Origin of the sequence: Endozoicomonas ascidiicola (assembly GCF_001646945.1) — a bacterium.
In the GTDB taxonomy this organism is placed as follows: domain Bacteria; phylum Pseudomonadota; class Gammaproteobacteria; order Pseudomonadales; family Endozoicomonadaceae; genus Endozoicomonas; species Endozoicomonas ascidiicola.
The window spans coordinates 578694-635135 of the sequence record NZ_LUTV01000001.1 but is presented as its reverse complement, the minus strand read 5'-3'; the positions used below and the strand labels follow the sequence as shown (position 1 = coordinate 635135).

Genomic DNA, 56442 nt, shown 5'->3' with positions numbered 1-56442 from the left:
AATAAGGTGCGCATTTTGTATTATCCTGAATTCGTATCATAAATGCATAACCTCTGTAACCACAGGGTTGCTACAGAGCCACCTTTGAATTCAATCAGAACTCAGGTGTACTCTGTAAAGCTACTAAACACTACAGAGGATGCCACGGATGGCCTTTAAGCACCTGAGCTCTGAAGAGAGACATTATATCGAAATTGAACTGAAAAATGGGACTTCTCAAAACAAAATTGCACAAAAACTTGGGCGCGATCAGAGTTCCCTGTCACGGGAATTAGGGCGCAACAAGGGGTTACGCGGTTACAGACACCAGCAGGCCCACCGTATGGCTCAACAGCGTCATCAGGAAAAAACCAAGGCTGTTAAGCTAACGGATGATATTAAACGACGCATAGCTAATGATATCCGTGCAGACTTGAGTCCAGAGCAAGTGGCTGGAAGACTTAAAAAAGAAGGGGTAATTGAGCTACACCACGAAACGATTTATCAGTATATAGCGGATGATAAACGTAAAGGAGGCACCCTCTATAAGCACTTACGACACCAGAAAAAGACCTACAGGAAAAGGTATGGTTCAGCCCATAACCGAACCGGTATACCCAATCGGGTTGGAATTGAGGAGCGTCCGGCAGTGGTCAACAACAGAGAGCGTGTTGGCGACTGGGAGGCTGACACCATAATTGGCAAAAACCATAAAGGGGCAATCGCTACATTGGATGAGCGAAAGACCAAGCTTCGTCTTGCTGTTCCCTTGCCTGGAAAGAAAGCAAAAGCGGTTAAACAGGCGATGATCGGTGTGCTTAAGCCTTTGAAAAAGTTTGTAAAAACCATAACGTACGACAATGGAAAAGAATTTGTTCAGCATGAAGAGGTTGCCAAAGCGTTGAAGTGTGACAGTTACTTTGCTGCTCCGTATCACTCTTGGGAAAGAGGTCAGAATGAGAATGCTAATGGGCTACTCAGGCAGTATTTCCCCAAGTCGATGGAGCTTAATAACGTTACAGAAAAAGAAGTCATCATAGCGGTTGATAAGCTGAATAATAGACCTAGAAAATGCCTTGACTACAAAACACCTTATGAGGCTTTCAAAGAGTTAACTGGGATTGATGTAAGAAAAGTTATGGGTTATGTATTTATTACTTGAATTCAAGTATTATCAATACAAAAAGAATGCGTTTTATAAACTAAGGGAGTGTCAACGGGAACTATGAAGAGAAATGTTTGAATGGGGTGGGCGAAGGGGCTCGAACCCTCGACCGCCGGAATCACAATCCGGAGCTCTGCCAACTGAGCTACGCCCACCATCAAAGAATATCTGACCAGAAGATTTCCCCCCTCACCAGACGCCGCTGATTATAAGGAAAGCTGATCAGCATGCAAGCATCCATCACGCTTTTTTTATTGGTATTTTCCACTGCCCACTAAATAACTCTGCTAACCTGAGTAACCACACTTTGCATGATATCACCCTCCTCTACATTACTACTTCATGGTTTACTATGAGGAACTGTATGACTGTCCCCCTCAAGCGCTACATACAACAGCTGACTTTTATTGCTCTACTATGTTCAGCTCTACTTACTCACCAACCCGCTGTCGCGTATTCAACCAGTAATTTTTCATCACAAAACTCAACGCCCTGTTATGACAACCAGTGCCCTTTCGATGACGATTACTATTTCGAATTCGAAAACATGCATCACATCATGGGGTTGTTTACCGGCCAGAATTATGACCACACCCCTGAAGTCCCTACTTTGAACGGTTGTCGAAATGACGCCTGGAATTTTTTCCAATGGGCTGCCATGACAAAGGGTATTCCTGCGCACTCGTTGAATGTTAAAACCGATTTAAGAGAACCAATGGGCAAAGAAAAGCTATTATCGGAAATCCGTAGCCTTGCAGAGAAAACACATGCTTCACCGGGGCCTCACCGGGTAATTATCAGTTTCAGTGGTCATGGTACCCATACAACAGACCGGAATAGTGATGAGTCCGACAACATCGATGAACTTCTTGTTGCCGGAAAAGAGGTGGTTGCGGATGACGAATTACACGACGCTTTTAAAAAGTTCCATAAAAGTACCCGGCTGTTAGTCTTTGTTGACACCTGCCACTCCGGCACCATGTTTGATTTACCTTACCGCTACGTCTACAACGTCCTGAATCCGAATATCATCGAAGAAAGTGAAACCCGAGGCGGGAAAGATATTCCGGCATATATGGTCGTAGTCTCTGCCAGTCGAGACAGTGAAACATCAGCGGATGCCTATTTGCCCACACCCGACGATGAGCGACACTGGAGCAGTCAGGGGGATTTTAGTAACCGAATGCTCAAAGTCATGACTGATATTTTCTACGACAAACTCTATGTCAAAAATATCCCAGCACTCTTGAGAGATCAGAAACTGGTCAATAACGTCAAATATAACCTTGACCAGCATGCAGTACTGACCAGCAACTTCAAGCTCGACAAGAACCTGAAGTTGTTTGGCTGGTAGTGAAGTGATCTAAAAATGCGAAGAGATGAAGCTCAGGCAGCCTGAGCTTCTTTACGTGAAAAGAACTGGTTAAAGGCAACCGCCATCAGAATAACGCCAAGTGCAAACCATGTGTATGCAGTCAAAGCTTCCCCATTAATGGTTGCGCCCAGCAGAACACCTATCATAGGTACAAGATAGTTATTCATCGATGCAAATACTGGACCTGCGTCGCGTATCAATACCATATAGAGGAAGTACACCAGCCCTGCGCACAACATACCGAGGTAAGTTATCGCCATCAGGCTGGATGTTGTCGGCGTTACCTCATTGACCGGCGACACAATCAACGCAAACAAAACAATCTGAGCAGAAGCACAGCCCAGTACATTTCTGGCAATCACTAATGGGTGCTCACTGTGCACACCTTTCAACAACAAGAGTGCGACTGCAAAACAAGCAGCAGCAAAAACGATGGCACCCGCTGCCAGCAGATTTGCACTGCCACTGCCTGACATTAACTCAGGATAGAACAGTGTTAACAACCCGGCAAAACCCAGTAAGACACTTCCCATACCAGCAAAAGTAATCTTCGCACCACGAATCACCAAAGGTGCAAGAATGACCGTAAAGAATGGAATGGTGCCCATCAGAATGGCGGCAATGGCGGTATCCAAATACTGTTGCCCCCAGGCTACCAGCACAAAAGGAATAGTTGCTTCCAGAAGCCCAATCAGACTGAACTTAAACCACTGCCCGCCATTGCTTTTGATTCTCAATACCTGACAGATGACCGCTAAAGTCATAAACCCGACCAGAGACCGCCCTGCCCCCACCCAAACTGGAGAGAGATCGGCAACAGCCATTTGCTGGAAGATGAACTGTGAACCCCAGATTACGCCTATTCCAAAAAGGAAAAGATAATTTCTTAACATGTTTACTGCTCAATTTTTGATTGCGCTAATAGTAAACAGCTCTATCCTATGCAGAAAATGAAACTTCAGCATTCAGCTATGGTTCATATCGATACTAAGTACCCGATCATATGAAATCGAATAGTTCTGGCTTAGTGGTTAGTTACTATGCAAGGCACATCGGAGTGAGCATAGCCGTAGCTATGTAATCGCAGATGTAACGCAGTAGAGTGGCTGACCACTAAGCCAGAAAATATGGTTTCATATGGTTGGGTACTTATACCAATGGCGTTTTTAAATTGTGGAACGAGCAAGTTATTTTGGGCGACTGGGCAAGGCGAATCGACGAGTCATAGCCGTAGCTATGGCGAGGAACTTCAACGCAGATCCAGGCGGACAAAATAACTGCACAGCCCATAATTTAAAAACAGAATTGGTATTACTATTCTGTAACACAGGAAAGTTATGCGTGACCTGAATCGAATTGATTTAAACCTGTTGAGAATTTTCGATCTCCTGATGACAGAAGGGAGCGTCAGCCGAACGGCTGAAAAGCTAAACCTTTCACAGTCAACGATCAGCCATGCGCTTTCAAGACTTAGAAGACAGTTCAATGATGATTTGTTTGTCCCCGTGTATGGCGGCATGGCACCTACAGATCAGGCTCGTTTGATATCACCGGCCATAAGGCAGGCCATGTTACTGCTGGAGCAAAGTCTGACCAATGTTTCCGTGTTTGAGCCAGAAGAAAGTGAAGCCACCTTCAGAATTGCAGGAGGCGACTACGTTGAACTGATTATTGTGCCGGCATTGATGGGAAAAATCTCACGACAAGCCCCCAATATTAAACTGGAAATTAAGGATCTCAAGGCCACCGATTACTCCCAAGAGTTGGAAACCCGAGCTGTTGATCTTGTTGTCGGTTTTGAAAAGAGTGGTCGACTGTCAAAAAACCTTAAATCCACCCGTTTTCTCAGTGAACGGTTGGTTCTTGTTTCTCCAGAGCCAATTCATGATGCATCAGCGGTTATCACAGCCGACGCGATCAGAGCATTGAGGTTTATCTACCCTTCGATATGGGGGCACTCTCAAGCACTGATGGATGAATGGTGTGAGCGCCATGGTATTCAACGAACTATCGCAATACACACCACGGGGTTTCTTGCAGTACCTGAGCTTATGCAAAAACTTGGGCTGGTTACTGTGCTGCCGGCAGCTGTGGCAAAATATTATGCTGATCAATTTAATTTCAGCTGGTACCAGATAGAAGACAGTGAACTTTCCTACCAACACCTTCTTGCCTGGCACCCTTTGAGAGATAAAGATCAGAGTCTTCTATGGCTAAAAAAACAGTTACTGCACGTTGCTAAAGCAATTGAAGTTCATCGTATTCAATGAACAAACTTCTTTTCCAACAGTCCCTATAAGGGACTGTTACACCTTTTGGCAAAGGAAAATCCATATCTAAACCAAAACTCATTTGAAACATACGGTTCTAAATGAGCAGATAAATTGATCCRAAGCATGAAACGAAAAACGATTCAAGACGTATAATTACCAGGGCTTACGCATCAAATAAGCACTATAAACCAAAACTCACTTGAAACCATCGGTTTTATTTTGGTTTACGAATATAAATCTCCCGTTAACGGCACCAATCGCAAACACCCTCTTGGTCGTCATGGGGAAGTCACTGTCGAGCAGGCAAAAACCATGGCTAAAGCTTCCGCAGGTGAAGTGGCAATGGGAAACGATCCTCAGGAAAAGAAACACGAACGTCGCAGGGAAATCCAAAAACAAAGGCAAAATACCCTGCTGGCTTTTCTGGAAGGCGAATACAGAACCGTCACCCCCAAAGCATCCGCTGACGCTGCAGAAAAGAGCATCAAAAAATATTTTGCCAAATGGCTGAACAAACCTCTGGTCAATATCACCGCCTTCGATATGACCAAATGGCTCAACAACTACCCCGGCGCCCCCTCCGGTGGCAACCGCATCATGAACGACCTCCGGGGGCTTCTCACCAAAGCCGTTGCAGCTGGCTATCTGGAGAAAACACCCATGTCAGAGGTTAAGCGCCTCAGGGAAGACAAAAACAAAAAAATTAAATACCTCACCCGAGAGTACGAACAACGGCTGATGGCCGGTCTTGATGAATACGATGAATACCGCCGCAAGCTGGATAAACAGACCGAAGGCAAATATGCCGACCTCCTTCGCCCGCTGATCATGGTTGCTGTTAACACCGGTATGCGCAAAGGCGAACTCCTTAACCTGAAAGTAAACGACATCGATTTTGCATCCGGAGTCATCACCGTAGTGGGCATGGGAGAACATTCAGATGACTATCAAACCAGAAAAACCCGCACCAAGTCACTCCAAACCCGCTACATCCCAATGAATGACACCTCAGCCGCAGTACTGAACGATTGGCTCCACCAGACAGGGCATACAGAACTGGTCTTTCCCAACACAGCCGGAAGGCGCGCCTGCGAAAAATTCATCGATCGCCGCTGGTACTGGGCTCGAGAAGCCGCTGGGCTTACCGGTAAAATCGACTTCCACGGTCTGCGCCACACCTTCGGCACCCGGCTTGCCGAACTTCGGGTCGACCTGGTCACTATTCAGGAATTAATGGGCCACGAATCTCTGGATGTCACCGCCAAGTATCTCCACACCAGCCCAGAGCGGAAACATTTGGCCATATCAGCATTAACCGGTTATTAATCTCGCGTAACCGGGCTTGTCATTGCCCACTGACCTAACCAATAAGCCAACAGGCCTCAAACAAAATGCCTTCATAACAGCAGCAATACGGCCTACTACCAATAAATAATCAAATATCTTGATCTACCCATTATCATAAATACTGTACCAGTACCCCACACAGGAAGACTTAAGCCTGCAAACACCCTAAACAACCAGTATTTATACCAAATAAATATACGACATTTCTTGTATTAACCTGCAATCCATTTCTATAAATACCAAGCGCCTCCTATCTTTATATAGTAATCGCTAGATGATAAGATAAGCGCCGCGAAACTCCTTGTGAGTACAGCGGAGATAATCGATACAGAACCGTTTCTTAACGGCTCTGTAAACACTACCCAAACCTGATACCCATTCTCTATGGCCCAGAGAATTTTGGTGTCCACTGCATCCGCCCCGGCGCAAGCAGCGATCAGGTTTTACATTTTAAAATGGTGTTGCATTAATCACCGAAAATGAGGGACGGTAGTGTGTCAAAAAATAAGGTAATCGCTTCCAGCTGCTGCATATAACCGTTCTCACTTAACGCTCGGCAGTGCTCGTCTACTTTTACCAACACAAACGTCACCAGAACAACCTTTCCCGATCAATCTAGTGAACTCCCTATGGCAACTGTCAAACCACATTCAATGGCATCCGCTTCCATTAATGGACTGGATGCTCGCAAAAAAGTTCAACTAGCCCAGTTTTTAAACGATACACGGCTCTTCAAAACCCTGAAGATGGCGTTAAGTGGCATGACCATGACTGACTTTAAGATCTTTGCGCTTATCGTCACACAACCCATAGTCCACTGGAATGATATTGAAACGATCAGCGGTGGCCACAACACAGAGGCGGTCAATGCTCTGAATAAACTGTGCAGCAGCAATTCTGTCTGCGCAGCTCATCGATACGGGCTGGTAATGAAGGTGAAAGACCGGCAGGGAGAAACCATCTTTGCACTCACCGATAAAGGTCAGCAATTCTCGCAATTCTTTCTTCGCTAACTCCGACCATTAGACGTCCATGAATCAATACCAAAACCAACCTTATCAGGACGATGACCTCATCAGTCTTTCGGAAATCTTCACCATTTTATTTCGGGGGAAGTGGTGGATTATAGGTAGCACTCTGTTGTTTGCTTTAGGGGCTTTCCTCTACTTGTTGATCGTTCCATCAATCTATAACACAACAGCTATGTTGCAGCTGCCTTCTCCTGCCTACATTACAGAGATCGCCCAACCAGGAAGTGGGCGGAACGCTACCAGTGCTATGGAAGTGATAAAAAGTTCGGCAGTGATAGAAGCGATCATTGCAAAAGAAAAATTGGATATATCCGTGCTGCCATATGAGAGAGCAGGAACCAACACAAAAATAAAAGTAGCTACGTTTACAGTACCAGATGGAATGATCGGCAAGCCTTACCTATTGATCACCACGGAAAATAGTACATACCAATTGAAGCAAGATGGAAAAACGATCCTGACGGGTAAAGCCGGTGAGGTAAGCAAGGCGATACAAGAGGGTGGGAATGTCGAAATTCTAGTAACTGAACTGAATAGCCAGGCGAATGCTGAATTTCTATTGGAAAAACAAAGTACACAGCAAGTCATGGCTAATCTGCTTAGCTCACTGTCCGTCTCGGAGCAGGGCAAAAATACAAATATTATCACCCTGACTTTAGCTGGTTCTGAACCAGAGAACGACAGGAAAATCCTTGATGCTCTCATTGATCAATACCTAAGCCATCAATTTGAGAAAGAATCAAAAAGTCTGACAGGAGAAAAGCAACAAGTAGAGCTATCCCTGCACCAACTAAAAGAAAGGTTGGATCTTGCACAGGCACGTTATGAGTTTTTATCAAAGTCCGGAATGGTATCAACTCAGAATGCTGATAAAATAGCTGCACAACAAATGGTCGTAATCCAAGATGAACAACTCAAAGTTCTGAATCTGCTGAGTGCTAAATATGAAGATTTGGCAAATTACCTTGACGCACTTAATGCGGCATTAGCATGGAATGCTGAAAATGGCAGTGTTAGTGTATTAAGTTATTCCCAGTCTTCAATAGCGCCTGTTAAACCCAAGAAATCACTGATTCTTGTACTGGCCACATTACTGGGTGGCATGATGGGTGTAGGCATCGTCTTTGTCCGGGCAATGTTCAACCAAGAGTTGAAGGCAGAGCAACTGGAAAAATTAACACCCTACACTGTCTACGCCACGGTTCCATTCAGTGATCAGCAAAATCGTTTCGACAGTAAAGCGCCCCAGAAGACCACAGGGGATCAGTCATTACTGGCTAACGTCTCCCCTTCTGATCAATCCGTTGAGAACCTGCGAACACTTCGCACAAACCTGCTGTACGATCTCGCCAAGGCAGACAATAATCGGGTTATGGTCACCAGCCCATTAAGTGGTGCGGGCAATAGTTTTATTACTGCGAATCTGGCAGAACTGTTGGCTCAGATAGGGAAAAAAGTACTACTGGTTGATGGGAATATACGAAAAGATAACCTGGTCAATTATTTCAACGTTAAGTCGGGCTCAGGCCTTGCAGATAGGTTGGCAAAACCGGGCAGTAATCACATTGTGGAAATCAACGATCAGTTACACCTGCTACCTGCCGGAAGCAAGCAGGACAACCCAACCGTACTGCTGGCTAGCCAGGCTTTTGCTGAGCTGCTTGAACGCTTCTCCAAAGAATACGACGTGGTACTGATTGATACACCAGCAGTATTGCCTGTGACCGATGCCGCTCTTGTGGGCGAGCACTGTGCCACTAATTTAATGGTTGTCAATGTGCTCAACAATCGTATAGAAGACGTGCTGGATGCAGGGCGTCGGCTTGAACAAGTGGGTATATCAGTGCATGGTTGTGTAATGAATGGATCAAAAAATTCAGTACGCAGGTAAATAGACATGCTGAAAAACCGGCTGAAAACGCCCGCGCATGATGAAAGGAACCCGCCGAAGTATTGAGGAAGAAGAATTTTCCAATCCCAAAATGAGCCTGAAAAAAGTATAAACCCATGATTTCAGGCCTTTCGCTTAAAGATGCCTTGAAACAGTGATTCTCTGGCAGACTGCAGTTGCTGGGCAGCCTCGTTATCACTCATTGATTCAGCCTTTGACTCCAATGCATGCGGCGGAGTTCCTTCCTTCAAATATTGTGTCCAGTCAGGCAAGGATTTCAGTTTTTCATAAGGCGTCATCATGTTTTCGTAGAGGTAGCGTTTTCTCTCTTTGCCTTTTTCATCAGTTATCGTCTCCGGGAAAAAGCAAGGCCGGTGAAAATTGATGTAGGGTGTCAGGTAATTTTTGTTAAACGCATTCACTTCTGCAGCATGGTGTTGAGGTATATGAGCATAGCCCAACATCTTTCTGATGATTGCTCCGTTTTTTGATTCAACCAGTGCATTGTCGTTTGTTTTTCGTGACCTGGATTTTGTGAATTTTATATAGAGGCTGTCCAATAAACCTGCCACCGGATAGTTGATGTACTCAGAGCCGTTATCGGAGTGAAAACCCTGTATTTTAAAGGGGAAAGTCGCCAGCAGCTCTTCAAGTACAGGTATCAGAAAGTGCTCACTGATCCGTTCAACTGTGCAGACCACCTGAAACTGAGTAACTTCATCCACCGCATTGATATGATAAAGCCCTTTGACCTTATCCTTATCGCCCTGATGCACTGTATCAATTCTGATGTAACCGGGTTGACCATTGGGTCGTGGCTTGCGTCGAGTACCAATAGCACGCTTTACAGGTCGGGTGACGTTTTTATGCAAGCGAACTGTTTGATAAGTCTTTGACTGACGCAGGTTGTAGAGGTGCGAAACAGAGATGCCAGCCAGTCGCTTATAGCGACCATCTCCACGTTGATATGCACGCTCACAGATTTTCTTTATTGCGGGCCCATTCAGGCCATTATGCAGCCGGTCAGTCTCAGCAAGAAGACGAATGTCAGCCTTGGAATACTTTGTCTCGAATCCCTTAGCGGTTCGTTGTTTGCGCTTGAGAAGCCCCAGAGCCAGATATTCTTTGATTAGCCGGGTTATTTGCGCTCTAGAATAGCCTGAAGCCACGGTCAGGTAGCGTTTGATCAACCCTTTTTCAGGCTTGTTCAGGGTGCGGTAGCGAAAGTGATTGAGAGTGTCTGCAATCCATTGATAACACTCGTCTTTTGACTTCCAGCCAGGCTGTATCTTCGGTGTAGCCTGAAGAAGCTCTTCCACCTGCTGGAGCGATTTGATGAGTCGTGTGTCCATTATGATTTTCATCCAGTAATTTTGGACGAAAGATCAGAAGTCACAGGCTCATTTCATTTTGGAAATAAGGACTTCGTTCAGGCTCATTTCATATTGGAAGAGACTGAAGAAATACCCCCTGCATCACATGTGCTACTCTACCGTGCGGATAACCGCTGCTTTTCTGATAACATAAACAGCGAATACAAAAAATTGTTAACAGGCAAGCAGGCATGACAATAGACACCAGTTTTTTCAAACGCTGTATCGAGACACTGGCTAAAGCCTCTTCCATGGTGACTCAGGTTGAGGAAAGCAGCATTGAATATGAAATGTACCGTTCAGCCTGTGTCAAAGAGTTTGAAATTATACTGGAGCAGGCCGGTAAATTATTACGAAAATGCCTGAAAGACTTTGCGCACAGCCCTAAAGCAGTTGACCGCATGGTATTTAAAGAAGCATTCCGCCAGGCCGCGCAACACGATCTATTAACTCTGGAGCAGGCAGAACGTTGGCTCAAATATCGAGACAATCGCAACAACACAGCCCACGACTACGGTAAAAAATTTGCTGAATACACCTTGCAGCTATTACCAGACTTCATAAAAGATGCAACCGCTTTGGAACAGTCAATCAGTCAACACACAAAAAGGGTGGCAGATGATTGACCTGAGAGATAAAGACCGGGAAGCCATCTGTGAGATTGCAAAAAAGGTGTTTGCAGAAGGTACCGAAATTTGGGCCTATGGCAGCCGGGTGAAAGGAACCAATCACGACACCAGTGATTTGGATTTGGTGGTGCACTTCCCGCCGGAACAGGATAAAGGCGATGACTACGAGCAATTGTCTTTATTTATAGAAACGCTGCGAGATTCCAATATTCCAATCATTGTTCAGGCTCTGGCCTGGCACAGTATACCGGAACAGTTCCGCACCAATATTTTGTCGAATTATCAAGTGCTCTGGAAGCACAATCCCTGATCTATTGGACGTTTTGACTGCTAGCATGCAGTCGCACAATCCTACTCACAGTGGAATAATGCAAACCAAAAAAACCAGCAATCGACGACAAGGTATAACCACCAGAATTAAACGCAGCAACTATCGCTTCGTTTCGATGATTGGTCGCATCCATAAAAGAGCGTAAAGAAGGTGGCGACTTTCGCTGCTGCTTATGAGGAACTTCTGAAAGCACCCCATTACCTTTAGGCTGATAAGCCAGCTGGGTGTTGATGAACTCATCACTGCCCAGGTAAATCTGCTGTTTAAGATGCTCCCAGATATTGATGCCGACACCTTCGGCAACAAATTGGGCAAACTTCAGAATGGCATCATCACGATCAGTGCCAAAGTAACGAAGCGTAGCGTCCGTCGCCAGCCAGGGCGGAGAATCGAATAAACAGGTGGTATAGCAGAAACTGCCCCATGGCCAATCATTCGGGGCTTCCACCATTCTGGCTCTGACCGGGTTCAACACCACATATCGGCTCAGCTCCATAAGATAAGCGTCTTTATCCACCAGAATGGCTTTATAGCGCCCCTGAAAAAGATGACCGACTCTGCCGTACTTCCGGTTGAAGCGAGTGGTATAAACACCATTAAGTTGTCGCATACCTTGAGAGAGATTGGCATCGGGCGTTTCCAATACCAGATGATAATGATTGGTCATCAGGCAAAATGAGTGAATAACCCAGTTAAAGCGATCGCACACTTCTGAAAGTGTTGCGAGAAATAATTGAAAGTCTGCGTCTTCACGGTAAATGGGCTTTCGTTCATTGCCGCGAGAAGTGACATGGTACAACGCACCGGCGTACTGAATACGTAGAGGTCTACTCATTTCCTTAACTTAATATTTATTAGTGATCTAAGGAAAGTAGACCATTAAGCTAGCTATGAAAGCCTCCTGAGAACAGCAACGCTCAATTATTTTTTATGATCCAGATATTTAACCCACAATACAATTGCACAGACGGTTGTGAAGAGAATAGCCAGAGTCCAGGCGAATGCGTTCATTTCAATCATGGTCAGACTCCAGAAGTAATGCCAGATAAACCAAGGCCAGAGAAGTGGCCAGTCCAAAGAAGACAATAGCAGCAATCATGCTCTCCTGAAAGATCGGGTAGAGCACAGCTCCACCCAAAGGAAGCTTCACAAGATCGCAACTAAGAGCAGCCATTCTTTCACGTTGTTTTTTGTTCATTGGTGCATACGCCTCGTTGGTACCACTTTTATATTTATTCAGAAATTGAAAAGTAGACCATTAGGTCGGAAATGCACGATGAAAGACCTGACCCCGGTTTTTAAAGACCTGACCCCGGTTTTTTCAGTTATCGTTATGATTAAGGCTTGGCCTGATGAATAATAAATACCGCTTTGACAAAATTGATGCGCTTAAGCAACAACTTGATGCCTTAAGGCCGCTGCCGAAAGAGAGCGTCCGGTCACTCCATGAGGCTTTGGTACTGGAATGGACATACCACTCAAATGCCATTGAAGGAAACACGTTAACCCTGAAAGAAACCAAGGTAGTGCTTGAGGGCATAACCATTGGTGGCAAAACCCTTCGGGAACATTTTGAGGCCATTAACCACCGTGAGGCTATTGACTGGGTGGAATCCCTGATAGGAAGGAATGAGCCATTAAGTGAAAGGCTGGTAAAAAGCATTCACCAGTTAGTGCTGAAAAATATAGATGATGACAATGCAGGGCGGTACCGGCAGGAGAATGTCATCATTGCGGGTGCAGAGCACACGCCTCCGGACCATTACCACTTGCCACAGCGGATGAATGAACTGGTGGAATGGTATCAGCAAAGCTCTGACCCTTTGAGCTATCACCCACTGGAAAGGTCTGCCCGGCTGCATGTGGATTTTGTGGGTATTCATCCTTTTGTGGATGGCAATGGGCGAACCGCCCGGCTATTAATGAATTTTGATTTAATGGGCAGTGGCTACTTACCGGTCATCATCCGAAAAGAGAGCCGGCTGGCCTATTATGAAGCGCTGGATAAAGCCCATAGCCAAAAGAGCTACGAAAGCTTTATTGAAATGATGGCCCGCCTCCAGGAAGAGACTTTGAATCGCTATCTCAGTATTGTTGGTTAACCATTGTCACCGAAGGTGCGCACAATGAGGCCAACGGTTGTATGGTGACCGGATGCCTTCCTGATTATCAGAAGCGCATTAATACTGACATTCAATGAACGGTACGTGACTCTTCTTATTGCTGTCACTTGTCGTTCAGTATCTCAACTTTGGTACGTATTTTTCTGGACTCTATTTTCGTTGTCAAGAATCAAGACTTGCCCCCCAATCTTGGCAAAATGAGTGAATAACCCAGTTAAAGCGATCGCACACTTCTGAAAGTGTTGCGAGAAATAATTGAAAGTCTGCGTCTTCACGGTAAATGGGCTTTCGTTCATTACCGCGAGAAGTGACATGGTACAACGCACCTGCGTGCTGAATACGTAAAGGTCTACTCATATCCGTTTACTTCATTTTTATTGGTGGAAAGGGATATGTAGACCAAAAAACTAAAGATGCACGATGAAAGACCTGACCCCGGTTTTCGCGGTTTTCCCCGGTTTTATGACCTCGGTTTTACAATCATGGTCAGACTCCGGAGGCAATACCAGATAAACCAAGGCCAGAAAAGTGGCCAGACTAAAGAAGACAACATAAATAGATATGTTAGAGTAGATATAGCAACGATTACTGGCTGAGGCACCCCATGAAACCATCGGCAGCACTGGAAAAATACCGGGGAAATATCAAAACCATCATAAAAGAGCACAAAGCGGCTAATGCTAGAGTATTTGGCTCTGTACTGAATGGAACCGACACCGAAACCAGTGATCTGGATATACTGATTGACCCTGATCAGGGCATGAGCCTGTTCGATATTGGTGCTATTCGTCACAAGCTCAAGCTGCTAACTGGTGTCGAAGTCGATGTTCTGACGCCAGGCTCACTCTCAGACACAATCAGAGAAGAAGTACTTGCCCAGGCAAAGCCTATATGAAACGGAAAAATGCACTGAGGCTGGTGGAGTATCTTTCTCACATCGTTGAGGCAGTTGAGCGAATACAAGAGTACATCTCTAAATTAAAGAGTGAGCAAGATTTTTACGAAAACACACTTATTCAGGATGCCGTTATCCGGAACCTTGAAATTATTGGTGAAGCAAGTCACAACGTGGATAAGCACTTTCCTCAATTTGTTAAAGATCACAACGATGTACCTTTTATTTATGCCTATGAAATGAGAAATTCTCTGGCTCACGGCTACTTTAAAGTTGACCTACCCATTGTCTGGCAAACCATTCAGAATGATTTGCCCGCATTAGCGAACAGTGTTCAGGGTTTAATTGATAAATTGAATAGACAAGACTGAGCATCTGTTTTGCAACAGGCTCATTTTTTCAAATACACGACAATGAATATGCACGATGAAAGACCTGACCCCGGTTTCTGTGACCCCGGTTTCTGTGTGCACGATGAAAGACTTGACCCCGGTTTTTTTATCCGGAACCTTGAAATTATTGGTGAAGCAAGTCACAACGTGGATAAGCACTTTCCTCAATTTGTTAAAGATCACAACGATGTACCTTTTATTTATGCCTATGAAATGAGAAATTCTCTGGCTCACGGCTACTTTAAAGTTGACCTACCCATTGTCTGGCAAACCATTCAGAATGATTTGCCCGCATTAGCGAGCAGTGTTCAGGGTTTAATTGATAAATTGAATAGACAAGACTGAGCATCTGTTTTGCAACAGGCTCATTTTTTCAAATACACGACAATGAATATGCACGATGAAAGACCTGACCCCGGTTTCTGTGACCCCGGTTTCTGTGTGCACGATGAAAGACTTGACCCCGGTTTTTTGATACATTTAACGTTGACGATATTAGTGTTCGTTATTATATATCTTCTGCAGAATTAACCGCCGAAGAATTTGCACATGCTGCAAGAGAGCACTGGGCCATTGAAAATAAGCTCCACTGGAAAATGGACGTTGCAATGCGTGAAGATGATTGTCGAATCAGAAGAGGCAATGCCGCTGAAATGCTCTCTGGCTTTCGACATATGGCCGTTAATATGTTGAACAATACTAAAACATTCAAAGCAGGCTTAAAGCGGAAGATGAAAAAGGCTGCTATGAACACTGAATATCTTTCTGAAGTCCTCGTAGGGTGCGGGGCTTCATGATTTTTCCCTAAGTCATAGCCCACTACCTAAAAATTTAGCTAAGATGTAAAGCCCTTTTTTAAAGGATATTTCTATGTCAAAAAAAACTGCCCTGATCACAGGCATAACAGGGCAAGATGGCTCTTACCTTGCCGAGTTCTTGCTTGATAAAGGTTATGAAGTACATGGAATAAAACGACGGTCATCTTCATTTAACACAGAGCGTGTGGATCATATTTATCAAGACCCTCATAGAGAAAATCAAGATTTCAAATTACATTATGGTGACCTGAGTGACAGTTCCAACCTGACGCGTATCATCAGTGAAGTTCAGCCGGATGAAGTCTATAATCTGGCAGCACAATCCCATGTTGCAGTATCTTTTGAGTCACCGGAATACACGGCCGATATTGATGCCCTGGGCACACTTCGTTTGCTGGAGGCTATCCGCTTTCTTGGGATGGAAAAGAAAACCCGTTTTTACCAGGCATCAACCTCCGAACTTTATGGCCTGGTACAAGAAACTCCCCAAAAAGAGTCGACGCCTTTCTATCCTCGCTCTCCGTACGCAGTTGCCAAACTTTATGCATACTGGATAACGCTGAACTACCGTGAGTCTTACGGCATTTACGCCTGTAACGGTATTCTGTTCAACCATGAGTCTCCCCGCCGAGGTGAAACTTTCGTCACCCGCAAGATTACCCGGGGTCTGTGCAATATTGCTCAAGGACTGGAAGATTGTCTCTACTTGGGAAATATGGATGCATTACGTGACTGGGGCCACGCCCGTGATTATGTTGAAATGCAATGGTTGATGCTGCAGCAGGAACAACCGGAGGATTTTGTCATCGCTACCGGTATTCAATACTCAGTTCGACAGTTTGTTGAATTCACTGCAAAAGCGTTAGGGATAACGGTGGAGTGGGAAGGTCAGGGTACTGAAGAGTGTGGTTACGTCAAGCATATAACCGGTGAGCATTCCCCAGCCTTAAAAATTGGCCAGAAAATCGTAGCGGTTGACCCCCGCTACTTCCGCCCTTCTGAAGTGGAAACCCTGCTGGGTGACCCATCTCACGCCAAGTCAAAACTGGGTTGGGAGCCGACTACCACGCTTGAAAGTATGGTGACCGAAATGGTAGAGAATGATCTTGCCAAAGCGAAGCAGCATGCACTCCTCAAATCTCATGGGTACGATGTAAAAGTCTCCCGCGAATAACTGAATGGTTACCGAAAAGATTCTATGAAGAGAGTTTTTGTAGCAGGCCACCGAGGCATGGTAGGTTCCGCTATTGTGCGCAAGTTGAACGCCATAGGTGGTTTTGATATTGTCAGCCGTGAGCGTGAATCACTGGATCTTACAAGTCAGACTGATGTTCAGGGATTTTTCCGAAGCGAAAAAATTGACCAGGTGTACCTCGCTGCAGCAAAGGTCGGTGGGATTCACGCTAATAATGTTTACCCCGCGCAATTCATTTACGAAAACCTGATGATGGAGAGCAATATCATCCATCAGGCCTATGCAACAGGTGTCAGGCAATTATTATTTCTTGGTTCCAGTTGTATCTACCCAAAACTGGCAGCTCAGCCAATGAATGAAGCGTCACTGCTCAATGGTCATCTTGAACCGACCAATGAACCATACGCGATCGCCAAGATAGCCGGAATCAAGTTATGTGAATCTTATAATCGGCAATACGGTGTTGATTACCGGTCAGTGATGCCCACAAACCTTTATGGCGAGCATGATAATTTTCATCCGGAAAACAGCCATGTTATTCCCGCCATGATGCGTCGTTTCCATGAGGCCAAATTACGCGGAGACAGTTCAGTAGTTGTCTGGGGTACTGGCACTCCCAAACGTGAGTTCCTTTATGTAAACGATATGGCTGAAGCCTGTGTTCATGTTATGCAGCTGGATCAGGCCATTTACGCTGAAAATACCATGCCGATGATGACCCATATTAATGTGGGCACAGGCAAAGACTGCTCCATCCGGGATCTGGCTGAAACCATGAGGCAAGTGGTGGGTTTTACGGGTGATATCGTTTTCGATACCGGCAAACCGGACGGCACTCCTCGCAAACTGCTTGATGTCAGCTGCATCAACAATATGGGCTGGGAAGCGTCTGTCAGCCTGTCGGAAGGTCTTACATCGACATACCGATGGTTTCTTGAAAATGCAGCGCACCTACGTGCGGTGTGATTGTGAAATACTGAGTTAACTACGTGAATATAGTTCCTGTCATTCTTTCTGGCGGCTCGGGCAGTCGGCTTTGGCCCCAGTCTCGTTCGCTCCATCCCAAGCAGTTTCTGCCACTGGTCAATAAGCGATCCATGTTGCAGAACACTGTGGCGAGGCTGGAAGGTTTTATCGAATTTGCCAAGCCGATGCTGATAGCTAACGAGGAACATCGTTTTTTAGCCGCTGAGCAGTTTCGTCAAATGGGAATTGAAGCCAGTGCCATTATTCTGGAACCGGTTGGTCGAAATACGGCACCAGCAGTTGCATTGGCAGCAATAAAAGCACTGTCTGACTATAAAGAGGATTCGATACTGCTAGTGCTGGCAGCTGATCATGTGATCAATGATGAGCAGGCTTTTCGTCATGCCGTGGAAAGTGCTGTGTCTGCTGCCAGGGATGGAAAACTGGTCACTTTCGGTATCGTGCCTTCTCACCCGGAAACGGGCTATGGCTATATCAAAAGTCGTTGTCAGTCAGAAGATAGTGTTCAGGCACTGGCTGTCGAAGAATTTGTAGAAAAACCGGATCAGGCGACAGCAGAACAATATCTGATCTCCGGGGATTATTACTGGAACTCTGGAATGTTTATGTTTAAGGCATCCCGTTACCTGGAAGAGCTTAAGCAGTTTCGACCGGATATTCTGGCAGCTTGTGAAAAAGCAATTGCCGTTGAACACCCGGATCTGGATTTTGTTCGCCTTGATGAAGCTGCTTTCAAAGCCTGCCCTTGTGATTCGATTGACTATGCCGTTATGGAAAAGACACAGGATGCAGTGGTCATACCGCTGGCTGCTGGCTGGTCAGACGTAGGTTCCTGGTCATCCCTTTGGGATGTTGCTGAAAAAGATGATCTTGGTAATGCCATATCAGGCGATGTCATTCTTTATGATACCCAAAACACCTACGTGCGCAGTGAGAAAAAGCTGGTGGCGACGGTAGGTGTACATGACCTGATAATCACGGAAAGTGATGATGCCATACTGGTTGCCAGCAAAGACCAGGATCAGAACGTTAAGAAGATCGTTGAGCAATTAAAAGCTGCGGGACGGCCAGAAGCCAAACTGCACAGAAAGGTGTACCGCCCTTGGGGAGCTTACGACTCTATTGATTCTGGAGAGCGTTACCAGGTCAAACGCATTACCGTCAAGCCGGGTGCCCAGCTATCCCTGCAGAAGCATCATCACAGGGCAGAACACTGGATTGTGGTCAAGGGTACGGCATTGGTGACCAACGGGGATCAGGAAATTTTGCTCACCGAAAACCAGTCAACCTACATCCCGGTGGGAGTAATACACCGCCTGGCAAACCCCGGAAAACTCGAACTTGAACTGATAGAAGTTCAAAGCGGGGCGTATCTGGGAGAAGACGATATTGTTCGATATGAAGATAGTTATGGTCGTATCAGGGAAGAGCCTTGAAAACCCTTGCTACGACGGTAACCAAAACTCTGGTTTGAGCAACTGGAACCTTTAATTAAGGGCGGGTACTCATTGTGAATACTGTAACCCACACAGAAAAATCACCAATCAACCGTTAAAACTGACTTTGTAAACATAACATTAAAAACCCGGTTAAAAACCTGTTTAACCCGGTTTTCAGGTAAGAAATATTCAAATGAAAGCGGTAATACTAGCGGGTGGCCTCGGCACCAGACTCAGTGAAGAAACGGAAACCAAACCTAAACCCATGGTGGAAATAGGTGGCAAACCGATCCTTTGGCATATTTTGAAAATGTATTCTGCCCATGGAATAAACGATTTCATCATCTGCTGTGGCTATAAGGGTTATGTTATCAAGGAGTATTTTGCTAACTACTTCCTCCATATGTCGGATGTCACTTTCGATATGCGCGACAACCAGATGCATGTTCACCAGCGAAAGGCAGAACCCTGGCGGGTAACTCTGGTGGATACCGGTGAAAAATCAATGACCGGTGGCCGGTTAAAACAGGTTAAAGATTACCTCCAGGACGAAGACGCCTTCTGTTTTACCTATGGTGATGGTGTGGGTGATATCGATATCACCGCATCCATTGAACACCATAAGGCTCAACAGACGCTGGCAACACTCACTGCTACCTACCCACCAGGTCGCTTTGGAGCTTTGACGCTGGATAATCACAGAGTTCAGTCATTCCAGGAAAAACCCAAAGGGGATGGTGGCATGATTAATGGCGGTTTTTTCGTGATTTCCCCAAAGGTGATCGACTATATCAAGGATGACCAGACAATCTGGGAGCAAGAACCCTTGATGAAGCTGGCTGAAGATGGCGAACTCTCTTCTTACGAGCATCATGGTTTCTGGCAGCCCATGGATACCCTGCGGGATAAAGTTCTTTTAGAAAAACTCTGGAAGTCAGGAAAAGCACCGTGGAAAACATGGCAATAAGCAAAACATTCTGGCAGGGAAAAAAGGTCTTCCTTACCGGGCACACTGGCTTCAAGGGCAGCTGGCTGGCACTCTGGCTACAGGATCTGGGCGCTCAAGTCAGCGGCTACGCCCTGCCTGCCCCAACTGAACCTTCACTGTTCTCTCTGGCGAATGTGGCACAAAACATGAGCCATACCATCGGAGATATCAGAGATGGCCAAAACCTAAAGCGTGCCATTGAAGAGGTAAAGCCGGAAATCGTCTTACATCTGGCAGCCCAGCCATTGGTTCGATACTCCTATCGGGAGCCGGTAGAAACCTATGAAACCAATGTCATGGGAACCCTGCACCTGCTGGAAGCTATTCGAACTGCCGGTTCAGTTCGCTCCTGCGTATTGATCACTACCGACAAATGCTACGAAAATCGGGAATGGGATTGGGGCTACCGGGAAATCGACCCAATGGGAGGCTTTGACCCTTACAGCAGCAGCAAAGGCTGCATGGAATTATTGTCAGCCTCTTACCGAAACTCCTATTTCCCGCCTCAAAAATACAGCGAGCACAAAACGGCCATCGCTACGGCAAGAGCCGGAAACGTAATAGGTGGCGGAGATTGGGCTGAAGACCGCTTAATCCCTGATATGCTCAATGCCTTTATCAACAGGCAATCAGCCATTATCCGTAACCCCAATGCAATCCGGCCATGGCAGCATGTTCTGGAGCCACTTAGCGGCTATCTGGAACTGGCGCAAAACCTGTATGAGCAGGGACCAGAATTTGCTGAGGCCTGGAACTTCGGCCCCGAGCTGCACGATGCCAAACCCGTCAGCTGGATAGCCAAAGAACTTTCAAGCCTTTGGGGCGAAAAGGCTCAATGGCAAACCGACAGTAATGAGCACCCTCACGAAGCCCATTACCTGAAACTGGACTGTTCAAAAGCCTATGCCCGATTGAACTGGCGACCACGATGGTCGCTCCACCAGGCACTGGCAAACATTACCGAATGGCATAAAGCCCATGAAAGTGGTGCGGATATGCATGCGCTGACCCTTCAGCAAATTCATCAATATCAATCAGCAAGCGTATAACCGCTAATTAATCGAGTATCACGATGTCTGAACTAAAACGCGAAGATTACCTTTACGTACCCTACGGCTGCACCGTTCACGGTGAAGAAGAAATTCAGGCCGTTGAGAAAGTACTGCGCACATCAACACAAATGGGACCCCATGTTCGTGAGTTTGAGGCAAAGGTCGCTGCGACCTTCGATAAGCCTCACGGCATTATGGTGAACTCTGGTTCTTCTGCGCTCTACCTAGCCGTAGAAGTGCTTGATCTCCCCAAAGGCAGTGAAGTCATCACGCCGGCACTGACTTTCTCCACAACCGTTGGCTGTCTGGTTAAAAACGGACTGGTACCAGCCTTTGTAGATGTAGAAGAAGGCACCTACTGCATTGATCCGGCAAAAATCGAAGCCATGATCACTGAAAAAACCAGTGCAGTTTGTATCCCTAACCTCATCGGTAATATCTGCGACTGGGATCGTATTATTGAAATTTGCCGCAAGCACGATTTAAAAATCATTGAAGACAGTGCCGACACCCTCGGCGGTACCCTGACAAATCGTTCCAGTGGACACTACTCTGATATCAGTATTACCAGCTTCTATGGCTCCCATGTCATTAATGGTGCGGGTAATGGTGGCATGCTGTGCGTGAAAGATGATGCCATGGCCAGCAGGGCCCGACTGCTTCGTTCCTGGGGCCGCAGCTCATCCCTGTTTGTAGAAAGTGAAGCCATAGAAAACCGTTTTAATGTCGAAGTCGATGGCATCCCTTATGATGCAAAATTTGTATTCGAAGCCATCGGCTACCAGCTTGAGCCTTCTGAAATCAGTGCGGCTTTTGCTCTGGTTCAATTCGCGAAACTCGAACAGAATATCAAAACACGGGAAGTCTACTTCAATAAGCAGCTCGACTTCTTCAGCCAGTATAAAGACTGGTTTATTCTGCCCAAACAAACCGAAGCATCCCGCACCGGCTGGCTTGCTTTCCCAATGACCATTCGTGATGATGCCCCTTTCACCCGCCGTGAAATGCAAATCTTCCTGGAAAAACGTAATATCCAGACCCGTGTCGTATTTACCGGAAATATCACCCGACAACCTGGGTTCAAAGATATTGAAATGAAAAAGGCCACAGAAGGTTATCCTGCCGCTGATCATGTGATGCGTGGTGGTGTGCTGTTGGCCTGCCACCATGGTTTGAACGATGAGATGCTGGCACACGTTCACGATAGCTTCCGAGCTTTTGCTGTCCAATATCAATAAAACGATTTGTACCACAAAGCGCACAAAGGTCACCAATAAGCCTTTGTGAACTTTGTGCCCTCTGTGGTTAAAAACAAATGAAGATATTACTTACCGGAGCCAGCGGTTTTCTTGGCAGCCATTTAGCCAAAGCTTTTGTAAACTCAGGGCATGAAGTTCATGCACTTATTCGCAAAACCTCAAAACTGAACCGTCTGGAAGGCTACGAAGATAAGTTGGTATTTCACTACACTGAAGATGGCCTTGAAAAAGCATTTGAAGAAAATAACCCTTATAAAGCGGTAGTGCATACGGCAACTTGCTATGGCAGAAATGGCGAAACAGAAGCAGAAATTTTTGCTGCTAATTTAAAATACCCTCTTGACTTGTTAGAAAAAGCCACATTCTTTAACACCGACACATTCTTTAACACCGACACATTCTTTAACACCGACACAATACTGTATAAATATCTGAACAGCTATGCGCTGTCAAAAAAGCAGTTTGTTGAATGGGGTAAACAGTTTTCCAAACAGGACAAGATAAAGTTCTGCAATATAAAGCTGGAACATATGTATGGCCCCGGTGATGATGAGTCAAAGTTTACTACCTATATCATTAATAGTTGTTTGAATAATGTTCCCGTCATAAAACTTACAGCGGGTGAGCAAAAAAGAGATTTTATCTATATAGGTGACGTGGTTTCAGCTTACCAGCTATTGCTTGAAAGTAATGAATTAGAAAGTTTTGAAGATTTTGAGTTGGGTTCTGGTGAAGCAATTTCAATACGAGAGTTTGTTGAAACTGTGCATGCCATTACAGGGTCTAGAAGTGTTCTTGATTTTTCTGCTTATCCTTACCGACAAAATGAGATCATGGAGTCCAGAGCTGAAATAAAAAAACTAATAGAACGTGGATGGCAGCCAAAATTTAAACTTTCTACCGCATTACAACAAACGGTTCAATACGGTAAAGAATGATGAAGTTATTAATTACGGGTGGTTGTGGTTTTCTGGGTAGTAATCTTGCCGAACATGCATTAAGCCAAGGTATAGAGTTATTTGTTTTTGATAACCTCTACCGAAATGGTTCACTCCTTAATCTTGAGTGGCTTAAAAGCAAGGGTAAGTTTGAATTCGTACATGGTGATATACGGAATTATAACGATGTCACTCGGCTAGTGAAAAGAATTCAGCCTGATATTGTCTTCCATTTAGCTGGCCAGGTTGCAATGACAACATCGATTGCTGACCCAAGGATGGATTTTGAAGTCAATGTCATGGGAACTCATAATCTCCTTGAAGCTATAAGACTTGAATCCCCAGAAACAGGGGTGATTTATTCATCTACCAATAAAGTTTATGGTGATCTTGAGCAATTTACTTATGAAGAAACAGAAACCCGTTATAAATGTATAGAAGCGCCGAATGGCTTTGATGAACAAACACAGTTGGACTTCCATTCTCCCTACGGCTGCTCTAAGGGTGCGGCTGACCAGTACATGTTGGACTATGCTCGAATTTTTGGATTAAAGACTGTCGTATTTAGACATTCATCTATGTATGGCGGAAGGCAGTTTGCCACTTATGACCAAGGTTGGGTAGGCTGGTTTTGTCAGAAAACAATAGAAGCGTCACAAGGAAAGCAATTAGAGCCTTTTACCATTTCTGGAAATGGTAAGCAGGTTCGCGATGTTCTTCATGCAGAGGACATGGTAAGTCTCTATTATTCAGCAGCCCAAAGAAATGTAGATTTGGCAGGGCAAGCTTTCAATATAGGAGGTGGTATATCAAACAGTCTGTCTTTATTAGAGCTTCTAGACATGCTAGAAGGGCTTGGCAATACGAAGCTTGATTACAAAAAAATACCAGTTAGGGAAAGTGATCAAAAAATATTTGTTGCAGACTTAACGAAAATAGCCAGCTTAATAAAGTGGGAACCTAAAGTAAGCTCTGCTTCTGGTGTTAAGAAAATGCTTTCTTGGATGCTTGATCAGGAATTGTAACCACATAGTTAATATTGCTATGTAGAAATATTCATATTCAGTAAGCTGTCCGAATTATTGAGATTTTTAAATAATAAACTTCAATGAAAATATCATGGCATATTGTTGTTGCATCAGGAAATTGTATCAGTAAACTGATAACAGTTGCAGCGCAGTTTATAAGTATACGAATCCTTATCGATTTATTAGGTGCCGAACAGTATGCTGTAATGGCTCTGTTATTAGCATTGCCGGGTTGGTTTTTATTATGTGATTTTGGTGTTGGGGCTAGTCTTCAGAATTATATTTCAGAATGCAAAGTTGATAACATTAATTTTGATGACAAAATAGTAGCCGCATGTATTTCACTTGTTTCAATACTTATAATACTTGTCGGCTTGATTTTTCTCCTGTCTGGTTTTTTAGGTGAATTCTATTTAAAGCCAGCGGTGGATCTGCCTTCCAGTCAGAAAACGGTATTGTTTTTCCTTTCAAGCATTTTTGGTGTATTAGGTGGCATTGGTTCAGTTTCCTACAAGATATTATATGCTTTACATAAAGGTTATTGGGCAAATACTTTGCCTGCAATAATGTCACTGCTTTCACTAATAACCTTAACTTTAATTCCTCCGCTAATTGAAAGCAATGAGCTGTTAATTTGTATAATAATATGGTTGTTACCAAATGGCATTGCACCTTTTGCACTTTTTATATTTTTTGGCTTTAAACGGTTTAGTCGTTTTCCTTTAGCAATCGTTTATTTTGAATTATGGGATCGTGCCAAAGACTTTTTTCTTCTTGCTGTATTTTCAACAATAACTCTACAGGTAGATTATGTTATCCTGTCTCAATTATTAAGTGGAACCGACATAGTAATATATAATATTGTCAGTAAAATATTTATACTGGTTATTTTCTGTTACACCGCCGTTCTTTCAGCGTTATGGCCAGTTTTGACAGAGCTCCTACGATTAAATAAATGGGATAAAGTTCGCAACTATATTTGGCGTTATATTATTTGTGGATTTGCCTTTGTATGTATTGCAACAGCATTTATAATACTTGTACGTGGGTATGTAGTAAATTTGTTAGCACCAGGAAGTGATATTATCCTACCTATAGGAACATTAATTTTCTTTGGTATATATCAATTGGTGCGCGTATGGACTGATACATATTCAGTTGTTTTAAAAAGTATTAATAAAATAAAACCCTTTCTGGTATTAGTGCCAGTACAAGCGCTTTTTAGTATTCTATTCCAAATTTATGGAGCTAATAATTACGGCATTAATGGTTTAGTCGCAGGTTTAATAATGTCATTTATTGTTACCGTTTTTTGGGGATTGCCTTTCGCCGTGAACAAACAAATTAAAAGTAATATTTGAGGGTGGCTGTTTTGTTTAAATTGTCTATATGTGTGCCAACCTATAATAGAAAAGATTTTCTTGTAGAATTGTTAGATAGTTTAGTCCCACAGCTTGTTGATTCTGTAGAAATTGTTATTTCTGATAATGCTTCAACAGATGAAACAGAGATTTTGGTAAACGAATACTGTAAAACTTATAACAACATTTCCTATTATAGAAATGAAAAAAACATAGGTCCGGATTTAAATTATTTGAAGTCTGTAGAGCATGCAAAAGGCGATTACTGTTGGTTGTTTGGTAGTGATGATGCGTTCAAAGAAGGCAGCATTGCTAGATTGCTATGCGAAATAGAAAAAAAAGAATGTGATGTTTATTTGGTTGACCGAGATGAATGTGATTTTCATTTGAATTTTCAGAGAAAACATAATTGGTTAACGGTTGATACGGATAGTGAGTATGGCTTTAACAATAATCAAGATTGGATAACTTATTTTAACAAGTGTAATAGTTTGGGTGCTGTATTTAGTTTTTTATCATCCATAGTGATAAGAAAACAAAAGTGGGATCTAGTTTTATTTGATGAAAGGTTTATTGAGTCTGCTTATTCACATGTTTTTATGATTCTATCATTATTAAAAGAAAACGGAAGCTTGAAGTATATAAGCGATAGTTTAGTGCTGTGTCGAAAAGGCAATGACTTTTTTAGTCAGGAGGGTTTCTATAAAAGATTCTTTATTGATATTGATGGTTATTACTCTTTGTCTGAAAATTTATTTGAAAACATGGCTGTCAGGAGAAGTTTTAGAGATGTTTTAGTTAAAACAACACCATGGTATAGATTATCAAAACTTTACGATTCAATAGGCGATCAAGATATCAATAAAACCACTAAAAAATTATTAGATTTTGGATTTAATTCAATTATTTTAACAGTCGCTAGAGTATGCGCAAAAATAGGTTTAACGAAATTGCTGCTTAAAGTAAAGGGATAAGATGGAATTTGTCGATATAAGATACCCATTTGATAACTTTATAAGTTTTGTGTCTGGTGGTTATTTTTTAGCATTAGAAAGTTTACATTTAACATTAGGTGTAATTGGTTTCTTCTTTATTTCAATATATCTGCTTTATACGCTTCGTTTGAAATTTGCGCTGTTAATTATTTATTTTGGTGGGTCAATATATTCGAATCCAACCTTTGAGTCTTTTGGTGTTAGCTTTGCAGAATTTGTTGGCATAATAAATAGTATTATTTTCATTATTACTCTAATGAGTAGAAGGACAATTCTTAGTAAGACTTCGAAGTTGTTATTTTCGATTTTGTTTATAATAACCGCACATGTATTGTTGGTTTGGTTTTTTTATCCAGAGTTAATAGATAACGTTGAGAAAGCGGTTTTCAGAGGAGTGTTAATTCTTAAGATATTCGTCCTTGCTTGTAATGTTGGCATGTTGGCGATTGTCGTTAGAAATAAGAAGAGACTAGGTTTGTTTTTACAATGGGTCATTGTTTATCTTTCTTTTAGTGCTGCTTTATACATTATGCAATTAATTGAGTATAATTTATTTTCAATTGAACCATTCGGAACATTTTCGAACGCAGGTTTTTCTAGTGGTGTATCATTTGGTTCTGTGGCTACGGAGCGTGGACATTATGCTAAATTTCTAGTGCCTGCAATACCACTGGTAATGTATAGAATATTTTGTTTCACTCCAATTCTTTTTGAAAAGATAAGATTTGGTGTTTATTTTCTAGTATGCGTTATAAATTTCTCTGCTTCTGGTATTGCTTTTCTATTATCATATATTCTCGCTTTCAGTCTGGTGTTTTGGAGGGAAATTGTAAAAAAATATTTATTTTGGTTTTTAGCAACAGTGCTTATAGTATTCCCATTGACTGTATATTTATTATTTGAACAATATATGTCTATTGTTAATAAAATAATTGAGTATGTTTTTTCAGATGAAGCTAGTGGTGGAAGAAAATTATCAACAATAGCTAACTATCTAAATGTGTATCCTTTAGGGATAACTTATGGTGGTAGCAGTTTAAGAACAATTGAATCAATAGGGCCCGTTGAACTTGGTCTTATTGGTTTAGTTACACAGTTCTCAATATTCTTACTAATATTTGCGGTTTTAATAACGAAATACCTATTGAATGTTGGTTTTTTTTGTCGTAAAAAAAATGCAGGCGATAAAATACTATTCTGCGGAATTATAATTTCATTATTTATTTTTGTATCAGACATACTATGGTTTTTACCTATTATCTGGTGTCAATATCAAATGTATGAAAATAGAGAGCTGTATAGAAAATAGATGATACTCTTAGATAATATTGTTTTTGAAATACAAAAAGCAGGTGGCATAAGTGCTGTTTGGTCTGCTGTTTTAAATGAATTAAATGAAAGGCACGCAGAATGCACTGTCCTAGAAAACCCAACTTGCAAGGATAATATCTTTTATCAGGAAATTTCACAGGCAAAGATTGTAGAGGATATTGGAAATTTAACATTACGGCGCTATCAAGATGTTAAATGCAAAGAAAATATCACTTTGTTTCATTCCAGCTATTTTAGGGTGCATGCGTCAAAAAAAATTAAAAACATCGTTACTGTGCATGATTTTGTCTATGAAAAATATGATAAAGGTATAAGGAAATACATTCACCTGTTTCAAAAAAAACATGCACTAAAAAGAGCCGATGTAATCATCTGTGTTTCTGAAAACACCAAGGCTGACCTGCTTACCTATCACCCATGGATAGATAATTCTATTGTAAGGGTTATCCATAATGGAGTTGATAAAGAGTTTAAACCTTTATTAAATACAGATGAAAACCCCAGGATATCTGAGCCTCCTTATTTACTGTATGTCGGGGGTAGAAATATCCACAAAAATTTTAAAGCTGCACTTCAGCTGTTAACTTGTGATGAATCTGTGAAACTTTCACTACACTTGAAAGTGGTTGGTGGTGGGGTATTTTCAGAATCTGAACGGTTATTGATTAAAGAGTTAAAGCTTTCAAATAGAGTGAAACATTATAGTAATATTAATAATCATGAACTAAATCACTTCTACAACAATGCTTATGCGCTGATTTACCCATCATTTTATGAAGGGTTTGGTATACCACCGCTTGAAGCTATGGCTGCCGGTTGTCCGGTAATTTGCTCCAATGTTTCTTCTATTCCCGAAGTGGTTGGTAATGCGGGTTTAATGTTTGATCCTCATACACCTGAAGAGGCTGAAGAGTATCTGGTTAAGCTACAGGATTCATCGTTTAGAGACAGTGTTATAAATCAGGGGTTATTGAGAGCTTCTCAATTTTCATGGGAAAAGACTGGTCGAGAGACCGTTAATTTATATAAAGAACTTTTGTAATGATTGTTGTTTTCTCTGGTACTGATGGAGCAGGTAAATCTACACAGATTGAACTCCTCCAGTCGTATCTATCCAGTAAAAATTGTAAAACAAAATATTTATGGGCCAGAGGGGGGTATACTCCACTGTTTTCATCAGTTAAAAATATTGCCAGATGGTTGCTACGCAAAAAATTGCCAGGGGCTGGAGAAAGTAAAGAAAGAGATCAGATTCTTAATAAAAGTTCAGTTTCAAGCCTGTGGTTGTTTATAGCCATTTTAGATTTGTTATTTTTTTACGGAATATATGCCAGATACTGTTCTATTTTAGGATATGTTGTTATTTGTGACCGGTATCTAGAGGATACCTGTCTGGATTTCAAACGTAATTTTAGCGGTAAATTTAACGAAACTGGTATTCTCTGGCGAGCGTTACTTTTATTTGCACCAAAACCCAATCATTCTTTTCTGCTTTATGTGCCGGTTGAAGTCAGTATTGAACGTTCCAAATTAAAAAAGGAACCATTCCCCGACTCCCCGGAAACTCTGAAATGGCGTTTGGATTATTATCTCAATGAACGTTACTTTCCTTCCAGCAGGTTCTGTAAAATTGACTGCCAGCAGCCGGTTGACACGATTCAGACAATTATTAGAAATCATATTGAGGCAGTTTAACCATGCGGATACAGCTGCTTCGCCAGCGTGAAGATTTTGAACAGGGATTTATCCAGTCCCTATCCCTATTCTTATCTGAATATTTTAACTGGACTGGTGAGATGCGCTGGGATAGTGATATTTCCGGTTCTGCATTTCTGGCCAATGATTACCTGAATGTCATTTATCCAGAACATTTATCACGGAAGCGCCTGTTTAGCCTTACCCGAGAGTTTGCCTATAATCCTCGCTGGTATCGCCGCACTTTACAACAAGTCTATATATATGGAGCGGTCAGGCGACCGTTTGAATCCATCGCTACCTCAGCCCGCCTTATCATAGAAAATTGCCCTCCCGAATTACATAACTGGGTATTTATTCCCGGTAATCACAGTCACAGGGCTGTTGATGTAGTTAATGAACGTTGCTTTGTTTTTTATAAACCCGGTTTTAATCACTCTTTCATCAGGATCGATGCTGAAATCAGGCAAAAGCACCCTTGGCTTCCTTCGCCAGAGGTTTTTGAAATATCTGAATCTAACACCTGGTATATAGAACAACGCATCAGGGGGTTACCACTAAACAGGCTTGGTACACCAGCTAAGGTTGACGAGGCATTAGCCTTTGCCCGGAACGCCATAGTTCGCCTCTATAATGAGACCTCAAGTAATTGCCTGCTTTCCGACTATGTCGCTTCTGTTGATCAGGAATTTCAAAAGATTTTCAGTTCTATAGAAGCTTTATTGCCCAGCGACTTAAGGATTCAGTTTGTCGACTTCCTGAGAAAACTGAGAGGAATCCTTAATGAGCATACCGATCATAAGATTGAACTGGTTTTGAGTCATGGTGATTTTCAACCGGCTAACCTGTTAGTTGATCATGGCAAATGCTGGATTATAGACTGGGAATATGCAGCAACACGAAGCCGTAGTTATGATGCATTATGCTATGGACTTATGAGCAGGTTCAGTACCGGGTTTGCCCAACGTTATGACCATTTATTACAAAACCCTGAGTTGCTGAAAAAGACGATTGAATGGACGGGTCTAGAGACCGAAATTTCTTATCCGTTGTTTTTGCCACTGTTTTTACTGGAAGAGTGTTTGGTCAAACTAAAAGAGGTTGCTGCTGAGTCTATTACTGACAAAGAAGTAATACTAAAACCATGGTTTGCAGAAATTCTTTTGATCAGGCAGTTCGTTTAATTCCTTATGAAGATAACAAAATTTTTATTACTAAACCAAATGGCGGGCCCTCTGTTCAGGGAGCTGGCTGAAGACCTGGCTGATGCCATGCCAGAAGGTTGCATTTTAAAAACGGGGCATCCTGATACTCTGCGTATTGGCAGTAAGACTGACAAACTCCAGATACAATCGGCACCCGCTTATAACAGAAAAAGCAAAGCGACCCGTATTATCAGTTGGTTATATTATGCCGTCATCAGCTTATGGGCGATGTTAAGGGCTGATAAAAACACGGCACTATTAATTGTTTCTAATCCGCCTTTGCTGGGGCCTATAGCCTGGCTGGTGAACGGTATAAAGAAAACACCTTATGTTGTCCTGGTTTACGATATGCATCCCGATACTATGGTCAGTTTTGGGGTTCTCAGTGAAAACTCGCCAGTTACCAGGCTATGGAGAAAAATTAACCGGGCAGTGTGGAATCGTGCCGCTGCAGTTTACACCATAGGCCCTGTAATGGCTGAAAAGCTGGCTGCACAGTTTGATCCTCTTCTTACCCCGCTTGGCAGGGTTGGAGTTATCCCTCCCTGGGCGGATACCCAACGAATCAAGCCTATCCCTAAATTGGATAACTCTTTGGCGAAAGAACTTGGTCAGAATGGTTATACCACTGTTTTGTATTCCGGCAATATGGGCATCAGTCACGATATTGATAGCATGCTTGAAGCGGCAAAATTGCTTGCCACTCGTCAGGATATAAAATTCCTGTTTATTGGTGAGGGGGCAAAGTGGCAAGATGCCTGCGATTTTCGTGATAGATATCAGCTTACCAATCTGGATGTGCTGCCCTTTCAGCCTGAAGAGAAATTGCCCTACACCATGGCGCTGGGTGATATCGCTTTGGTGGCTTTGGATAAAGGTGCAGAAGGTTTAATGGTGCCCAGTAAAATGTATTATTACCTGGCGGCCGGGTCTGCAGTGATTGGTATATGTCATGGACGGAATGATGTTTCTGTAACATTGGAAAATGGCGATTGCGGCATTACGGTAACACCTGGTCAGCCGGATGAGCTGGCCAGAACCATTTGCGGTTTGGTGGATGATCCTGGGAGGCTGGACGTGCTTCGAAAAAAAGCGCGAGCAGTGGCTATTGATTTTTATTCCAGAGTTGCATGTACTGATTTATTTATCAGATCCCTTCCTATAGATAAATGATAAAGCTTAGATATTAATTGGTTATTTAATGATTGAATTTAAAGTTACTGATGCTCAAAAGTTTTTTTGTTTATGCCTGCGTCATTACGACTTCTTAAACGAAGAAGAGATCCGATTGTTGTATACGGCCAATGGGGATCAGGAACTATTTAATGAGGCTAAATTAAATGGTGTTGTGCCCATTGTTGCTCATGCTTTAAACAAAGTTATCCCCGGGGATTTACCAGATCATTGGCTGGCTGAGTACAATGTTATTGACCAGCGAATACAATCATATATGGTTGAGCTTGATAAAGTAGCTTCATTACTCACCAAAAATGGGATACCGCTGTTAGCCTTGAAAAATAGTGGTATCACTCGTGGTATGTATCCCTATTATGGGGCCTGCCCAATGGGTGATATTGATGTTCTTGTGAGTAAAACATCATTCCGAACAGCACACAAAATTCTTACTGATGAAGGTTACCAATTAAAGTTTCGTTGCCCTTTTGAAGAAGACAGCCTTGAAGCGGCTGAACATGGCGGTGGTGCGGAGTATTCGGTAAACCTGCCTAATGGAGAGCACCTCTGGTTTGAACTTCAGTGGAGACCCGTCGCAGGCCGCTGGATTCAGCCAGATCAGGAACCTGATGCGGATGAACTTATCAGCCGATCAGTACCCATTGAGGGCTCCGATGTTAAACTTCTGGCCCCCGAAGATAATTTATTGCAGGTTGCCCTTCATACCGCCAAGCATACCTTTGTTCGTGCTCCCGGTTTTCGGCTTCATACTGATGTAGATCGTATAGTTTCTTCTCAAGCAATAGACTGGCCTAAGTTTGTTCAGTTAACGATAGAGCTTAGAACCAAAACAGCCGTTTTTATGTCTTTGGCTATGGCTCAGAGTTTACTCGGTACTCCAATACCATTCAGTGTTCTTGAAGAGCTTTCACCCGCTAAATGGAAAGTTAAGCTTATGGTTGCCTGGTTGCAAAGAGTAGGTGTTTTTGAACCGGATGCATCTAAATGGAATAAGCTTGGTTATATTGTTTTCGTTAGTTTACTTTATGACGATTTCTCTGATTTTGTATCTGGAGTATTGCCCAGGACAGAGACAATGAAAGAACAGTATCATTTTAAAAGCAATTGGCTTTTACCTTATTATCACTGCAAAAGATTGGCAAATCTTGTATTAAGACGTGTAAATACTTAATCATGTTAAAGCGTATATTCGATATTTTTGGAGCTTGTTTAGCTCTTGTTTTGTTTTTTCCGGTGATCAGTTTTGTTGCCTGGAAGGTCGCAAAAACTATGGGGAGGCCCGTTTTTTTCCGTCAGGTACGACCTGGCCAGGATGGTAAGCCCTTTGAGATGATCAAGTTTCGCACTATGCGCGATGCCAATGGCCCGGATGGTAAACCATTGCCTGATGCAGATCGGATTACTCCTTTTGGCAGCTTTATGCGCCGTGCCAGCCTGGATGAATTGCCCGAGTTCTGGAATGTGCTGAAAGGCGATATGAGTCTGGTTGGGCCACGGCCTTTGTTAATTCAGTACCTTCCCCTTTATTCCAAAGAACAGTATCGCCGCCATGAGATGAAACCGGGCATTACCGGTTGGGCACAGATTAATGGGCGTAATGCTATTTCCTGGGATGAGAAGTTTAAGCTGGATGTGTGGTATGTGAATAACCAGTCGGTCTGGCTGGATATGAAAATCCTTTCTTTAACGGTTAAGAAAGTTATCCTCCGGGAAGGGATCAGTTCGGATGATCATGCCACCATGCCTTTTTTTGAAGGAACCCAAACAGGCACTGCTACCCTGAGTTCGCAGCCTGTTGCTCGTGATAAGAGTAATGACATTAATCCGCTGACTGAGAAAAATGTTGCCGATAGCTCGTTGGATGGTCATCGTAAAAGCGGAAAGGTTAAAGGTTTAAACGTTAAATCTTGTAAGAAAAAAATTAATCATTAATTCTACGGGCCTGTAAATATTCCATGACCGAATTTAATATCCTGTTTGCTGCAGCAGGTCGGCGTGTCTCATTAATACGCCATTTCAGAAAAACACTTGATGAATTGAATATCAGCGGTACAGTTTATGCGGCTGATGCAGGAAAATCAGCTCCGGCATCTTTTATTGCTGATCAACGGTTACAAGTGCCAAGAGTCTCATCGCCTGATTATATTCCACAGTTAATATCTATTTGTGAAACGTTTAAGATTCGCTTGCTAGTGTCTCTTATCGATACCGACCTGACACTGCTTTCACAGCATAAAGATACGTTCAGGACCATAGGAACGGAAGTGTTAGTCTGTGAATCGGCTACCAATAATATCTGTTTCGATAAAAATAATACTTGGAAGTTTTTTACTGAAAACAGCATCGATACCCCCAGAGTACTTTCTGAATCTGATATTAATAAGTTAAAAGACTCCGACTTTCCTTTACTGATTAAGCCCTGGGATGGAAGTTGCAGCATCGGTGTCAACAAAGTTAACAGCTTAGAAGAACTGACTTTTTTTAAGCACCATGTCAAAAATGCTATTGTGCAGGAATATATTCAGGGGGATGAATATACCTGCGATGCTTATGTGGATTTCAGCGGTAAAGTTCGCTGCGTTGTTCCTCGAAAACGGTTAGAAACAAGAGCGGGTGAGGTGAGTAAAGGGTTAACCGTCAATGATCCCGAAATTATATCGGCAGTGACTAATGTTGTAGAGAAACTGCCTCATGCGGTGGGCTGTATGACCGTTCAGTGCTTTAAACAGCCTGACGGCCGGATATGTTTTATCGAAATCAATCCACGATTTGGTGGCGGTCATCCACTCAGCCTTCATGCTGGTGCTGATTTTCCAAAGTGGATTATCCAGGAGCTTACCGGTCAGCCTTGTGAGGCGACGCAGGATTGCTGGCAGGATGACTTGGCTATGTTGCGCTATGACGATGAAATTATTGTCAGAGGAGAGGATATCCGTTGATTAAAGCGGTTGTTTTTGATTTGGATGATACCCTTTATCCAGAACATACTTATGTTGATAGTGGTTTTAAAGCGGTTGATCAGTATTTAGCTGTAAACTATAAAATTGATGGTTTCTATGAAATAGCCACCCGTCTATTTACTGATGGTCATCGGGGTAAAATCTTTAATGAAGCTCTGGACTGTCTGGCTTTTTCTTATCAGGATAAACTGATAAAAGAGCTTATTGAGGTATATAGAAATCACAAACCAGCTATTCAGCTTGATACAGAAACTACAAAGGTGCTGGAGTATTTCTCACAACATTATCAAACAGCACTGATCACTGACGGTTACACGGCTGCCCAGAGGAATAAAATTGAAGCATTGAGGATTAGCCGCTACTTCGATTTTATCTGTGTGACCGATGAGTTTGGTAGAGATTATTGGAAACCTCATGAAAAGCCTTTTGTCGCTACAGAGAATGTTCTAAAGGTAAAATCTCCTGAGTGTGTTTATATTGCAGATAATCCGGTGAAAGACTTTGTTACGCCTAATCGCCTTGGTTGGAAAACCATTCAGTTAGTCTCTGATAATGGAGAGTACCGTACTTTAGCTGTTGAACCTCAATATGAGGCACAATTTCAAGTAACAGGTTTGAGTGAAACTCTAGGCCTGCTTGAGGCATCTTAACAGCCGTTTTCCATGATCCGCTGTCCGTAACCTCTAAAAGCGCTTTCTTGTCTTTTTCGGAAACGGACTGCAATGGAAACTGAATTGCAATGAATGCAGAAAATTACAAAATTCGAAGAGATAATGCCGCGAAGATTTTGGTTTGATTCAGACATGTTGCGGTAAATGCTTTAAATAACTGTAAAGCCTTTATAGCTGGACTGATGCGGAAGCATAAAGAGAACAGAGTATCTGCCGAAAGTGCACGCAGGATGCGTGGCTTCGTAAGTTACAAATCGCGCATTTTATCCAACGCTGCATCCTGCAGAAAAGCAGAACGAGAGCGGTAGGCAGGATGAGTCTTAACCATTTCGTCTATTCGATATAGCAGGTACTGTGGCAGAGTGATATTAACTCTTTCTGCTTTTCCGAGATAAGGGGTAATGTCGATATCCACAAATGCCCAAATGCCATTGGCATAGTCTGGGTTTGATTGGTGCTCCGAAATCTTGCCCGCTTCAGGAATAGTGGATTGGCTTTCACATAGTATTTCCAAATGACCGGCAATGGCATCTTCAACGTGTGCAAGTGTTTCGTCAATGCCTTCTCCTGCTGAAAAGCAACCGGGGATATCGGGAACGGTCGCACCATAGTGAACATTATCATCAGTATGCAGAACAATCGGATATCGCATTTTCTTTCCCCTTCAGTGCTTTAATAGGTCTTTTATTTGAGCCTGTTTAAGAATGCTCTTCAGTGTGCCTTTCGGTATTTCATGCTTTGGTGCGGCACTGTCACCAGCCCTGGAATGTTTTGGTGTTTGAAATGGTGATGACTCCCTCGTATTCGCACCAAATACCACCCGTGGCTTTCCAGAGCTTTTATGATATCTGAGCTTTTCATGTACTGGCTTCGCCCTGTTTAAACATACACACCATACACACTATTGCAATATCAAATGGTTGCATTCGTATGGGAAACGGTCAATGTAGTTCAGTTTTAGTCGCTTGCCGTTGTCCGCCTTTCGAACATGCATTTTCTTGTATTTTTCGGACAACGGACTTCGGAAAGCGGACAACATTCCAATCACATTCAATAAGCACTTAAATCAACCATGCTAAACACTCCGTTCTTCCCCTGGCCTTCTTTCACTCAGGAAGAAGCCGATGCCGTCAGCCGTGTATTACTGTCTAATAAAGTCAATTACTGGACGGGCACCGAAAGCCGCGAGTTTGAGAAAGAGTTTGCTGAATACTGCGGTACCGAACATGCCATTGCGCTGGCAAACGGAACATTGGCGTTGGATTTGGCGCTTCATGCTCTCGGAATAGGGACGGGTGATGAGGTGGTTGTTACTCCTCGTACCTTTCTTGCTTCTGCCAGTAGTATTGTTAACTCCGGAGCAAAGCCGGTGTTTGCTGAAGTGGATCGGGATTCCCAGAATATCACTGCCGACACGATTGCTGCAGTGTTAACGGAACATACCAAAGCTATTATCTGTGTTCACCTCGCCGGTTTACCCTGTGATATGGACCCGATCATGGCATTGTCTGAAAAGAATAATCTTTTTGTCATTGAAGACTGTGCCCAGGCTCATGGTGCAAAATACAAAGGTCGTCCGGTAGGCAGTATTGGCCATATTGGTGCATGGTCGTTTTGTCAGGATAAGATTATGACCACCGGCGGTGAAGGCGGTATGGTCACCACTAATGATGAAGTGCTGTGGAAAGCGATGTGGTCTTTTAAAGATCATGGTAAATGTTATGACTCAGTTTATAACACTGAACACCCTCGTGGATTTCGCTGGCTACACAATGAATTTGGTACTAACTGGCGCATAACCGAAATGCAATCAGCCATTGGCAGAATTCAGTTACGGCGAATGCCGGAATGGACTCGAAAGCGTCAGGCCAATGCAGCTGCAATAACAGAAGTTTGTCGTACGATTACAGCGTTACGTATTCCTGAGGTTCCCGAATCAATAGAACATGCCTGCTATAAACATTATGTGTTTGTACGCCCTGAAATGCTGAAAGAAGGTTGGAGCCGAGATCGAATTGTGGATGAAATTAATGGTTCGGGTGTACCTTGTTACCAGGGTTCCTGTTCAGAAATTTATCTGGAAAAAGCTTTTGATCATTCCGGTTTTCGCCCTGAAGAACGTTTACCTATAGCCAGAGAGTTAGGCGATACCAGTTTGATGTTTCTGGTTCACCCGACGTTAACTCAGGATGAGATTTCTAAGACTTGTGAGGTTGTTCAGGAGGTTATGGGAGAGGCCGTTGACCGTTGACCGTTAAAGCTTTTGGAACACGGAACAACTTGCGTCTGGTATGGCACGAGTTCATTCAACACTACTTTTCGTTTATATAAAGACAGAATATGAATGATGCAACAATCAGTGCGTTCCATGCTCAAAAAATAACGTTACCGGCAACCCAAACCGTTCAGCCAGATTCTGTATCTGCCGCAGGTTCAATGGTCGCTTGCCGTTTAGAACTTCCGACACTACTCCCTGGCTGCCGATTTCTGGCAGATCGGACTGCGTCAGATTATGCTGGCGCATTAATACTTTGAGCAGGGCAATGGTGCCATCTTGTTTATCCCACTGTGAAAGAACAGGGTCTGTTTGGTATTCATAGCGTTCTATTTTCTGGGTGATCATGTCCAGTAGGAGATTCCGAGGGTCATTCGGGTTGTCTCCAATACTTTTGCACAGCGCTTCTGTGGCCTTAAGAGCCTGTTCATAATCACTTTCGCTATTGATACCTTCCAGAAAAGGTGCAGCTTCCAATAAATGATGAAATCGCCGGGTTAATTCAACCATGCTTTTTGTATCGTGCATGCTCACAGGCTTCCTCCTTTACGGCAGCGCTTGGTGATTTCATCGTAGGCTTTATGATCAACAATGTGTTTTACAAAGAGCTTCTGGCTTATGAAGTAGATAATGCTGATGTCCGTTATCCGTTATCCGTTATCCGTTATCCGTTATCCGTTGGCCGTAAAAGCTTTCGGATCACGGCCAACGGAAAACGGAAAACGGATCAATTCCGAATGGAATTGATCAACCCCTGCAACATGGCAGAGATGTTTTTTACGGTTTCGATCCAAAGCTTCCCAATGTCTTTGTTGATGTAACCTATCTCGATACCAATATAGATTTGAGTTCTCAGCTCTGCGGCTGAGCCACGGGCGATACTTAGGAAATGACGTTTTTCTTTGTGAGATTCCCTTTCCAACCCTTCGGCAATATTGCTCGGGATGGATAGGGAGGCACGGGTGATCTGGTCTTTAAAGCCATAATCTTTCAGCCCAGCCAGTTCTTTGTAGATGCTGACACTCAGCCGGGATGATCGTTTCCATACATCGAGATTTTCAAACGTCATTTTCTCATTCTTATTTAAAACCACGAATTTTAGACTAGAAATGATTCGTTTGCCGTTGTCCGTTATCCGTTGGCCGTAAAAGCTTTCGGAAAACGGAAAACGGAAAACGGAAAACGGAAAACGGAAAACGCCTATCAATGAGAAACCAACTCCTCTCCCTCCCGAGATATAAAAAACGCATCATCACCCTGGCGCTGGATACACTTTCTATATGGGTGGCTCTGGTATTAGCATTTTCTGTGCGACTGGGGTGGGATGAATTTATTCAACGCTATCAGGCCACTTTCTTTATGCTGGTTTGGGTGGCACCTGCCGTTTCTTTACCGATTTATATTCGCTTTGGGCTTTACCGGGCCGTGCTGCGTTATATGAGTCATCAGGTATTACTGACCATTCTTAAGGCAACGCTGATTGCAGTGCTGGCGATGATGGCAGGCTTTTATTTGTTAAATATTGGCAATATTCCCAGAGGGGTAACGGTGCTTTACTGTTGCTTTTCTGGTTTGTTGTTAGGCCTGACTCGATATGGTGCCCGACAATGGCTCAAGGGTTATAACCTGAAAGATATTGGGCAGATTCTTCTTTCCCTGCAGCCAGAGGTGGTGCAGAAAAAGCAGCACGATAAGAATGGTATTCCGGTATTAATTTATGGTGCTGGAGAAGCCGGTGTGCAGCTTGCGGAGGCACTGAACAAATCCCGGGAATATCGCCCCGTGGGTTTTCTGGATGACAGCGAAGCCCTCAGTGGTCGGGTGATTGTGGGTAAGCGGGTTTACCTCTCTGAGCCAAGTTTGAACCAGGTAATCAGCGAAACTGGCGCTGAAGAAGTGTTGTTGGCGATTCCTTCGTTAAGTCGTTCAGAAAGAGCGAGCATTTTACGAAAGCTCGAAACCACCGGTTTGCCGGTAAAGACCATGCCGGGGATGAGCGATCTGGCGAGCGGTCGGTTGAAAATTCAGGAGATTCAGGCTGTTGATATTGCGGATGTTCTGGGGCGGGAAGAAGTGCAACCCATTCCTGAATTGATCGATCTGCACATCGCCAATAAAGTGGTGATGGTGACGGGCGCTGGTGGTTCAATAGGCTCCGAGATGGTGCGTCAGGCGCTACTACGTTTGCCCAAAATGCTGATTTTGTTTGAACACAGCGAGTTTAATCTCTACGCCATTGATCAGGAGGTGCAGCGGACTATTCGTTTAAAAGGTCTTTCGGTGCAAGTAGTCACGCTGCTTGGCTCTATTAACGACCCTGGTCGAATGGTTGACGTTATGCGCACCTATAGTGTCGATACACTTTACCATGCCGCCGCCTATAAACACGTGCCGATTGTTCAGCACAATGTCTCTCAGGGTTTGCGTAATAATGTACTGGGTACGCTGTATACCGCTCAGGCGGCCATTGTCGCAGAAGTTAAGAATTTTGTTCTGATTTCTACCGATAAAGCGGTTCGCCCCACTAACGTAATGGGTGCTTCCAAACGTTTGGCAGAAATGGTTTTACAGGCGCTGAGTCAGGAGTCGTCTATCTCTCTGTATCATCCATCTTTATTTGGTTATCAGGCAGGAGATAAGGTCAGTAATCATACGATTTTTACCATGGTGCGCTTTGGCAATGTCTTAGGTTCCAGTGGTTCGGTGATCCCAGTTTTCCGGGAGCAGATTCGCACCGGTGGCCCGATTACGGTTACCCATCCGGAAATCAATCGTTACTTTATGAGCATACCGGAAGCGGCTCAGCTGGTGATTCAGGCTGGCGCCATGGGTACAGGCGGCGATGTGTTTGTATTGGAGATGGGCGAACCGGTGAAGATTGTCGACCTGGCCCGACGAATGATTGTGCTTTCGGGTTTATCGGTCAAAGATGATCAGACTCCGGATGGAGATATTGAGATTACCTTTAGTGGCCTCCGTCCTGGTGAAAAGCTCTATGAAGAGTTATTGATTGGTGAATCGGTTACCGGTACGGATCATCCTAAAATTTCCCGTGCCTATGAAGAGCTTTTGGCCTGGGAGGCACTTAAAACTGTGCTGGATGAAATTACCGGCACGCTGCAGGGGCATAACTATAAAGTAACAAGAGAGTTGTTGCTTCGGTATGTGAATGGGTATCAGCCCAGCTCGGTGGTTGTGGATTGGTTGTATAAACAACCTGAGCATGAAGTAGAGGTTGGCCGTTAGCCGTTAGCCGTTGACCGTTATCCGTTATCCGTTATCCGTTGGCCGTTATCTGTTGACCGTGACAGCGCGAGTGAGCCAAGCTTTTTACGGACCACGGACCACGGACCACGGACCACGGACCACGGACCACGGACCACGGACCACGGAGCACGGAGCACGGAGCACGGAGCACGGAGCACGGTCTACGGTCTACGGTCCAGCTTTTCGGCCAGCCAGGTTTTAACCACCGCCTGCCGGGCAATACCCAGTCTGGATGCCTCGCGATCAAGAGCGGCAATCATCCATTCCGGGAAGTCGATATTGATTCGGCGGGTTTCCAGGCCAGGGCGTTGGGCGCTGGACCAGTCAATATGTTCATCAATGCTGTCGTGGCCTTCATCAAAGGCCTGGTCAAACTCTTTAGCTTTCATAGGCGGCTATCTCTTTGGGTCTTGAACGACGTACCGAAATAATTCGAAAACCAGGGTCAGGTCTTTCTTCGTGCATAAAGTCAATATGTATTGGAAAAGCCAGGTCAGGTCTTTCATTTTGCAACAACGAAAGCCCAGCATTTCCATCTGATACTTGCACTACCCGTATCGGGCGCTCTGTAAATGTTATAGGAAAACAGTATTGCCGTTACTCTCGATGAATTGATCAGATGAGAATTTTGCCAGTATGTAGTTTATAAACTACAATCTCTCTCTATGATCAGTATTAAACAAACCGACATCTACTGCAAGTGGGAGCGGAAGCTTAAGGATTCCAGAGCAAAAGCGGCCATAGCGGCTCGGATCTTCCGCTTAGCAAACGGACTTGCCGGTGATGTTTCTCCGGTAGGTCAGGGCGTGAGTGAATTAAGAGTTCACTATGGTCTGGGTTGCCGTGTTTACTTCCGGCAACAAGGTAATGAAATTATCATCTTGTTGTGTGGTGGTGATAAAAGCACACAAAGCCGGGATATTGAGGTAGCTAAACGCCTAGGAGCCTGTCGGACTTACCACTGACCTACTGCGAAAGATAGGGAGAAAAAACAATGACAGAGTCTATTCATGATTATGATCCGGCTGCAGCCCTTGACAGCCCGGAAGCCATTGAACTGTTTATGGCAGATGCTTTCGAAACGGGAGATGCCTCTTATATTGCTAAAGCATTAGGTGTGGTTGCCAGAGCCGAAGGTATGGGAGGCATCGCCAAACAAACTGGCCTTTCCCGTGAGCAGCTGTACCGTTCATTCAGTGAAGATGGAAATCCAACGCTGAAAACTATTCTAACGGTGATGCAGGCGCTGGGGCTTGGTATTACTGCGAAGCTTAATTCTTAGTTGAAAACCGGTAGTTGAAAACCTGGGTCAGATCTTGATTCTTGACGCTCAGCCTTCAGCCGGTAAGTGATACTACCAGCTATTGTTCAGGCGGGTGAAAAGGTGATGTTCAGTTTGTGACCGGTCGCTTCTTTCATAAAGACAAGCTAGTGCAGCCAAGCGTTATAAGACATACATCCCCGTTCATCCTGAGCGGAGTCGAAGGATCAAAGCACCACACTTCGACTCCGCTCAGTGCGAAGGGTGTGGGTATTAACAGAATGTTGCAATGGCATCTACAGGAAAAGCCTGATTCAGGTGACATTGTTCGTGGTAGTGGCGGAGTACGAAAAGTTCGTTGGGCCACAGAAGGGAAAGGTAAAAGTGGCGGTGTTAGGGTCATTTATTACTGGAAAAAGAGTGATCACGAAATGTGGATGCTAACCATTTACAGTAAGTCTGAGTAAGCCTCTATGACTGGTCACATTCTCAGAAAAATTGCGGAGGCTATCGAAAATGAGTGAACGAAATATCGGTTAAGATATTCTTGATGGCATCGAAGAAATTAGAACGTTTAAGTCTGGCAAAGGGAAGCTTAAAACCTCTGTTCTATCGGACCCATTACCAGCGAAAGAAATCAGGCAAAAATTACAACTATCCCAGTCAGCATTTGCGGGTTTTATGGGTGTTAGCATCCGAACAATACAAGATTGGGAGCAAGGGCGTAGAGCACCACAAGGCTCAGCCAAAGCCCTACTGAGAATTGCAGAACAATGTCCAGAAGTGTTTCAGGAGTTACGCTAACCCATGCTCAGGGTATAGCGACAGTTTGCATGGTGCACGCCTCATCTTAAAAGCTGAACTATTTGCTTACAACGTTGACAAGATACTCTTCCGGTGTATAAACCGGCAGTTCTGAATCCGTGAAATCTTTTACATTACGGGTAATTATGGCGCTCGCGCCTGCAGTCAGCCCGGCCACATCAAGTTCGCTAACTTCATAGTTTTTGAAACCGGTATTCAGTGCCATCTGAAGCACCTTGTGGCCAACGGGGGCGACCTGATAAATTTGCAACAGTGTTTGGATGGCCTGGCGACCAGCTTTATTGCCAATGGTCTTGCAGGCCAGATAGTGAATCGTCGTCAGCGTGGTAGCACACAGTAGCCAGTCATTTGCTTACGTTCAATCAGTGCCATGATGCGGGATAAGTTATCAGCAAAAGGTGCCCTTTCCAGTAACACATCGAGAATGACATTGGTGTCTACCAGTATGCTCACAGGTATTTGTCCTCCAGGTACTTTTTGTAGTCATTATCATCCATGTTGGCGTTCGCACTTCGAAGTGCACCTTTCAGCTTTTGGGTCAGGGGCGGCAAAGGTTCTTCGCTGGCCTCTGCCGTGGTTAATGAGTCAAAGTAATCTGCTACGAGCTGTGATAATGATTTACCATGGTGTGCAGCATAGGATTTTGCCCTTTCAACCTGGTCTGGTTCCATTCTCAACGTCAGTTTTTGCATAGTATTTTCTCTGGCGTACATTTTTTACTTAGTGTGCGTCACGCTTGAGTGGTTGGCAAAATTAGCCCTGCTTTCCCTGATCCAGCTTTTCGGTCAGCCTGGTTTTAACCACTGCCTGCCGGGCAATACCCAGTCTGAATGCCTCGGGATCAAGAGCGGCAATCATCCATTCCGGTAGGGAAAAATCATGAAAGCCTGCATTTTTTCTGTAGCTAACAGTAATAGTGACTACTAACTTTAAGGCTCTTTGATACCAAGGGGAAAAATGCCTGATATTTTTGAAGCCTTTAGTTGTGTGGTGTTGAAGCAAATTGCACACTTTACAACCATTAAGTCATAGGCCACATATACCGCTGTATCTCAGTGATACCTGAGACTTTCATGATTTTTACCTATCCATTCCGGGGCGCTGGATCAATCAATATGATCATTAATCGCGTCGTTGCCTTCATCAAAGGCTTGGTCAAACTCTTTAGCTTTCATAAGCAGCTATTTCTTTAGGGCTTGGAAAGGGCAAAGCTTTTAATGGAGTATATTCCCGATGCCTGAAACCATAAGGATGAACATGGTAGAAACAAAGCAGAACAAGTGGGTATTACAGCTTTGCCATGGCTACGATATGCCATTTCATGACGTTGCTCGTCAATATGCTGCCTTATTTAAAGGTACGAATTATAAGGTTGCTACAGTCTTTCTTACAGGTAGAAAAGATGATGAGGTTGCAAAGTTCATCGAGTCAGACGAAGTGGTTTTTCTCGAAAACACCTCGAAAGATATTCGTGGCCTTAAGTTAAAGCAAATAAGACAGGTTCGAGAGTTATGCAGTGCTCGTCGCTATGAATTTTGTATAGCCCATCGATTTAAATCCGTTTATATCGCCACACATATACCGAATCTGTTTGTTGTCGGGGTTCAGCATGCCTTTGGAGGTTATGGTCGCTGGTCTCGTCGTTTTTATACACAACGCCAGTGCAGTCACCTTGCCCTGCTGGGCGTGTCTGAAGCTATTAGGGATGATATTCGTTTATCGCTTCCAAAGTTCCCGAGCCATAATATTGCCTCTTTGTATAACCGGATCGATTTTCAAAAGCAGCAATCTCGTTTGCTGGGTAGAGAAGAAGCCAGGGAGTTACTTAGTCTCCCAAAGGATGCATTTGTATATGGTAATGTTGGTAGGCTTCACCCGGATAAAGATCAAAGCACTCTGCTCAAAGCGTTTGCTCGTATTGCTAAAGACTCTTCTAAGTCACTAATGGTGATCGTTGGTAAAGGGCGGCTTGAGGCATCACTTAAATCAGAGGCTGAAACGTTAGGCATCGCAGAACAAACAGTGTTCACTGGCCCCATTCCAGATGCCGCAAAATATTTCAAAGCATTTGATGGATTTGTGCTTACGTCTGACCATGAACCATTCGGAATGGTGTTGCTGGAAGCGATGGTAGCAGGGTTACCAATTGCTGCTTGCAATACCGGTGGTGCCCCGGAAGTCATTGGCAACACCGGGAGAAAGTTTGGTTTGGGTGATGATGCTGAACTTACAAAAATAATGAAAGAGATGCCGTCACTTTCGCAACAACAGAAAGATGAGAACGTCCATGCGATGGAAGAAAGGCTGTTGCAATATTTCTCTGATGAAGCAGTAAAAGAGAGTTTTTGGCAGTTGCCTTTTATTCGTCATTTTTCTCAATAATATTTATGTGGTTCCGGAGGCTTTCAGATTGAAGCTGTTATTGTTGGTTCAGGATGAGCAACGTATTTTACTGGATCGGTTTTACTCGGAAATTGCCAGCCAATTTGACGAGGCCACCGTTTTACGTTTGTCATCAGATGAGCAGGCTGATCTAAAAAAGTACTTCAAACAGAATATAAAGTGCGAAGACTACGACCGCATTGTTCTGTTTTTACGCTTTAAAAAAGAAATGAAGCAAGTTGCTTTTTTAAGAACAATCTCTAATTTAATTTTTTTAGAACATGATGCGTATCAAAATTATTCAGATTGTAAATACAAAGGTGTATTTTCAAAGCACTATAAGAAGATACCTTGGGTTCGAGTATTAACGTCAGGGTATACAGTTTCGAAAAAACTTCAGTCTGAAGGTATCGATGCTGTGTTTATACCAAAGTGTTATGATGATGCCCTAGTCAAGAATCTTAACCTAGAGCGGGATGTTGAACTTGGTTTTATCGGTAGTATTAAGCATAAAACCTACGCAAAAAGAAAACAGCTGCTTGATACTCTAGATCGAGAGGATAACCTGTTTATTACCAGAACAAACTCAGGAAAGGAATATGTAGAAACGTTGAATAGAATTAAATTCTTTATCAGTGCTGACGTTGGTATGGGTGAGTATATGATAAAGAATTTTGAGGCAATGGCGGCTGGTTGTGTGTTGTTTGCCTGGAATCAGGGGGAGCAAGAAAACAGGGCTCTTGGCTTTAAAGATATGGAGAATGTAGTGCTTTATTCATCCATAGAAGAGTTGAGAGATAAACTGAATAGACTCAGGGAGGATAAAGAAAGAGTAAAACTAATTGGCAGTAATGGTCAACAACTCGCTGAGCAAGAATATTCTTACAAAAAGATCGCAAACAGTTTGGCATTCGCTCTCAAACCAGATTTGAGAGTTCCTAGTAAAAAAAGAATATTGTTCTTTCATCGATATTCATACAGCTGAAAGCCCTTTCATTTTAAACGCTAATCACACAAACTTTTATAGTTTGTAGAGTCTTGTAGTTATTGGACGTACCTGTGTTATCTATTTCCCCCGTTAAATTCCCAGAAGACGCACACTTTTTAACTAAGTGGATGACGCTTGGTTTGCTGCTCACAATTGTGAGTAGTTTTATCCCGCTTTCCAGTAAGTTTGGGAATAATATATTTTATCTCCTTGTATTACTGCCATTCTTAATAAGTTTGACGACAGGAGAAAGAGCTAATTATCGTTTGGGCACTTTAACACCCTGGTTTATTGGCCTTATTGCTTTGATGAGTGTATTTGCATTTCATACAGAACCTCTTAAAGCTATTAAGTATGCTATTTATCTTATCTGCTTTTGGTCAGTCATTAGTTCTCTTGTGGCAAGACAAATTATTAACACTGATAAGCTAGCCCTATGGTTGATGGTGATAAGTGTTTCTTTTAGCTTGCTGCTATTGTTTATTCACTTCGTAATAAACGCTGAGCCATTATCCATTAGGCCGAATTTCTGGGAAAGTTTTCGTTTTGGTAACCCCATTCATGTCTGCATGTTGCTGGTGTGTTTTTCCGTGATAGGGATTATGGCGCTTCCAAATCGCTTAAGGCCAGTGCTCGGTGGCATCATTATTTTGTTGATTTTGGTAATTCAAAGCCTATTTCAAACAAGAAGTGGTATTGCCGGATTATTGGGAGCTGGTTTGTTTTTGATTCTGGTTATCGCAACAAATAAGGGTAGTATTGGAAAATCAGGTTTCATTGCCGCTGCAGTTGTAGTGATAGGTGGTGTGCTAATTAACCATATGAATTTATTTGATGTCATGATGGCAAGAGGTGAAAGCTATAGGTTAGAGCTTTATAAAATCGTCTGGTCTGAATATCAGAGTTGTAATTGGTTGGCGGGTTGTGGGTATGGCTACGAGTTTGTATCTACCTTGAGAGGCGGCGCCCCTATTGCGCATCCTCATAGTATATATTCTTCATTGCTTGTCTACCTCGGGCCAATGAGCCTCATTGCTTTATTAGCCTTGCAGCTTAGAGCATTTATTGCCAATTGGAAAATTATGTCTCCGTGGTTTTATGGTGTGGCTGCATCGTCAGCATTTTTCTTGTTGGATGGAAAAAACATTCTGGATAATTTAAATATTTCATGGATTTGTTTGATTCTCCCTCTTGCCATTATCGATGGCCAAACAAGACTTAAAAAGACTGGGAAGTAGTTATATGTATGACGTTTTTTCTGATACCAGTAATGTGACACTGGTTGTAACAAGTTGTGGCCGTTTCGATCTTCTCAAGAAAACACTTGAGTCATTTTTACAATATAATACATACCCTATAAAGTCCGTTATTATCACAGAAGATTCTGGAGATCGAACTGTATTTGAATACATTCCAGAGGTAATGAAAAGCAAAGCGGAGGTTATTGTAAATTCGCCCAAATTGGGGCAAATAAAATCGATAGACCTTGCATACTCTAAGGTGGAGACTGAATATGTATTTCACTGTGAGGATGATTGGGAATTTTATCGCCCTGGCTTTATAGAAGACTCTATTCGCATAATGGAGGGTGACTCAAATATCCTTCAGGTTTGGTTAAGGAGTTTTCAGCATGACATTATGGTGCATAGCCCTTATCACTTTCTTGGTGAAAGGAAATTGCTAGATGGCTTGGCTTATTATCAGGTTGGCTCTAACAAAAAAGATTGGCAGGGGTTTTCTTTCAATCCTGGTATAAAAAGAATATCTGACTATCAAAAGATTGGCTCTTACTCTTCTTTTTCTAGCGAAAAGGGTATATCAAAACATTGTGCAGAACTTGGATTCTATGCAGTAATACTTGAAAATGACGCAATAATGCATATAGGTTTCGATTCTCACGTTGAGGGAATAAGAGAGAAAAGCAAAAAACGTAGAAGAAGATTTAAAGACTCTTTCAAGCAGGCTCTAATCTTTCTGGGAGGGTTTTTGTTGGGTTGGCTGTTATGAAATGGATCATTAAACGATATAAAAAAAGCAAGCTAACTAAAAAGCTAAAAGCTCTAAATGTTAAGGTTGGTAAGGAGGTGTTAAGCAAAAAGCACCTTATGGAAATGGAATCGAATTCTTCGATTAGAGACGTCAAGCTCGTTGGCGATAAAGATCATTACGTTAAGTGCGGTTGTTACTCTTATTATAGAAGTGGGAGCATAATCGGCAGCGTTAGTATTGGGCGATTTTGCTCTATATCAACAGAAGTTGTTATTGGCCTTGAAAAAAATGGACACCCGTTAAACTGGCTTAGCACGTCACCTTTCCAATATTCTGAAAATGATATCACAAAGCTACGTAGTCATGAAAAAATGCGTTACGATCCTCAGATGAGTTCGACTGAAATTGGTCATGATGTTTGGATCGGTAGTGGTGTAATAATATATAATGGTTGTACTGTTAATAATGGAGCTGTCATTGCCGCTCGCTCAGTTGTAACTAAGCCTGTCCCTCCGTATGCAATAGTTGCAGGTGTTCCAGCAAAAATTATTGGATATAGGCTTAAGCCCGATTTGATTTCACTTATTCAGAAAAGCGAATGGTGGAATCTACCTATTGATATAATTGCTAATCTTACATTTGATCGACAAGCTGAATTTACGAATGAGTTAAAGATACTTATGTTAAGTGAGCAAAGTTTAGTTAATACTAGGGTAGTAAAATTCCAAACTTGTGTTGAGATTTAATGCTTACATTTGATTTTTGTTGTCCTCAGTATTTTGTTTTGAGTTTAATGACTTATGTATAAACGTTTGGCCTTTGTTAACGACATGAAAGACTCAATAGTAATTAAGTCAAGGAATGGGCGGGAGATTTATTATCGAGACTCTTTTATTTTTAAGAAATATTATTTTTGTAGAAAAAATATAAGTAGTATGCTAAAACAGTCTTTCCCTTTTTTTTGGTGAAGTTAAAGGAAATAATATAGCTGCGTTTTTAGACGTTTCAGTGCCAGCATTAAAAAGCTATTATTTTTTTAATTTTTTTGATCTTTCTTTCACTTTGGTTTTTGATAAAATTGATAATGGTACAACCGTAAAAGGCTTACTTGATTCTCAGGAATTTGCTCCCAATATTAATTCGAAATATTCTTGATGCAATAAAGAAACTGGTTGAGAAAAGAGTGTTTCATAGTGATATACACTCTGATAACCTGTTTATTCTTGATGACGGTATGATTTCTTTTATTGACCTTGAGTCTTTTGATTATTTTCAGTGTGAGCAGTCTTCATCATTTATTATAATGTGTGCACACTTTTGGTCTGCTGAGATTGAAAAAGCTATAGATTTTTTAGAATATAGAAGATTGGTTGCTGATATTGCGATAACTTTCTTCTTGGCAAATAATGAAGATATGGAAATTTTTGATTTCTTTGCAAAGTCAAAAGCAAGTTCTTTAGTCAGAAAAGCACGTGGTGATTTTATAAGTGGTAATCTTTCACAATCCTCGTTTCTAAATCGACTTAGAAAGCAGGAGGAAATTAAAAGCATTGATTCCAAGGCTTGCGCACATTGATAATAAACCTAACGTGTTGGTATGTTCTGTTCAATTCTATTAAAAACGCCTCCAATTTAAAACTTACAAAGTTACGGGCCGGCAACAGCCGGTCTTTTTTAGTCTATTGGAAAGTTGATTTCTTGTAATGTCTGTATGCCACTGCCAGCATGAGAGGTAGCCAGGTTATTAGGCAGTATTAATTTCGATTAAGGCTAAGATAACTTTGCACATGTACACTCGTTTAGATCACCAACAAAGCAATAAGATAACAGCAAATGGATAAGTTGACATCAACAATTCATTCATTCGCTCCCACCCTCAACTTGGCAGGCATTGCTTTTCAGCGCCGTTGTCTTCGCCGTATTCATGGCACTGATTCCCCACCGGTTTGACCCTACCCGCTTTATTAACGACAAAGTCAAACATGCTCTGACGTTTATGGTGCTGTTTCTTCTGCTGGATTTGGCATGGCCTACCACTAATACCCCCCTATGGAAAACGATTTCACTATTTTCTCTGTGGGCGTATTGATAGAGGTATTCCAGAGCATGACTTCATAAGTAGTTAACCAAATGAAATCATATATTCCTGACCGACCTGCTCAAACACTCGTATGACTTCTGCTTCAAACGCCTTAAAGTCCATGACCTCAAAGAGATTCAACCATTCATACTTCACCTTTTGCCATAGCATTTCTATCAAGTTCAGTTCTGGGGAGTAGGTTGGCAGATAGCAGACAAGTATCTTCTTTTCGATCGCCCAGTCGGCCAGCTCCTCTCGGAATAACCGACTCGTGTGGATACTGGCGTTATCAACCATTACCACCGTGTAACGGTCACCAGAACTGTACTTGGGAGCGGCCATTTGCTCCGCAAAGTCATTGAATACGTTAATCACTGTCTGGCTATTAACCATTCCAATAACGGGATAATAGAACAGGTCGTTGCTCCGGTTCATAAACCCAAGTACGTTGATACGTTTACTCTTGACGGAGGGAATTCGAAGTTGCTCTCCCCTCGGCTGCCAGGCGTAGGGCACTGAAGGTTCTTGTGAAAATCCAGATTCATCGAAGTAAAAAAGATTAATAAGGCCGTTGTCTTCTGCCTCTTTTGCTTCACTAAGAGCCTTGTGGCAACTATCAAAGTGCTCTTGATCTCGCTTGTGACTGCATGAACGTCGAACTCGTTTGTAAACCATGCCAAGGCTGTTAGCCATGCGTCTCAGCGTGGGCAGCGAAGTTTTTTTTTGGGTTTCTTCTTCAAGTACTGCTTTGGCGTGTCTTATACGACGTGGTTCATTTTTTACCAGCTCCTTGAAGCGAGCGACTTCTTCAGGGTTGAAGGTTAGAGGGACACCACCGCCATGGCTTTTATACAAGCCACGAATGCCAAAATCTTCCCACTGGTCTATCCAGTTAGAGATGGTCTGATATTGAGTGCTGAATACATCAGCTATTTGCTCAAGAGTATACCCACGGTGGCTTAGCAATACAGCATGAGCTCGTTCTCTCAAATACGGAGTAGGACCAAGGCGCGAAGCCTGTTGCAGTGTAGTGATGATAGCTGGATCAGTTATGTTGGAAACCGATTTCATGATGATCGTACAGGTGGAAACTATGAGGAAACAGTAGTTCAAAATTCCTGAGCCGGCTCGTAATGGATTAACTGATTGATCGGTTAGTCAGTTTATATGATTTCAAATGATCAACTACTTACCGACGTTGCTGTATTCGGGATATTCTGGCAAACAGCCTGGGAATTTTGGTTTATATTGGTTCACGAGTGGTAGTTCTAAGCATCTGACTGGGCTTCATGACTGTGCGCCCGCCATGGAATAGCACTATTGGCCTTTACACCAAAACATCAAACTCAGACCTGAGTGTACGGATATGATTATTTCTTTGAGCATCAAGCTCGTCTATGGCATTTATTATTCAGAAGACTGGCAGTGTGAGCTGGCGCTGGAGGAATCCACAACCCTTGAAGCGTTGCATCGAACCATTCAGCGTGCCGTAGATTTTGATGATGACCATATGTTCGAGTTTTATATTGCCAGAACCGAACGCAGTGGCGAGCGTCAGCGGTTTGAGTGCGATGACAGCTCAGATATGAGCTGTCAGCTGAAAGATCTCTTTCCACTGGAGAAGGGGCGCAAGCTGTTTTACTGGTTTGATTATGGCGATGACTGGAAGTTTCAGATCAGCCGAAGCCGTAAGAAACCTTTTGTGCCGGAGCCGGGTGTGAAGTATCCAAGAGTGGTGTCTGAAGTAGGGGTTAGGCCGGTACAGTATCCATCGGTGGAGTGCTGAAATAGTTTTAGTGATACATTGGCAGCTTTGATGTTGAACCGCCTTTCATGCATTTACTTCGCCGTTTACTTCCTGATATTCAGTTCCCAATAATCCATAATCCGTACCCGCCCAATGGTCTGCATATCAGGACTACGAGTACTGGACTGATCCAGCCCTTTATAACTGATCTGAAAACTGCACAGCTGCTTCTTTCCATTCTCTTCCCGCTGAGCCAGAAATATACCCGGCCCTGGTCGTAATTCCCTCTCTACCACTAACAGGGTAAAGCCGGTGAAGTACTCGATGGTTTCCGGTACATAGTAATACTCGTAGAGTTTCTTATCTCTTGGTTTGTGCTGTTGACTAAGAAAAATATCCGCCACTTGGGCAGTCACTTCATACCACTCTCCCTCCGGCGGTATCACGGTAACGTGGGTCAGCATGGTCGGGGTGGCCAGTGGTTCTTTCGAAGTTTCCGGTTCCGGATCGTGAGGATCACCGATTCCGGAGCTCAACCAATGGCTGGACACACCAGTGGCAAACGCCAGACGCTCGACGTATTTATGGGGATTATCAATTTTGCCGCTGGCAAGTCGGTACATGTAACTGCGTCAATGCCGGTCTCCCGGGATAAAGCGCTGGGCGTTTTAATGCCCTTCAGTTTCATGGCGAGGGCCAGACGGTCTGCAAAGGTTTTATTCATGATTCAGTAGCTCTGGCAGTAATCGATTTTCGCCAGATGGAATGGGTTTCAAAGATAAGTTCGTCTTTACGGGCCTTTATACGAAGGAACAGCCCCGTAGAGATGTATGTGCAGTGTGTTGATGAGGTCCATTCAGAGGGAGGCTCTTCTGTCAGCCAACAGGTTTTTCCAAATCCTGCAACAAGTACCCTATTTCTTCGGTCTTTTCAGTAAAGAGTGTATGGGCATCTGAAAGGCCCTGATTATAGAAGTAAGGGCTAATTTCCTTCCCGAAGAAATCGATTAAAAATTCTGCTTCTAATCCACCAATCTCTTGTTCTAATTCATCGTTAAAATAGTCTTTTATTTTGCTGACGATTCTGGCTTTCTGAGCGATTGGAAATTTTATTTCTCTCATACTGAGGCCTTTAGTGATTAGCTGAGTTTCCTTCTCCAATAATGGCATTTGACCTTGTCATATTCCTCCTGATATTCCCTCCGTCGATCTCTCCAGCGTTCCATCCTTTGAGCAGATCCGCCTTTTCTTCTTAAGTCCGTGTAATAATCGATTTGATCTTTTAAATACTGACACTCAGATAAGCTGGCTTGAGATCTCACCGCATGGGCGGAGATGGATAGCGTTATTAACAGGGTTGTTATAATTATTGTTTTCATTTTCGTGAGTACGGTTTGTGTATTAGGTAGGCGGATATATCTGAATAGGTGCTACTGATCATTACCAGCTATTGCACAGCTGTCTTTCACAAGGAACACCATCCCTATCACCATCCATGTTGGTACCGGGGCAGTTATTCTGATAGAAGGTGGCTTCTTCACAGGATGTCATCTGGGAACAATGGATTTTGCCATTACAACTGAATTTGGCAGCGCTATTGGATGATTTCGATTCAAACAGAGACATAACCGATTGAGGTTCTGGCACTGCAACGTTACTGTTGGCCAGTTTCTGATAACCGAATATCACGGCCATAATAACCGCGGCTGGTAATAGCTTGCGTATAAAGCCTGGTTTTTTACGATGACGATAAGGGCGCGACTTTCTTGGAGATGGTGCCACTTTGGCAACACCTTCGATGGAGCAGTTAACCGCCCTGAGTTTTCCGTTGGGCTGATTTTCTACCTGAAAATGGATGATGTCACCCACTCGTGGTTTTCTGGCCAGACCTTTTAGGGCTGAGATATGAACGAAAATGTCTTTTGGTAATTCATCGGATTGGATAAAACCGAAACCTCGGTCTTCGTTCCATGTTTTTATGCGGCCGGTGCTTATCATTACTTCCTGAGACGATGACGGATTCAATTAAAAAGAATATGTTTTTTAGCTGGTTTTGGATACAAGTTAACTGACCTCCGGCAGAGCCGGAGGCTTATTTGATGACGCCCTCAAAGGGCTTTTATTGCGCCCATGGGCGCGAGTCCCAACCCAGTTTCAACTGGTCATGTGACTCATCATTTTTCTCTTGATCTCGGATGTAAGCTTTGACCATTTCTTCATCAAGGCCTACTGTGCTCACAAAATACCCTCTTGCCCAGAAGTGCTCACCGTTAAAGTTTCTCTGTCTCCCTTTAAAGTGCCGAGCTATCGATATTGCACATTTTCCTTTCAAATAACCCACAACGTTCGATACGGAGTATTTCGGTGGAATACTGATGCAGATATGCACATGATCTCGCATCAGATGACCTTCAACAATTTCACAGCCTTTKCGCTTCGCAAGATCGTGGAAGATTGATCCAAGAAATYTTCTCAAGCTTCCATAGATCACTTTCTGCCGCTTCTTCGGAATAAAAACAATATGATATTTACAATCCCAGCGAGTATGACTCAGACTCTTATAGTCTGGCATAGGTTTAACCTCTTGGTTCTTGGTGGAACCTTCGAGATTAGTTACCGAAGCCTCGGTAAAACCTATGTGAGTCTCCCCGGCATAGCCGGGGGTTTACCTAATGATTAATTATACGACAGTCAATCAGCAGTTGCCTTTTCTGCAGCTCTTGTAAGAGCTAAAAAGATACCGCCAACCAGAAGCGCACCACCCACAAAGTGAACAAACTTTGGATTCTCTGCGACAACACCAACAAGAGCTGCTCCAGTTATAAGCCCCGCTGTTGTATTTACCACTTGAGTAGAGGTGACGTCTAACCCGGAAGCCCACTTGACAAAGTGTTCACAGTTATTACTGTCGACTGAATATATCCACTTTTCAATCTGGCTCCGGGCAGCTTTGAGGATTTCAGAATTGGCTTTTATTTTTTCAATTTTTGTAATGTATGTATTTTTCCCTTGCGTGACAGAATCCCATGTTTCTTCTTTCACTGTACCGGTTCGTTTTGTGGCGGAAATCAACATAGGCTTGCCTCTACTGCAAAATGCATCCGAAACAAACGACCAATGCTGATAAATGCCAAAATCAGTAACTACAACATCTCCAAGGCTAACCAGAAGGCTTTCCATTTATAACTCCATTTACATTTTTATGCTTAACTTTCGATTTGAGGTTGACAGGACATTTTTCAAGTAGCTCAGTGGATTCTCATAACGCCAAAATAGCCGGCGCACTGGATTAACAATATAGGAACTCATAGCGCTAACGTATGTGCCGCACCGGATTAGCAATATAGAAACTCATAACGCCAAAATGTGCGGCGCAGGAGATGGACAATATAGAGATACAAATTTATAAAGTGGGCATCCACGCTACCGCCCTCGATTCCATTTCATGAGTCATCAGGGAGAGGGTCAGCTTTTGCATATCCGTTCTGTAAAACATTGTGTTTATGCTTTTACACGACGTTCAGTGCACAACTGCATATGCGTAAAATAAAGTAGATAAAATAGTACCACCTAAAAATTTATAGCGGTATTTATTTGGCTAAGGAATAGTCCCTGAATAACTTCCCGATTTCAGCAGGTACAGGGCATGGCGACATAGTTCCATTTTGGCAAGAATTTATCGAACTGAATGGCCATGTTCTTTTTGAA

At 43.2% G+C, this 56442-nt stretch carries 63 protein-coding genes, 1 tRNA gene and 2 pseudogenes; 46 read left to right on the top strand and 20 right to left on the bottom strand.

Annotation, left to right across the window (positions count from 1 at the left end):
- Positions 1 to 148: 148 nt before the first annotated feature.
- Positions 149 to 1141, top strand: coding sequence for an IS30 family transposase (locus tag AKL11_RS02495; RefSeq protein ID WP_067515034.1), 993 nt, complete (start codon positions 149 to 151; stop codon positions 1139 to 1141).
- Positions 1142 to 1223: 82 nt separating this feature from the next.
- Here the strand turns inward: AKL11_RS02495 and AKL11_RS02490 are convergent.
- A tRNA-His gene (locus AKL11_RS02490) sits at positions 1224 to 1299 on the bottom strand.
- 209 nt (positions 1300 to 1508) lie between these two features.
- Here AKL11_RS02490 and AKL11_RS02485 point away from each other — a divergent pair.
- Positions 1509 to 2498, top strand: coding sequence for a caspase family protein (locus AKL11_RS02485; protein WP_157673370.1), 990 nt, complete (start codon positions 1509 to 1511; stop codon positions 2496 to 2498).
- 32 nt (positions 2499 to 2530) lie between these two features.
- Here AKL11_RS02485 and AKL11_RS02480 read toward each other — a convergent pair whose 3' ends face one another.
- Positions 2531 to 3412, bottom strand: a complete 882-nt coding sequence (locus AKL11_RS02480; RefSeq protein WP_067515032.1) for a DMT family transporter — start codon at positions 3410 to 3412, stop codon at positions 2531 to 2533.
- Between the two features lie 444 nt (positions 3413 to 3856).
- Between AKL11_RS02480 and AKL11_RS02475 the strand changes: the two genes are divergently transcribed.
- The 4 genes from AKL11_RS02475 (at position 3857) to AKL11_RS02460 (ending at position 9061) form a co-directional block, all read left to right on the top strand.
- Positions 3857 to 4789 carry a LysR family transcriptional regulator gene (locus AKL11_RS02475; RefSeq protein WP_067515031.1) on the top strand — a complete coding sequence of 311 codons (933 nt, stop codon included), beginning with the start codon at positions 3857 to 3859 and terminating at the stop codon, positions 4787 to 4789.
- A gap of 222 nt (positions 4790 to 5011) precedes the next feature.
- Entirely contained in the window at positions 5012 to 6118 is a 1107-nt protein-coding gene (locus tag AKL11_RS02470) for a tyrosine-type recombinase/integrase (RefSeq protein ID WP_157673369.1), read from the top strand.
- A 650-nt stretch (positions 6119 to 6768) separates the two neighbouring features.
- Positions 6769 to 7152, top strand: coding sequence for a hypothetical protein (locus AKL11_RS02465; protein WP_067515029.1), 384 nt, complete (start codon positions 6769 to 6771; stop codon positions 7150 to 7152).
- Between the two features lie 19 nt (positions 7153 to 7171).
- On the top strand, positions 7172 to 9061 hold the full coding sequence (locus tag AKL11_RS02460) for a polysaccharide biosynthesis tyrosine autokinase (RefSeq protein ID WP_095210101.1): 1890 nt from the start codon (positions 7172 to 7174) through the stop codon (positions 9059 to 9061).
- A gap of 122 nt (positions 9062 to 9183) precedes the next feature.
- Here AKL11_RS02460 and AKL11_RS02455 read toward each other — a convergent pair whose 3' ends face one another.
- Positions 9184 to 10413, bottom strand: coding sequence for an integrase catalytic domain-containing protein (locus AKL11_RS02455; protein ID WP_216636608.1), 1230 nt, complete (start codon positions 10411 to 10413; stop codon positions 9184 to 9186).
- Between the two features lie 212 nt (positions 10414 to 10625).
- Between AKL11_RS02455 and AKL11_RS02445 the strand changes: the two genes are divergently transcribed.
- Both AKL11_RS02445 and AKL11_RS02440 read left to right on the top strand, forming a co-directional pair.
- Positions 10626 to 11060 carry a nucleotidyltransferase substrate binding protein gene (locus AKL11_RS02445; protein ID WP_067515025.1) on the top strand — a complete coding sequence of 145 codons (435 nt, stop codon included), beginning with the start codon at positions 10626 to 10628 and terminating at the stop codon, positions 11058 to 11060.
- Positions 11053 to 11373 (top strand): nucleotidyltransferase family protein, encoded by a 321-nt coding sequence (locus AKL11_RS02440; RefSeq protein ID WP_067515024.1) that lies wholly within the window; start codon positions 11053 to 11055, stop codon positions 11371 to 11373. The genes AKL11_RS02445 and AKL11_RS02440 overlap by 8 nt, the downstream gene beginning before the upstream one ends.
- 1 nt (position 11374) lies before the next feature.
- Here the strand turns inward: AKL11_RS02440 and AKL11_RS02435 are convergent, their stop codons facing one another.
- Positions 11375 to 12229, bottom strand: coding sequence for a transposase (locus tag AKL11_RS02435; RefSeq protein ID WP_067515023.1), 855 nt, complete (start codon positions 12227 to 12229; stop codon positions 11375 to 11377).
- A 177-nt stretch (positions 12230 to 12406) separates the two neighbouring features.
- Entirely contained in the window at positions 12407 to 12592 is a 186-nt protein-coding gene (locus tag AKL11_RS02430; RefSeq protein WP_067515022.1) for a hypothetical protein, read from the bottom strand.
- 154 nt (positions 12593 to 12746) lie between these two features.
- On the opposite strand from AKL11_RS02430, the gene AKL11_RS02425 reads away from it, so the two are divergent.
- Positions 12747 to 13496 carry a Fic family protein gene (locus AKL11_RS02425; protein ID WP_067515021.1) on the top strand — a complete coding sequence of 250 codons (750 nt, stop codon included), beginning with the start codon at positions 12747 to 12749 and terminating at the stop codon, positions 13494 to 13496.
- A 183-nt stretch (positions 13497 to 13679) separates the two neighbouring features.
- Here AKL11_RS02425 and AKL11_RS02420 read toward each other — a convergent pair whose 3' ends face one another.
- Entirely contained in the window at positions 13680 to 13874 is a 195-nt protein-coding gene (locus tag AKL11_RS02420) for a transposase (protein ID WP_095210099.1), read from the bottom strand.
- A 247-nt stretch (positions 13875 to 14121) separates the two neighbouring features.
- Here AKL11_RS02420 and AKL11_RS02410 point away from each other — a divergent pair, with 247 nt between their 5' ends.
- The 23 genes and pseudogenes from AKL11_RS02410 (at position 14122) to AKL11_RS02300 (ending at position 35900) form a co-directional block, all read left to right on the top strand.
- Positions 14122 to 14412 (top strand): nucleotidyltransferase family protein, encoded by a 291-nt coding sequence (locus tag AKL11_RS02410; protein ID WP_067515018.1) that lies wholly within the window; start codon positions 14122 to 14124, stop codon positions 14410 to 14412.
- Positions 14409 to 14783 (top strand): HepT-like ribonuclease domain-containing protein, encoded by a 375-nt coding sequence (locus tag AKL11_RS02405; RefSeq protein ID WP_067515017.1) that lies wholly within the window; start codon positions 14409 to 14411, stop codon positions 14781 to 14783. The genes AKL11_RS02410 and AKL11_RS02405 overlap by 4 nt, the downstream gene beginning before the upstream one ends.
- Before the next feature lie 48 nt (positions 14784 to 14831).
- Positions 14832 to 15149: a HepT-like ribonuclease domain-containing protein gene (locus AKL11_RS02400; RefSeq protein ID WP_216636748.1), complete on the top strand. Its 318-nt coding sequence runs from the start codon at positions 14832 to 14834 to the stop codon at positions 15147 to 15149.
- A 146-nt stretch (positions 15150 to 15295) separates the two neighbouring features.
- Positions 15296 to 15601, top strand: a pseudogene (locus AKL11_RS02395) (ISAs1 family transposase); the annotation flags it as partial.
- Between the two features lie 73 nt (positions 15602 to 15674).
- Entirely contained in the window at positions 15675 to 16796 is a 1122-nt protein-coding gene (gene gmd, locus AKL11_RS02390) for a GDP-mannose 4,6-dehydratase (protein WP_067515015.1), read from the top strand.
- Positions 16797 to 16820: 24 nt separating this feature from the next.
- Positions 16821 to 17783: a GDP-L-fucose synthase gene (fcl, locus tag AKL11_RS02385; RefSeq protein ID WP_095210097.1), complete on the top strand. Its 963-nt coding sequence runs from the start codon at positions 16821 to 16823 to the stop codon at positions 17781 to 17783.
- Positions 17784 to 17806: 23 nt separating this feature from the next.
- Positions 17807 to 19240, top strand: a complete 1434-nt coding sequence (locus tag AKL11_RS02380; RefSeq protein ID WP_157673368.1) for a mannose-1-phosphate guanylyltransferase/mannose-6-phosphate isomerase — start codon at positions 17807 to 17809, stop codon at positions 19238 to 19240.
- A 196-nt stretch (positions 19241 to 19436) separates the two neighbouring features.
- A complete protein-coding gene (gene rfbF / locus AKL11_RS02375; RefSeq protein WP_067515013.1) occupies positions 19437 to 20210 on the top strand; it encodes a glucose-1-phosphate cytidylyltransferase in 774 nt (257 codons plus the stop codon).
- Positions 20201 to 21280 carry a CDP-glucose 4,6-dehydratase gene (gene rfbG, locus AKL11_RS02370; RefSeq protein WP_067515354.1) on the top strand — a complete coding sequence of 360 codons (1080 nt, stop codon included), beginning with the start codon at positions 20201 to 20203 and terminating at the stop codon, positions 21278 to 21280. The genes rfbF and rfbG overlap by 10 nt, the downstream gene beginning before the upstream one ends.
- A 23-nt stretch (positions 21281 to 21303) precedes the next feature.
- Complete coding sequence (locus AKL11_RS02365) at positions 21304 to 22521, top strand: DegT/DnrJ/EryC1/StrS family aminotransferase (RefSeq protein WP_067515012.1); 1218 nt, start codon at positions 21304 to 21306, stop codon at positions 22519 to 22521.
- A gap of 77 nt (positions 22522 to 22598) precedes the next feature.
- The gene (locus tag AKL11_RS02360; protein ID WP_067515011.1) at positions 22599 to 23480 is read left to right on the top strand and encodes an NAD-dependent epimerase/dehydratase family protein; all 882 of its coding nucleotides are present in this window, start codon (positions 22599 to 22601) and stop codon (positions 23478 to 23480) included.
- Complete coding sequence (locus AKL11_RS02355) at positions 23477 to 24505, top strand: GDP-mannose 4,6-dehydratase (protein ID WP_301335641.1); 1029 nt, start codon at positions 23477 to 23479, stop codon at positions 24503 to 24505. The genes AKL11_RS02360 and AKL11_RS02355 overlap by 4 nt, the downstream gene beginning before the upstream one ends.
- A gap of 83 nt (positions 24506 to 24588) precedes the next feature.
- The gene (locus AKL11_RS02350) at positions 24589 to 25869 is read left to right on the top strand and encodes an MATE family efflux transporter (protein WP_067515009.1); all 1281 of its coding nucleotides are present in this window, start codon (positions 24589 to 24591) and stop codon (positions 25867 to 25869) included.
- A gap of 11 nt (positions 25870 to 25880) precedes the next feature.
- Positions 25881 to 26843 carry a glycosyltransferase family 2 protein gene (locus AKL11_RS02345; protein ID WP_157673367.1) on the top strand — a complete coding sequence of 321 codons (963 nt, stop codon included), beginning with the start codon at positions 25881 to 25883 and terminating at the stop codon, positions 26841 to 26843.
- 1 nt (position 26844) lies between these two features.
- Positions 26845 to 28173 carry a hypothetical protein gene (locus tag AKL11_RS02340; protein ID WP_067515007.1) on the top strand — a complete coding sequence of 443 codons (1329 nt, stop codon included), beginning with the start codon at positions 26845 to 26847 and terminating at the stop codon, positions 28171 to 28173.
- On the top strand, positions 28174 to 29238 hold the full coding sequence (locus AKL11_RS02335; RefSeq protein ID WP_067515006.1) for a glycosyltransferase family 4 protein: 1065 nt from the start codon (positions 28174 to 28176) through the stop codon (positions 29236 to 29238).
- Complete coding sequence (locus AKL11_RS02330) at positions 29238 to 29891, top strand: dTMP kinase (protein WP_067515005.1); 654 nt, start codon at positions 29238 to 29240, stop codon at positions 29889 to 29891. Before AKL11_RS02335 ends, AKL11_RS02330 begins: the two co-directional genes overlap by 1 nt.
- A 2-nt stretch (positions 29892 to 29893) precedes the next feature.
- Positions 29894 to 31075 carry a phosphotransferase gene (locus tag AKL11_RS02325; protein WP_067515004.1) on the top strand — a complete coding sequence of 394 codons (1182 nt, stop codon included), beginning with the start codon at positions 29894 to 29896 and terminating at the stop codon, positions 31073 to 31075.
- A gap of 39 nt (positions 31076 to 31114) precedes the next feature.
- On the top strand, positions 31115 to 32269 hold the full coding sequence (locus AKL11_RS02320) for a glycosyltransferase family 4 protein (RefSeq protein WP_172807227.1): 1155 nt from the start codon (positions 31115 to 31117) through the stop codon (positions 32267 to 32269).
- Positions 32270 to 32297: 28 nt separating this feature from the next.
- Complete coding sequence (locus AKL11_RS02315) at positions 32298 to 33461, top strand: nucleotidyltransferase domain-containing protein (protein WP_067515002.1); 1164 nt, start codon at positions 32298 to 32300, stop codon at positions 33459 to 33461.
- Between the two features lie 2 nt (positions 33462 to 33463).
- Positions 33464 to 34222 carry a sugar transferase gene (locus AKL11_RS02310; RefSeq protein WP_095210095.1) on the top strand — a complete coding sequence of 253 codons (759 nt, stop codon included), beginning with the start codon at positions 33464 to 33466 and terminating at the stop codon, positions 34220 to 34222.
- Positions 34223 to 34245: 23 nt separating this feature from the next.
- Positions 34246 to 35229 carry an ATP-grasp domain-containing protein gene (locus AKL11_RS02305; protein ID WP_067515001.1) on the top strand — a complete coding sequence of 328 codons (984 nt, stop codon included), beginning with the start codon at positions 34246 to 34248 and terminating at the stop codon, positions 35227 to 35229.
- On the top strand, positions 35226 to 35900 hold the full coding sequence (locus AKL11_RS02300; RefSeq protein WP_067515000.1) for an HAD family hydrolase: 675 nt from the start codon (positions 35226 to 35228) through the stop codon (positions 35898 to 35900). Before AKL11_RS02305 ends, AKL11_RS02300 begins: the two co-directional genes overlap by 4 nt.
- A 268-nt stretch (positions 35901 to 36168) precedes the next feature.
- Here AKL11_RS02300 and AKL11_RS02295 read toward each other — a convergent pair whose 3' ends face one another.
- Positions 36169 to 36573 (bottom strand): type II toxin-antitoxin system HicB family antitoxin, encoded by a 405-nt coding sequence (locus AKL11_RS02295; RefSeq protein ID WP_067514999.1) that lies wholly within the window; start codon positions 36571 to 36573, stop codon positions 36169 to 36171.
- Positions 36574 to 36632: 59 nt separating this feature from the next.
- The gene (locus tag AKL11_RS24395) at positions 36633 to 36782 is read right to left on the bottom strand and encodes a type II toxin-antitoxin system HicA family toxin (RefSeq protein ID WP_253705159.1); all 150 of its coding nucleotides are present in this window, start codon (positions 36780 to 36782) and stop codon (positions 36633 to 36635) included.
- Positions 36783 to 36993: 211 nt separating this feature from the next.
- Between AKL11_RS24395 and AKL11_RS02290 the strand changes: the two genes are divergently transcribed.
- Positions 36994 to 38172, top strand: a complete 1179-nt coding sequence (locus tag AKL11_RS02290; protein WP_067514998.1) for a DegT/DnrJ/EryC1/StrS family aminotransferase — start codon at positions 36994 to 36996, stop codon at positions 38170 to 38172.
- A 105-nt stretch (positions 38173 to 38277) separates the two neighbouring features.
- Here AKL11_RS02290 and AKL11_RS02285 read toward each other — a convergent pair whose 3' ends face one another.
- Positions 38278 to 38724, bottom strand: coding sequence for a helix-turn-helix domain-containing protein (locus tag AKL11_RS02285; protein WP_095210094.1), 447 nt, complete (start codon positions 38722 to 38724; stop codon positions 38278 to 38280).
- A gap of 199 nt (positions 38725 to 38923) precedes the next feature.
- A complete protein-coding gene (locus AKL11_RS02280; protein WP_067514997.1) occupies positions 38924 to 39265 on the bottom strand; it encodes a four helix bundle protein in 342 nt (113 codons plus the stop codon).
- Positions 39266 to 39402: 137 nt separating this feature from the next.
- Here AKL11_RS02280 and AKL11_RS02275 point away from each other — a divergent pair, with 137 nt between their 5' ends.
- On the top strand, positions 39403 to 41442 hold the full coding sequence (locus AKL11_RS02275; protein ID WP_067514996.1) for a polysaccharide biosynthesis protein: 2040 nt from the start codon (positions 39403 to 39405) through the stop codon (positions 41440 to 41442).
- Positions 41443 to 41624: 182 nt separating this feature from the next.
- Here AKL11_RS02275 and brnA read toward each other — a convergent pair whose 3' ends face one another.
- Positions 41625 to 41852: a type II toxin-antitoxin system BrnA family antitoxin gene (brnA, locus tag AKL11_RS02270; protein WP_067514995.1), complete on the bottom strand. Its 228-nt coding sequence runs from the start codon at positions 41850 to 41852 to the stop codon at positions 41625 to 41627.
- A gap of 276 nt (positions 41853 to 42128) precedes the next feature.
- On the opposite strand from brnA, the gene AKL11_RS02265 reads away from it, so the two are divergent.
- From AKL11_RS02265 to AKL11_RS26165, 4 genes are all read left to right on the top strand, one after another.
- A complete protein-coding gene (locus AKL11_RS02265) occupies positions 42129 to 42428 on the top strand; it encodes a type II toxin-antitoxin system RelE/ParE family toxin (protein ID WP_067514994.1) in 300 nt (99 codons plus the stop codon).
- Positions 42429 to 42457: 29 nt separating this feature from the next.
- Positions 42458 to 42745: an addiction module antidote protein gene (locus AKL11_RS02260; RefSeq protein WP_067514993.1), complete on the top strand. Its 288-nt coding sequence runs from the start codon at positions 42458 to 42460 to the stop codon at positions 42743 to 42745.
- A 260-nt stretch (positions 42746 to 43005) separates the two neighbouring features.
- Positions 43006 to 43191 (top strand): type II toxin-antitoxin system RelE/ParE family toxin, encoded by a 186-nt coding sequence (locus AKL11_RS02255; RefSeq protein WP_216636747.1) that lies wholly within the window; start codon positions 43006 to 43008, stop codon positions 43189 to 43191.
- Positions 43192 to 43267: 76 nt separating this feature from the next.
- Positions 43268 to 43528 (top strand): helix-turn-helix domain-containing protein, encoded by a 261-nt coding sequence (locus AKL11_RS26165; protein ID WP_216636755.1) that lies wholly within the window; start codon positions 43268 to 43270, stop codon positions 43526 to 43528.
- A gap of 58 nt (positions 43529 to 43586) precedes the next feature.
- Here the strand turns inward: AKL11_RS26165 and AKL11_RS26560 are convergent.
- From AKL11_RS26560 to AKL11_RS24960, 3 genes and pseudogenes are all read right to left on the bottom strand, one after another.
- A pseudogene (locus AKL11_RS26560) lies at positions 43587 to 43966 on the bottom strand (PIN domain-containing protein).
- A gap of 32 nt (positions 43967 to 43998) precedes the next feature.
- Entirely contained in the window at positions 43999 to 44241 is a 243-nt protein-coding gene (locus AKL11_RS02240; protein WP_067514991.1) for a DUF6364 family protein, read from the bottom strand.
- Positions 44242 to 44302: 61 nt separating this feature from the next.
- Entirely contained in the window at positions 44303 to 44551 is a 249-nt protein-coding gene (locus AKL11_RS24960; protein ID WP_157673365.1) for a hypothetical protein, read from the bottom strand.
- A gap of 231 nt (positions 44552 to 44782) precedes the next feature.
- Here AKL11_RS24960 and AKL11_RS02235 point away from each other — a divergent pair, with 231 nt between their 5' ends.
- The 7 genes from AKL11_RS02235 (at position 44783) to AKL11_RS24955 (ending at position 50997) form a co-directional block, all read left to right on the top strand.
- Entirely contained in the window at positions 44783 to 45931 is a 1149-nt protein-coding gene (locus AKL11_RS02235; RefSeq protein ID WP_216636745.1) for a glycosyltransferase, read from the top strand.
- 28 nt (positions 45932 to 45959) lie between these two features.
- Complete coding sequence (locus tag AKL11_RS02230) at positions 45960 to 46916, top strand: glycosyltransferase family protein (protein ID WP_067514990.1); 957 nt, start codon at positions 45960 to 45962, stop codon at positions 46914 to 46916.
- A gap of 74 nt (positions 46917 to 46990) precedes the next feature.
- The gene (locus AKL11_RS02225) at positions 46991 to 48157 is read left to right on the top strand and encodes a hypothetical protein (RefSeq protein ID WP_157673364.1); all 1167 of its coding nucleotides are present in this window, start codon (positions 46991 to 46993) and stop codon (positions 48155 to 48157) included.
- Positions 48123 to 48926, top strand: a complete 804-nt coding sequence (locus AKL11_RS02220) for a glycosyltransferase family 2 protein (RefSeq protein WP_216636744.1) — start codon at positions 48123 to 48125, stop codon at positions 48924 to 48926. Before AKL11_RS02225 ends, AKL11_RS02220 begins: the two co-directional genes overlap by 35 nt.
- A complete protein-coding gene (locus AKL11_RS02215) occupies positions 48923 to 49654 on the top strand; it encodes a CatB-related O-acetyltransferase (RefSeq protein ID WP_067514987.1) in 732 nt (243 codons plus the stop codon). Before AKL11_RS02220 ends, AKL11_RS02215 begins: the two co-directional genes overlap by 4 nt.
- Before the next feature lie 437 nt (positions 49655 to 50091).
- On the top strand, positions 50092 to 50484 hold the full coding sequence (locus AKL11_RS02210) for a hypothetical protein (RefSeq protein WP_067514986.1): 393 nt from the start codon (positions 50092 to 50094) through the stop codon (positions 50482 to 50484).
- A 348-nt stretch (positions 50485 to 50832) separates the two neighbouring features.
- On the top strand, positions 50833 to 50997 hold the full coding sequence (locus tag AKL11_RS24955; protein ID WP_157673363.1) for a hypothetical protein: 165 nt from the start codon (positions 50833 to 50835) through the stop codon (positions 50995 to 50997).
- 33 nt (positions 50998 to 51030) lie between these two features.
- On the opposite strand, the gene AKL11_RS02205 is transcribed toward AKL11_RS24955, so the two are convergent.
- Complete coding sequence (locus AKL11_RS02205; RefSeq protein ID WP_067514985.1) at positions 51031 to 52059, bottom strand: IS630 family transposase; 1029 nt, start codon at positions 52057 to 52059, stop codon at positions 51031 to 51033.
- A gap of 295 nt (positions 52060 to 52354) precedes the next feature.
- Between AKL11_RS02205 and AKL11_RS02200 the strand changes: the two genes are divergently transcribed.
- Positions 52355 to 52774, top strand: a complete 420-nt coding sequence (locus AKL11_RS02200; protein WP_067514984.1) for an IS1096 element passenger TnpR family protein — start codon at positions 52355 to 52357, stop codon at positions 52772 to 52774.
- A gap of 65 nt (positions 52775 to 52839) precedes the next feature.
- Here the strand turns inward: AKL11_RS02200 and AKL11_RS02195 are convergent, their stop codons facing one another.
- The 5 genes from AKL11_RS02195 to AKL11_RS02175 all read right to left on the bottom strand — a co-directional run bounded on the left by AKL11_RS02195 (position 52840) and on the right by AKL11_RS02175 (position 55914).
- Entirely contained in the window at positions 52840 to 53358 is a 519-nt protein-coding gene (locus AKL11_RS02195; protein WP_067514983.1) for a hypothetical protein, read from the bottom strand.
- A 252-nt stretch (positions 53359 to 53610) separates the two neighbouring features.
- Entirely contained in the window at positions 53611 to 53856 is a 246-nt protein-coding gene (locus AKL11_RS02190) for a DUF2164 domain-containing protein (RefSeq protein WP_067515350.1), read from the bottom strand.
- A gap of 318 nt (positions 53857 to 54174) precedes the next feature.
- Positions 54175 to 54732: a cold shock domain-containing protein gene (locus AKL11_RS02185; protein WP_095210093.1), complete on the bottom strand. Its 558-nt coding sequence runs from the start codon at positions 54730 to 54732 to the stop codon at positions 54175 to 54177.
- A gap of 121 nt (positions 54733 to 54853) precedes the next feature.
- A complete protein-coding gene (gene tnpA, locus AKL11_RS02180) occupies positions 54854 to 55306 on the bottom strand; it encodes an IS200/IS605 family transposase (RefSeq protein WP_067514982.1) in 453 nt (150 codons plus the stop codon).
- 119 nt (positions 55307 to 55425) lie between these two features.
- On the bottom strand, positions 55426 to 55914 hold the full coding sequence (locus AKL11_RS02175; RefSeq protein WP_067514981.1) for a lecithin retinol acyltransferase family protein: 489 nt from the start codon (positions 55912 to 55914) through the stop codon (positions 55426 to 55428).
- Positions 55915 to 56442 lie beyond the last annotated feature (528 nt).

Coding starts and splice junctions, on each gene's coding strand:
- AKL11_RS02495 (WP_067515034.1), top strand. CDS start 149: ATGGCCTTTAAGCACCTGAGCTCTGAAGAGAGACATTATATCGAAATT.
- AKL11_RS02485 (WP_157673370.1), top strand. CDS start 1,509: ATGACTGTCCCCCTCAAGCGCTACATACAACAGCTGACTTTTATTGCT.
- AKL11_RS02480 (WP_067515032.1), bottom strand. CDS start 3,412: ATGTTAAGAAATTATCTTTTCCTTTTTGGAATAGGCGTAATCTGGGGT.
- AKL11_RS02475 (WP_067515031.1), top strand. CDS start 3,857: ATGCGTGACCTGAATCGAATTGATTTAAACCTGTTGAGAATTTTCGAT.
- AKL11_RS02465 (WP_067515029.1), top strand. CDS start 6,769: ATGGCAACTGTCAAACCACATTCAATGGCATCCGCTTCCATTAATGGA.
- AKL11_RS02460 (WP_095210101.1), top strand. CDS start 7,172: ATGAATCAATACCAAAACCAACCTTATCAGGACGATGACCTCATCAGT.
- AKL11_RS02455 (WP_216636608.1), bottom strand. CDS start 10,413: ATGGACACACGACTCATCAAATCGCTCCAGCAGGTGGAAGAGCTTCTT.
- AKL11_RS02445 (WP_067515025.1), top strand. CDS start 10,626: ATGACAATAGACACCAGTTTTTTCAAACGCTGTATCGAGACACTGGCT.
- AKL11_RS02440 (WP_067515024.1), top strand. CDS start 11,053: ATGATTGACCTGAGAGATAAAGACCGGGAAGCCATCTGTGAGATTGCA.
- AKL11_RS02435 (WP_067515023.1), bottom strand. CDS start 12,229: ATGAGTAGACCTCTACGTATTCAGTACGCCGGTGCGTTGTACCATGTC.
- AKL11_RS02430 (WP_067515022.1), bottom strand. CDS start 12,592: ATGAACAAAAAACAACGTGAAAGAATGGCTGCTCTTAGTTGCGATCTT.
- AKL11_RS02425 (WP_067515021.1), top strand. CDS start 12,747: ATGAATAATAAATACCGCTTTGACAAAATTGATGCGCTTAAGCAACAA.
- AKL11_RS02420 (WP_095210099.1), bottom strand. CDS start 13,874: ATGAGTAGACCTTTACGTATTCAGCACGCAGGTGCGTTGTACCATGTC.
- AKL11_RS02410 (WP_067515018.1), top strand. CDS start 14,122: ATGAAACCATCGGCAGCACTGGAAAAATACCGGGGAAATATCAAAACC.
- AKL11_RS02405 (WP_067515017.1), top strand. CDS start 14,409: ATGAAACGGAAAAATGCACTGAGGCTGGTGGAGTATCTTTCTCACATC.
- AKL11_RS02400 (WP_216636748.1), top strand. CDS start 14,832: ATGCACGATGAAAGACCTGACCCCGGTTTCTGTGACCCCGGTTTCTGT.
- gmd (WP_067515015.1), top strand. CDS start 15,675: ATGTCAAAAAAAACTGCCCTGATCACAGGCATAACAGGGCAAGATGGC.
- fcl (WP_095210097.1), top strand. CDS start 16,821: ATGAAGAGAGTTTTTGTAGCAGGCCACCGAGGCATGGTAGGTTCCGCT.
- rfbF (WP_067515013.1), top strand. CDS start 19,437: ATGAAAGCGGTAATACTAGCGGGTGGCCTCGGCACCAGACTCAGTGAA.
- rfbG (WP_067515354.1), top strand. CDS start 20,201: ATGGCAATAAGCAAAACATTCTGGCAGGGAAAAAAGGTCTTCCTTACC.
- AKL11_RS02365 (WP_067515012.1), top strand. CDS start 21,304: ATGTCTGAACTAAAACGCGAAGATTACCTTTACGTACCCTACGGCTGC.
- AKL11_RS02360 (WP_067515011.1), top strand. CDS start 22,599: ATGAAGATATTACTTACCGGAGCCAGCGGTTTTCTTGGCAGCCATTTA.
- AKL11_RS02355 (WP_301335641.1), top strand. CDS start 23,477: ATGATGAAGTTATTAATTACGGGTGGTTGTGGTTTTCTGGGTAGTAAT.
- AKL11_RS02350 (WP_067515009.1), top strand. CDS start 24,589: ATGAAAATATCATGGCATATTGTTGTTGCATCAGGAAATTGTATCAGT.
- AKL11_RS02340 (WP_067515007.1), top strand. CDS start 26,845: ATGGAATTTGTCGATATAAGATACCCATTTGATAACTTTATAAGTTTT.
- AKL11_RS02335 (WP_067515006.1), top strand. CDS start 28,174: ATGATACTCTTAGATAATATTGTTTTTGAAATACAAAAAGCAGGTGGC.
- AKL11_RS02330 (WP_067515005.1), top strand. CDS start 29,238: ATGATTGTTGTTTTCTCTGGTACTGATGGAGCAGGTAAATCTACACAG.
- AKL11_RS02325 (WP_067515004.1), top strand. CDS start 29,894: ATGCGGATACAGCTGCTTCGCCAGCGTGAAGATTTTGAACAGGGATTT.
- AKL11_RS02320 (WP_172807227.1), top strand. CDS start 31,115: ATGGCGGGCCCTCTGTTCAGGGAGCTGGCTGAAGACCTGGCTGATGCC.
- AKL11_RS02315 (WP_067515002.1), top strand. CDS start 32,298: ATGATTGAATTTAAAGTTACTGATGCTCAAAAGTTTTTTTGTTTATGC.
- AKL11_RS02310 (WP_095210095.1), top strand. CDS start 33,464: ATGTTAAAGCGTATATTCGATATTTTTGGAGCTTGTTTAGCTCTTGTT.
- AKL11_RS02305 (WP_067515001.1), top strand. CDS start 34,246: ATGACCGAATTTAATATCCTGTTTGCTGCAGCAGGTCGGCGTGTCTCA.
- AKL11_RS02295 (WP_067514999.1), bottom strand. CDS start 36,573: ATGCGATATCCGATTGTTCTGCATACTGATGATAATGTTCACTATGGT.
- AKL11_RS24395 (WP_253705159.1), bottom strand. CDS start 36,782: ATGAAAAGCTCAGATATCATAAAAGCTCTGGAAAGCCACGGGTGGTAT.
- AKL11_RS02290 (WP_067514998.1), top strand. CDS start 36,994: ATGCTAAACACTCCGTTCTTCCCCTGGCCTTCTTTCACTCAGGAAGAA.
- AKL11_RS02285 (WP_095210094.1), bottom strand. CDS start 38,724: ATGCACGATACAAAAAGCATGGTTGAATTAACCCGGCGATTTCATCAT.
- AKL11_RS02280 (WP_067514997.1), bottom strand. CDS start 39,265: ATGACGTTTGAAAATCTCGATGTATGGAAACGATCATCCCGGCTGAGT.
- AKL11_RS02275 (WP_067514996.1), top strand. CDS start 39,403: ATGAGAAACCAACTCCTCTCCCTCCCGAGATATAAAAAACGCATCATC.
- brnA (WP_067514995.1), bottom strand. CDS start 41,852: ATGAAAGCTAAAGAGTTTGACCAGGCCTTTGATGAAGGCCACGACAGC.
- AKL11_RS02265 (WP_067514994.1), top strand. CDS start 42,129: ATGATCAGTATTAAACAAACCGACATCTACTGCAAGTGGGAGCGGAAG.
- AKL11_RS02260 (WP_067514993.1), top strand. CDS start 42,458: ATGACAGAGTCTATTCATGATTATGATCCGGCTGCAGCCCTTGACAGC.
- AKL11_RS02255 (WP_216636747.1), top strand. CDS start 43,006: ATGTTGCAATGGCATCTACAGGAAAAGCCTGATTCAGGTGACATTGTT.
- AKL11_RS02240 (WP_067514991.1), bottom strand. CDS start 44,241: ATGCAAAAACTGACGTTGAGAATGGAACCAGACCAGGTTGAAAGGGCA.
- AKL11_RS02235 (WP_216636745.1), top strand. CDS start 44,783: ATGCCTGAAACCATAAGGATGAACATGGTAGAAACAAAGCAGAACAAG.
- AKL11_RS02220 (WP_216636744.1), top strand. CDS start 48,123: ATGGCCAAACAAGACTTAAAAAGACTGGGAAGTAGTTATATGTATGAC.
- AKL11_RS02215 (WP_067514987.1), top strand. CDS start 48,923: ATGAAATGGATCATTAAACGATATAAAAAAAGCAAGCTAACTAAAAAG.
- AKL11_RS24955 (WP_157673363.1), top strand. CDS start 50,833: ATGGCACTGATTCCCCACCGGTTTGACCCTACCCGCTTTATTAACGAC.
- AKL11_RS02205 (WP_067514985.1), bottom strand. CDS start 52,059: ATGAAATCGGTTTCCAACATAACTGATCCAGCTATCATCACTACACTG.
- AKL11_RS02200 (WP_067514984.1), top strand. CDS start 52,355: ATGATTATTTCTTTGAGCATCAAGCTCGTCTATGGCATTTATTATTCA.
- AKL11_RS02195 (WP_067514983.1), bottom strand. CDS start 53,358: ATGTACCGACTTGCCAGCGGCAAAATTGATAATCCCCATAAATACGTC.
- AKL11_RS02190 (WP_067515350.1), bottom strand. CDS start 53,856: ATGAGAGAAATAAAATTTCCAATCGCTCAGAAAGCCAGAATCGTCAGC.
- AKL11_RS02185 (WP_095210093.1), bottom strand. CDS start 54,732: ATGATAAGCACCGGCCGCATAAAAACATGGAACGAAGACCGAGGTTTC.
- AKL11_RS02175 (WP_067514981.1), bottom strand. CDS start 55,914: ATGGAAAGCCTTCTGGTTAGCCTTGGAGATGTTGTAGTTACTGATTTT.